At 66.5% G+C, this 57,428-nt stretch carries 44 protein-coding genes, 2 other RNA genes and 1 pseudogene (1 of these 47 cut by a window edge); 23 read left to right on the top strand and 24 right to left on the bottom strand.

The genetic code is table 11. The features are described 5' to 3' along the window. The first annotated feature begins 175 nt into the window (after positions 1 to 175). The gene (gene tkt / locus XcodCFBP4690_RS05560; protein ID WP_104540003.1) at positions 176 to 2,176 is read left to right on the top strand and encodes a transketolase; all 2,001 of its coding nucleotides are present in this window, start codon (positions 176 to 178) and stop codon (positions 2,174 to 2,176) included. Positions 2,177 to 2,282: 106 nt separating this feature from the next. Here tkt and XcodCFBP4690_RS05565 read toward each other — a convergent pair whose 3' ends face one another. Further along, the gene (locus XcodCFBP4690_RS05565) at positions 2,283 to 3,224 is read right to left on the bottom strand and encodes an alpha/beta fold hydrolase (RefSeq protein WP_208622696.1); all 942 of its coding nucleotides are present in this window, start codon (positions 3,222 to 3,224) and stop codon (positions 2,283 to 2,285) included. A 437-nt stretch (positions 3,225 to 3,661) separates the two neighbouring features. On the opposite strand from XcodCFBP4690_RS05565, the gene fhuE reads away from it, so the two are divergent. Next, positions 3,662 to 5,848 (top strand): ferric-rhodotorulic acid/ferric-coprogen receptor FhuE, encoded by a 2,187-nt coding sequence (fhuE, locus tag XcodCFBP4690_RS05570; RefSeq protein ID WP_104540005.1) that lies wholly within the window; start codon positions 3,662 to 3,664, stop codon positions 5,846 to 5,848. Between the two features lie 121 nt (positions 5,849 to 5,969). Here the strand turns inward: fhuE and XcodCFBP4690_RS05575 are convergent, their stop codons facing one another. After that, a complete protein-coding gene (locus tag XcodCFBP4690_RS05575) occupies positions 5,970 to 6,947 on the bottom strand; it encodes a LysR family transcriptional regulator (protein WP_167394482.1) in 978 nt (325 codons plus the stop codon). A gap of 34 nt (positions 6,948 to 6,981) precedes the next feature. Here XcodCFBP4690_RS05575 and XcodCFBP4690_RS05580 point away from each other — a divergent pair, with 34 nt between their 5' ends. Continuing rightward, positions 6,982 to 7,740 (top strand): SDR family NAD(P)-dependent oxidoreductase, encoded by a 759-nt coding sequence (locus XcodCFBP4690_RS05580; protein WP_104540006.1) that lies wholly within the window; start codon positions 6,982 to 6,984, stop codon positions 7,738 to 7,740. Positions 7,741 to 7,942: 202 nt separating this feature from the next. On the opposite strand, the gene XcodCFBP4690_RS05585 is transcribed toward XcodCFBP4690_RS05580, so the two are convergent. From XcodCFBP4690_RS05585 to XcodCFBP4690_RS05610, 6 genes are all read right to left on the bottom strand, one after another. Continuing rightward, positions 7,943 to 8,018, bottom strand: a non-coding RNA gene (locus tag XcodCFBP4690_RS05585) — sX9 sRNA. A gap of 109 nt (positions 8,019 to 8,127) precedes the next feature. Continuing rightward, on the bottom strand, positions 8,128 to 8,847 hold the full coding sequence (locus tag XcodCFBP4690_RS05590; protein WP_104540007.1) for a M23 family metallopeptidase: 720 nt from the start codon (positions 8,845 to 8,847) through the stop codon (positions 8,128 to 8,130). Positions 8,848 to 8,849: 2 nt separating this feature from the next. Then, positions 8,850 to 9,767, bottom strand: a complete 918-nt coding sequence (locus XcodCFBP4690_RS05595; RefSeq protein ID WP_208622700.1) for a L,D-transpeptidase family protein — start codon at positions 9,765 to 9,767, stop codon at positions 8,850 to 8,852. Positions 9,768 to 10,143: 376 nt separating this feature from the next. Then, the gene (locus XcodCFBP4690_RS05600) at positions 10,144 to 12,864 is read right to left on the bottom strand and encodes a TonB-dependent receptor (protein WP_104540009.1); all 2,721 of its coding nucleotides are present in this window, start codon (positions 12,862 to 12,864) and stop codon (positions 10,144 to 10,146) included. 136 nt (positions 12,865 to 13,000) lie between these two features. Then, positions 13,001 to 14,065 (bottom strand): phosphatidylinositol-specific phospholipase C1-like protein, encoded by a 1,065-nt coding sequence (locus XcodCFBP4690_RS05605; protein ID WP_244183573.1) that lies wholly within the window; start codon positions 14,063 to 14,065, stop codon positions 13,001 to 13,003. A gap of 245 nt (positions 14,066 to 14,310) precedes the next feature. Then, positions 14,311 to 16,272, bottom strand: a complete 1,962-nt coding sequence (locus XcodCFBP4690_RS05610; protein ID WP_104540011.1) for an acetyl-CoA hydrolase/transferase C-terminal domain-containing protein — start codon at positions 16,270 to 16,272, stop codon at positions 14,311 to 14,313. Positions 16,273 to 16,420: 148 nt separating this feature from the next. Here XcodCFBP4690_RS05610 and XcodCFBP4690_RS05615 point away from each other — a divergent pair, with 148 nt between their 5' ends. Genes XcodCFBP4690_RS05615 through XcodCFBP4690_RS05625 form a run of 3 tightly spaced genes read left to right on the top strand, consistent with a single transcriptional unit; the run spans position 16,421 to position 18,643 of the window. Further along, positions 16,421 to 16,786, top strand: a complete 366-nt coding sequence (locus XcodCFBP4690_RS05615; protein WP_104540012.1) for a BlaI/MecI/CopY family transcriptional regulator — start codon at positions 16,421 to 16,423, stop codon at positions 16,784 to 16,786. Next, positions 16,776 to 18,056 (top strand): TonB family protein, encoded by a 1,281-nt coding sequence (locus tag XcodCFBP4690_RS05620; RefSeq protein WP_104540013.1) that lies wholly within the window; start codon positions 16,776 to 16,778, stop codon positions 18,054 to 18,056. Before XcodCFBP4690_RS05615 ends, XcodCFBP4690_RS05620 begins: the two co-directional genes overlap by 11 nt. Next, the gene (locus XcodCFBP4690_RS05625) at positions 18,056 to 18,643 is read left to right on the top strand and encodes a hypothetical protein (protein ID WP_104540014.1); all 588 of its coding nucleotides are present in this window, start codon (positions 18,056 to 18,058) and stop codon (positions 18,641 to 18,643) included. Before XcodCFBP4690_RS05620 ends, XcodCFBP4690_RS05625 begins: the two co-directional genes overlap by 1 nt. Positions 18,644 to 18,894: 251 nt before the next feature. Here XcodCFBP4690_RS05625 and modC read toward each other — a convergent pair whose 3' ends face one another. The 8 genes from modC to XcodCFBP4690_RS05665 form a co-directional block, all read right to left on the bottom strand. After that, complete coding sequence (modC, locus tag XcodCFBP4690_RS05630; protein WP_104540015.1) at positions 18,895 to 19,509, bottom strand: molybdenum ABC transporter ATP-binding protein; 615 nt, start codon at positions 19,507 to 19,509, stop codon at positions 18,895 to 18,897. Beyond that, positions 19,509 to 20,195: a molybdate ABC transporter permease subunit gene (gene modB, locus XcodCFBP4690_RS05635; protein WP_208622697.1), complete on the bottom strand. Its 687-nt coding sequence runs from the start codon at positions 20,193 to 20,195 to the stop codon at positions 19,509 to 19,511. Before modB ends, modC begins: the two co-directional genes overlap by 1 nt. A gap of 16 nt (positions 20,196 to 20,211) precedes the next feature. Next, entirely contained in the window at positions 20,212 to 20,988 is a 777-nt protein-coding gene (gene modA / locus XcodCFBP4690_RS05640) for a molybdate ABC transporter substrate-binding protein (protein ID WP_104540017.1), read from the bottom strand. Positions 20,989 to 21,063: 75 nt separating this feature from the next. Then, positions 21,064 to 21,888, bottom strand: coding sequence for an MBL fold metallo-hydrolase (locus XcodCFBP4690_RS05645; protein ID WP_104540060.1), 825 nt, complete (start codon positions 21,886 to 21,888; stop codon positions 21,064 to 21,066). Between the two features lie 13 nt (positions 21,889 to 21,901). Then, the gene (locus XcodCFBP4690_RS05650; protein WP_410049671.1) at positions 21,902 to 22,789 is read right to left on the bottom strand and encodes a S1/P1 nuclease; all 888 of its coding nucleotides are present in this window, start codon (positions 22,787 to 22,789) and stop codon (positions 21,902 to 21,904) included. 16 nt (positions 22,790 to 22,805) lie between these two features. After that, on the bottom strand, positions 22,806 to 23,420 hold the full coding sequence (locus XcodCFBP4690_RS05655; RefSeq protein WP_104540018.1) for an OmpW/AlkL family protein: 615 nt from the start codon (positions 23,418 to 23,420) through the stop codon (positions 22,806 to 22,808). Between the two features lie 119 nt (positions 23,421 to 23,539). Next, entirely contained in the window at positions 23,540 to 24,163 is a 624-nt protein-coding gene (locus tag XcodCFBP4690_RS05660; RefSeq protein ID WP_104540019.1) for an OmpW/AlkL family protein, read from the bottom strand. Positions 24,164 to 24,444: 281 nt separating this feature from the next. Beyond that, positions 24,445 to 24,957 (bottom strand): SgcJ/EcaC family oxidoreductase, encoded by a 513-nt coding sequence (locus XcodCFBP4690_RS05665; protein WP_104540020.1) that lies wholly within the window; start codon positions 24,955 to 24,957, stop codon positions 24,445 to 24,447. Between the two features lie 479 nt (positions 24,958 to 25,436). Between XcodCFBP4690_RS05665 and gap the strand changes: the two genes are divergently transcribed. From gap to XcodCFBP4690_RS05705, 8 genes are all read left to right on the top strand, one after another. Continuing rightward, positions 25,437 to 26,438, top strand: coding sequence for a type I glyceraldehyde-3-phosphate dehydrogenase (gene gap / locus XcodCFBP4690_RS05670; protein WP_104540062.1), 1,002 nt, complete (start codon positions 25,437 to 25,439; stop codon positions 26,436 to 26,438). Positions 26,439 to 26,631: 193 nt separating this feature from the next. After that, complete coding sequence (locus XcodCFBP4690_RS05675; protein WP_104540021.1) at positions 26,632 to 27,102, top strand: hypothetical protein; 471 nt, start codon at positions 26,632 to 26,634, stop codon at positions 27,100 to 27,102. A 192-nt stretch (positions 27,103 to 27,294) separates the two neighbouring features. Continuing rightward, on the top strand, positions 27,295 to 30,093 hold the full coding sequence (locus tag XcodCFBP4690_RS05680) for a DUF2339 domain-containing protein (RefSeq protein ID WP_104540022.1): 2,799 nt from the start codon (positions 27,295 to 27,297) through the stop codon (positions 30,091 to 30,093). Then, entirely contained in the window at positions 30,090 to 31,439 is a 1,350-nt protein-coding gene (locus XcodCFBP4690_RS05685) for a DUF3999 domain-containing protein (protein ID WP_104540023.1), read from the top strand. The genes XcodCFBP4690_RS05680 and XcodCFBP4690_RS05685 overlap by 4 nt, the downstream gene beginning before the upstream one ends. Positions 31,440 to 31,852: 413 nt before the next feature. Continuing rightward, positions 31,853 to 33,028: a phosphoglycerate kinase gene (locus XcodCFBP4690_RS05690; protein ID WP_104540024.1), complete on the top strand. Its 1,176-nt coding sequence runs from the start codon at positions 31,853 to 31,855 to the stop codon at positions 33,026 to 33,028. After that, the gene (locus tag XcodCFBP4690_RS05695) at positions 33,025 to 33,672 is read left to right on the top strand and encodes an HAD family hydrolase (protein ID WP_104540025.1); all 648 of its coding nucleotides are present in this window, start codon (positions 33,025 to 33,027) and stop codon (positions 33,670 to 33,672) included. Before XcodCFBP4690_RS05690 ends, XcodCFBP4690_RS05695 begins: the two co-directional genes overlap by 4 nt. 255 nt (positions 33,673 to 33,927) lie before the next feature. Next, complete coding sequence (gene pyk / locus XcodCFBP4690_RS05700) at positions 33,928 to 35,394, top strand: pyruvate kinase (RefSeq protein ID WP_104540026.1); 1,467 nt, start codon at positions 33,928 to 33,930, stop codon at positions 35,392 to 35,394. 419 nt (positions 35,395 to 35,813) lie between these two features. After that, positions 35,814 to 36,818, top strand: coding sequence for a class I fructose-bisphosphate aldolase (locus XcodCFBP4690_RS05705; RefSeq protein WP_104540027.1), 1,005 nt, complete (start codon positions 35,814 to 35,816; stop codon positions 36,816 to 36,818). Positions 36,819 to 37,245: 427 nt separating this feature from the next. Here XcodCFBP4690_RS05705 and XcodCFBP4690_RS05710 read toward each other — a convergent pair whose 3' ends face one another. The 4 genes from XcodCFBP4690_RS05710 to cobA all read right to left on the bottom strand — a co-directional run bounded on the left by XcodCFBP4690_RS05710 (position 37,246) and on the right by cobA (position 40,996). Then, positions 37,246 to 37,785 carry an O-acetyl-ADP-ribose deacetylase gene (locus XcodCFBP4690_RS05710; protein WP_104540028.1) on the bottom strand — a complete coding sequence of 180 codons (540 nt, stop codon included), beginning with the start codon at positions 37,783 to 37,785 and terminating at the stop codon, positions 37,246 to 37,248. A gap of 186 nt (positions 37,786 to 37,971) precedes the next feature. Then, positions 37,972 to 38,478, bottom strand: a complete 507-nt coding sequence (locus XcodCFBP4690_RS05715) for a methyltransferase family protein (protein WP_104540063.1) — start codon at positions 38,476 to 38,478, stop codon at positions 37,972 to 37,974. Between the two features lie 342 nt (positions 38,479 to 38,820). Then, positions 38,821 to 39,780 (bottom strand): cysteine synthase A, encoded by a 960-nt coding sequence (gene cysK, locus XcodCFBP4690_RS05720; RefSeq protein ID WP_104540029.1) that lies wholly within the window; start codon positions 39,778 to 39,780, stop codon positions 38,821 to 38,823. Between the two features lie 16 nt (positions 39,781 to 39,796). Beyond that, on the bottom strand, positions 39,797 to 40,996 hold the full coding sequence (gene cobA / locus XcodCFBP4690_RS05725; RefSeq protein ID WP_104540030.1) for a uroporphyrinogen-III C-methyltransferase: 1,200 nt from the start codon (positions 40,994 to 40,996) through the stop codon (positions 39,797 to 39,799). 162 nt (positions 40,997 to 41,158) lie between these two features. Between cobA and XcodCFBP4690_RS05730 the strand changes: the two genes are divergently transcribed. Together XcodCFBP4690_RS05730 and XcodCFBP4690_RS05735 are read left to right on the top strand one after the other, a co-directional pair. Beyond that, positions 41,159 to 42,142, top strand: coding sequence for a LysR family transcriptional regulator (locus XcodCFBP4690_RS05730; protein ID WP_104540031.1), 984 nt, complete (start codon positions 41,159 to 41,161; stop codon positions 42,140 to 42,142). 8 nt (positions 42,143 to 42,150) lie between these two features. Next, positions 42,151 to 42,420 carry a hypothetical protein gene (locus XcodCFBP4690_RS05735; protein WP_104540032.1) on the top strand — a complete coding sequence of 90 codons (270 nt, stop codon included), beginning with the start codon at positions 42,151 to 42,153 and terminating at the stop codon, positions 42,418 to 42,420. 830 nt (positions 42,421 to 43,250) lie between these two features. Here XcodCFBP4690_RS05735 and XcodCFBP4690_RS05750 read toward each other — a convergent pair. After that, a complete protein-coding gene (locus XcodCFBP4690_RS05750; RefSeq protein ID WP_104540034.1) occupies positions 43,251 to 44,447 on the bottom strand; it encodes a sensor histidine kinase in 1,197 nt (398 codons plus the stop codon). Between the two features lie 698 nt (positions 44,448 to 45,145). Between XcodCFBP4690_RS05750 and XcodCFBP4690_RS23385 the strand changes: the two are divergent. From XcodCFBP4690_RS23385 to XcodCFBP4690_RS05770, 4 genes and pseudogenes are all read left to right on the top strand, one after another. After that, positions 45,146 to 45,526 (top strand): annotated as a pseudogene (locus XcodCFBP4690_RS23385) (DUF2946 family protein); the annotation flags it as partial. Between the two features lie 220 nt (positions 45,527 to 45,746). After that, a non-coding RNA gene (locus tag XcodCFBP4690_RS05760) (sX9 sRNA) lies at positions 45,747 to 45,823 on the top strand. A gap of 61 nt (positions 45,824 to 45,884) precedes the next feature. Continuing rightward, positions 45,885 to 47,888, top strand: a complete 2,004-nt coding sequence (locus XcodCFBP4690_RS05765) for a TonB-dependent receptor (RefSeq protein ID WP_167394487.1) — start codon at positions 45,885 to 45,887, stop codon at positions 47,886 to 47,888. A 131-nt stretch (positions 47,889 to 48,019) separates the two neighbouring features. Continuing rightward, positions 48,020 to 49,450 carry a PepSY-associated TM helix domain-containing protein gene (locus XcodCFBP4690_RS05770; protein WP_410049673.1) on the top strand — a complete coding sequence of 477 codons (1,431 nt, stop codon included), beginning with the start codon at positions 48,020 to 48,022 and terminating at the stop codon, positions 49,448 to 49,450. A 53-nt stretch (positions 49,451 to 49,503) separates the two neighbouring features. On the opposite strand, the gene XcodCFBP4690_RS05775 is transcribed toward XcodCFBP4690_RS05770, so the two are convergent. The 3 genes from XcodCFBP4690_RS05775 to XcodCFBP4690_RS05785 form a co-directional block, all read right to left on the bottom strand. Further along, positions 49,504 to 50,229 (bottom strand): phosphoadenylyl-sulfate reductase, encoded by a 726-nt coding sequence (locus XcodCFBP4690_RS05775; RefSeq protein ID WP_104540037.1) that lies wholly within the window; start codon positions 50,227 to 50,229, stop codon positions 49,504 to 49,506. After that, the gene (gene cysI, locus XcodCFBP4690_RS05780) at positions 50,226 to 51,944 is read right to left on the bottom strand and encodes an assimilatory sulfite reductase (NADPH) hemoprotein subunit (RefSeq protein WP_104540038.1); all 1,719 of its coding nucleotides are present in this window, start codon (positions 51,942 to 51,944) and stop codon (positions 50,226 to 50,228) included. The genes XcodCFBP4690_RS05775 and cysI overlap by 4 nt, the downstream gene beginning before the upstream one ends. A gap of 120 nt (positions 51,945 to 52,064) precedes the next feature. Then, entirely contained in the window at positions 52,065 to 53,912 is a 1,848-nt protein-coding gene (locus tag XcodCFBP4690_RS05785; RefSeq protein WP_104540039.1) for an assimilatory sulfite reductase (NADPH) flavoprotein subunit, read from the bottom strand. A 179-nt stretch (positions 53,913 to 54,091) separates the two neighbouring features. Here XcodCFBP4690_RS05785 and cysD point away from each other — a divergent pair, with 179 nt between their 5' ends. The 3 genes from cysD to XcodCFBP4690_RS05800 form a co-directional block, all read left to right on the top strand. Beyond that, positions 54,092 to 55,000 carry a sulfate adenylyltransferase subunit CysD gene (gene cysD / locus XcodCFBP4690_RS05790; protein ID WP_104540040.1) on the top strand — a complete coding sequence of 303 codons (909 nt, stop codon included), beginning with the start codon at positions 54,092 to 54,094 and terminating at the stop codon, positions 54,998 to 55,000. 62 nt (positions 55,001 to 55,062) lie between these two features. Beyond that, positions 55,063 to 56,976 (top strand): sulfate adenylyltransferase subunit CysN, encoded by a 1,914-nt coding sequence (gene cysN / locus XcodCFBP4690_RS05795; protein WP_208622698.1) that lies wholly within the window; start codon positions 55,063 to 55,065, stop codon positions 56,974 to 56,976. A 251-nt stretch (positions 56,977 to 57,227) separates the two neighbouring features. Continuing rightward, a protein-coding gene (locus tag XcodCFBP4690_RS05800) for an efflux RND transporter periplasmic adaptor subunit (RefSeq protein ID WP_104540042.1) crosses the window boundary here: on the top strand, positions 57,228 to 57,428 show its 5' end (the start). It continues 870 nt past the right edge of the window; the window shows 201 of its 1,071 coding nt (coding positions 1–201); its start codon is at positions 57,228 to 57,230; its stop codon lies off the right edge, out of view.

Raw genomic sequence — 57,428 nt, forward strand, 5'->3', positions numbered from 1 at the left:
GGTAAAGCGATTGTTGCGCGCGTGTCGCTCCAGGACCTTGCGCATGAAGGCCAGGCTCTACCGCTTTTACCAATCCCCGCTCCCGACTCCCCAATCCCGGCCCCACTAACACGGTGTGTGGGAGAATAAGGCTCTCCGCTTCCAGCGGTGTTCCCCTCCGCTTCCATAGACGCTCATGACCCAGCCCACCCGCCGCCAGCTGGCCAACGCCATCCGTTTTCTTGCCGCAGATGCGGTCGAAGCCGCCAAGTCCGGCCACCCCGGCATGCCCATGGGCATGGCCGATATCGCCGAAGTGCTGTGGAACGACTTCTACCGGCACAACCCGAACAACCCGCAGTGGTTCAATCGCGACCGTTTCGTGCTGTCCAACGGGCATGGGTCGATGTTGCAGTACGCCTTGCTGCACCTGTCCGGCTATGACCTGCCGATCGAGCAACTCAAGCAGTTCCGCCAGCTGCACAGCAAGACCGCCGGCCACCCGGAACGCAGCGAAACCCCCGGGGTGGAGACCACCACCGGACCGCTCGGCCAGGGCTTTGCCAATGCAGTCGGGTTCGCGCTGGCCGAGAAGTTGCTGGCGCAGCGCTACAACCGCCCCGAGCTGGAGATCGTCGATCACCGCACTTGGGTGTTCATGGGCGACGGCTGCCTGATGGAAGGCATTTCGCACGAAGCCGCCTCGCTGGCCGGCACCTGGGGCCTGGGTAAGCTGGTCGCGTTCTGGGACAACAACCAGATCTCCATCGACGGCAACACCGCCGGCTGGTTCAGCGACGACACCCCGGCGCGTTTCGAAGCCTATGGCTGGCACGTGATTCGCGACGTGGACGGGCATGACGCCGACAAGATCAAGGCCGCCATCGAGGCGGCGCTGGACAACGGCGACAAGCCCACCCTGATCTGCTGCCGCACCAAGATCGGTTTCGGTGCGCCGACCAAGGCCGGCAAGGAGTCCTCGCACGGCGCACCGCTGGGCAAGGACGAGCTGGAAGGCGCGCGCAAGGCGCTGGAATGGCCGTATGGCCCGTTCGAGATTCCCGAAGAGATCTACGCCGGCTGGCGTGCCGGCGGCACCGGCACGCTGCGCCAGGCCGAATGGGAGCAGCTGTTCGACAAGTACGCCAAGCAGTACGCCAGCGAGGCCGACGAGCTGACCCGCCGCTCGCATGGCGAGTTGCCTGCCGACTTCATCGCCAAGGCCGATGCCTACATCGCCAAGGCGCAGGAAGAAGGCCAGACCATCGCCTCGCGCAAGGCCTCGCAGCTGGCCATCGAGGCGTTTGCGCCGCTGCTGCCCGAGCTGATCGGCGGCTCGGCGGACCTGGCGCATTCCAACCTGACCCTGTGGAAGGCCAGCAAGTCGGTGGCTACCGACGACCCGGACGCCAATTACGTGTATTACGGCGTGCGCGAGTTCGGCATGACCGCCATTGCCAATGGCCTGGCGCTGCATGGCGGCTTCATTCCGTTCGACGCCACCTTCCTGGTGTTCAGCGATTACGCCCGCAACGGCGTGCGCATGAGCGCATTGAACCCGGCGCATGCCATCCACGTGTACACGCACGACTCGATCGGCCTGGGCGAAGACGGTCCGACCCACCAGCCGGTGGAACACCTGGCCTCGCTGCGCTACATCCCCAACAACGATGTCTGGCGCCCGGGCGATGCGGTGGAATCGGCGGTGAGCTGGAAGGCTGCGATCACCCGCAAGGACGGTCCGAGCTGCCTGATCTTCAGCCGCCAAAACCTGCAGCACCAGCCGCGCAGCGCCGAGCAGATCAAGCTGATCGAACGCGGTGGCTACGTGCTGGCCGATGCCGAGGGTGGCACGCCGGACGTGATCCTGATCGGTACCGGGTCCGAAGTGGGCCTGGCGGTGGAGGCCAAGAAGACGCTGGATGCGGCCGGCATCAAGACGCGTGTGGTGTCGATGCCGTCCACCGATGTGTTCGATCGCCAGGACGCGGCGTACCGTGAGTCGGTGTTGCCCAATGCGGTGCGCAAGCGCGTGGCAGTGGAAGCGGGCGTGACCGGCTTCTGGCGCAAGTACGTGGGCCTGGATGGCGATGTCGTCGGCATCGACACCTTCGGCGCCTCGGCACCGGCCGATCAGCTGTACGCGTACTTCAAGATCACCGCCGAGCACGTGGTTGCGGCAGCCAAGGGGCTGTAACGCCTTGCGTGGTGCTTGAAAGAAAAAGCCGGCGAAAGCCGGCTTTTTTGTTGGAAATCGCGAGCGATGCGCGGTCCGTCATCGTTCAACGGACGCATCGCGTGTTTCAGTGCGCCTCGTTGGCCAGCGCCGCTGCACGGATCCTGGTCAGCACCTTCAGTTGTGCGTCCATCATCGGCGGATTGGGATCGTGTCCTGTGCGTGGCAGCAGGATAAATTCCTTGCTCGGAGCAGAAAGACCATCGAAATAGGCTTTGCTGATGTGCGCCGGAGTGACCAGATCCTGTTCGCCCTGAATCAGATAGATCGGCATGGCGAACTGTGGCCCGAGTGCGCGCAGATCGATCTGCGGACCCATGCCGTCGCCTGCCAGCCCGACGAACTGCAGGAAGGAATAGTCTTCTCCGGCCTCATAGGCTGCGCGGTAGTCGGGCGTGTCGTACTCCGCTGCGAAGGTGAACCAATCTTCTGGTGCCGGGTCGGTACTCAGGGCTTCGTATTTGCGCGTGATGCGCCGCAGGATTCCGAAGTTGCGTGGGTTGGTCCATGGCGGCGGGCCGATCTTCTCCAGCTTGCCGATCGCATCCGCATCGCTGGCTGCCGGGGCCAGGCTCAGCGTCTTGGCGTAGCTCGACGCCATGTCGTCCTGGTAATTGACCAGCTGCGCCGTGCCGACATACGCGTGGAACAGGTCCGGATTTGCCTTGGCGATAGTGACCGACAGTGCCGAGCCCCACGACCCGCCCATCAGGATGAGCTTGGGTTTGCCCAGCCGCTGCGAGGCATAGCGTGCGACCTCGCTGCCGTCCTGGGTCAGCCGCTGCATGGTCAGCGGCTCGCCGTCGGCAGGTTTGCTTGCCGCATAGGTCTTGCCGGAGCCGCGTTGGTCCCACTGCACTATGGTGAAATCGCGCGTCCAGCTGCCGAACAGGCGATGCGCGAACGGCGTGTTGGGGTTGCCCGGCCCGCCATGGACGATCAGCACCACTGGATTGCGGCAGTCCTGGCTCTCGATCGTGACCCATTGCTGGATGCCTCCAATCTGCACAAGACCTGCCTCGTGTATGGCGTTGCCGGGTCCCCGGCAAGCGTCATGCAACGGCGTTTTTCCAGACTCCGCAGCACTCACTGCCGGCGCGCACACCAGTAGTAGGGCAATGGCTAACCCAGTATTTCTTCATTATTTGATTCCCATCGTAGTGCGTTGCGTCATTGCATCAGCCACCTGTTCAGCAGCTCCCGCTCCGAGTGTCGCGTCTATGCGAGCTCGGCTGCAATGGCTGCAGTTGGACCTGACGCGACTTCCACTTTGGTAGCGCTCGCTTGTATCAAGCAGTGCTAAACAGTGGCAATCCGGCTATTTAAAATGTGAATCATTCCCATTAAAATGGTGCGCTGCCGCGCTTGCGTGGCGCGTCCTCCCCCTTTGTTCGCCGTCCGGCACTGCCGTGATGGATGCCCTCGACTGTCTGTACCGGAGCTGTGATGAATCGTCCTACCGTAATGCGTCTTCTTCCCATTGCGCTGCGCCCGCGCGCGCTGTCGCATGCGGTGTTTGCCGCGCTGTGCACCTTGTCGGCAGGGCAGGCGATGGCCGAAACGCCGGCCGGCGATGCGGAGGTCACCACCCTGGATCGGCTCAATGTGCAGGGCGAGCAGGTCAAGGGCTACACGGTGGAAAAGACCACCGCCGGCACGCGCATGAATCTGTCGCTGCGCGAGATTCCGCAGTCGGTCACGGTGGTCACGCGCGAGCGCATGGACGACCAGAACCTGCAGAGCATCACCGACGTGCTCAACAACGTCTCCGGCATTTCGGTCGCGCAGAGCGACAGCGAGCGGCTGGAGTTCTACGCGCGCGGTTTCTACATCGACAACTACCAGTTCGACGGCATTCCGGCCTACATGGAGCAGGCCTGGAGCTATGGCGACTCGGCGCTGGACGTGGCGTTGTACGACCGTGTGGAAGTGGTGCGTGGCGCCACCGGCTTGTTGACCGGCTCGGGCAACCCGTCGGCATCGATCAACCTGGTGCGCAAGCATGCGGTGAGCCGCGACTTCACCGGCACCGTGTCGGTGGGTGGTGGCGACTTCAACAAGACCCGCAGCGTGGCCGATGTCACCGTGCCGCTGAGCCCCGAAGGCACCGTGCGTGCACGTGTGGTCGGCGTGTATCAGGACGGCGAGTCGGACATGGATCGCTACAACCTGCGCAAGAAGATTGGCTCGGCGATCATCGACGCCGACCTCACCGACAGCACCCTGCTGAGCGTGGGCTACGAATACCAGAAGAAGGAATCGGACGACGTCACCTGGGGCGGCTTCCCGCTGTTCTTCAGCGATGGCAGCCGTACCAACTACGATCGCTCGTTCAACCCGGCCACCGACTGGACCTTCTGGGATACGCGTCTGCAGCGCACCTTCGCCAGCCTGCAGCAGAGCTTCGACAGCGGCTGGATGCTCAAGGCCAACGTGAGCCACGAGAAGACCGAAGTGGCCAACCATCTGTTCTATCCGTTCTACACGATCTTCGGTTTCGACCGTGCCACCGGCGGCGGCGTGGTGCCGTATTCGGGCAACTATCAGACCGAGCGCAAGGCCGATGGCGCCGATGTCTACGCAGAAGGTCCGTTCCAGCTGTTCGGCCGCGAGCATCAGCTGGTGGCCGGCGCCAGCTACAACCGCCGCGAGTACGCCAACAATGGCACCTTCGATTTCCCGGCACCGCTGACCAGCTATTTCGGCTGGAACGGTGCCTATCCGGAGCCGAACTGGAGCCCGTTGTTGCTGCAGAGCGACGGCACCATCGAGCAGAAGGCCGCTTATGTGGCAGCACGCTTTTCGCTGGCCGATCCATTGAAGCTGTTGGTGGGCGCGCGCTACACCGATTGGCAGATCGATGGCAGAAACCTCGATTTCGCCACCCAGCAGCTGGTGCCGTTCTCCGACACCCAGACCGAAGTGACCCCGTATGCCGGCCTGGTCTACGACATCAACGATGTATGGTCGACCTATGTCAGCTACACCGAGATCTTCAACCCGCAAACCCTGCGCGATGCCAACGGCGGCTACCTGGACCCGTTGAGCGGCAAGGGCTACGAAGCCGGCGTCAAGGCCGCGTGGTTCGATGATCAGCTCAATGCCTCGCTGGCCCTGTTCCGCATCGAGCAGGACAACCTGGGTGTGGCCACCGGCGGTTTCGTTCCGGGCAGCAGCGAGTCTGCTTACGAAGCTGCAAATGGCGTGGTCAGCGAAGGTTTCGATTTCGAGCTTTCCGGTCGCCTGACCGCCGGCTGGAACGCCACGTTTGGCGCGTCCCATTACACCGCGCGCGACGACAACGGCACTTCGATCAACACCCATCTGCCGCGCACCACCATCAAGCTGTTCAACAGCTACACGCCGCAGGGAGCGTGGAGCGACCTAACCGTTGGCGCTGGCGTCAACTGGCAGAACCGTTCGTATTACGTGGACCCGGTGTACGGCATCTTCCAGCAGAGCGCCTATGCCCTGGTGAGCGCATTCGCACGTTACCGCCTGTCGCCGCAGTTCTCGGTGCAACTCAATGTCGACAACCTGCTCGACAAGCGCTACTACGCACAGTTCAACGGCGGCTACGGCGCATGGGGCGCGTCGCGCAACGGCATGCTGACCTTCAACTATACCTTCTGAGGAAACACGGCATCGGGCGTCTGTGACGCCCAATGCGTGAAACCGGCACAGGCGTCCTGCCAAGGGGGCCTGTGCTTTTTTGTTGGCCTGCGCTGTTGCCGCGCGCAGACATGACGGTCGATCAAGGCACCAGCGGCTGCAGATGCTGTGCCATCACGTCCGCCACCCAATCCATGAAGGCACGCACGCGTTGCGGCAAATGGCGGCGCTGCGCATAGAGCAGGGTGACCGGCATCGGTTCGGCGGCCAGTTCGGGCAGGATTTCGACCAAGGCCCCGCTATCCAGATACGGGCGCAATGGGCTGGCCGGTGCCTGGATGATGCCGAGTCCGGCCAGGGCTGCGGCAAGATAGCCGTCGCCGTTGTTCACCGTCACCGGCCCATGCATCGGCAGCAGCCGGTAGGCCTGACCATCGTGGTATTCGAAGCCCGGCGAGCGCTGGCCCAGCGTCGGCACGTAGTGCACAAGATCGTGCTGCGCCAGATCGTCCAGACACTGCGGTGTACCGCGAAGGGCGAGATACCCGGCGCTGGCACAGCTCACGATCCGGAACGCGCCCAGCGGGCGCGCCACCAGGCTGGTGTCTTCCAGCGTGCCGACGCGTAGCACGCAATCGAAGCCTTCGCGCACCACATCCACGCGGCGGTCGGTGCCGCTGATTTCCACCTCCAGCTGCGGGTGCTGCGCAAGGAAGGCAGGCAGGGCCGGAATCACGAAATTGCGCGCGATGCCGGCCGACATATCCACCCGCAACCGACCGCGCAACTGGCCACGCTCGCGCTGAAACATGCCTTGCAGCTCGTCCATGTCGTCCAGCAGATCGCGGCTGCGCTGGTAGAACGCGCTGCCATCGCCGGTGAGCTGCACGCGCCGTGTGGTGCGGTGCAGGAGCTGGGTGCCCAGCGAGGCTTCCAGCCGTTGCACGGCGGTCGACACGCTTGCCTTTGGCAGTCCCAGGGTCTCGGCGGCCTGGGTGAAGCTGCCGAGCTCGGCTACGCGCAGGAAGGCGCGCAGCGAATCCATGCTGTCCATCGATTGATCGATTGTCTTGAACGGTGCGATCAGCGTGAGCCGATTTATCTGCCGCAGCAAGCGCAATAGGCTGCAGACACTTTCTGACGGAGCGTGCCCCATGTCCACCACCCCCATCACCGTGATTACCGGCGGCAGCCGCGGCCTGGGCCGCAACGCGGCGCTTGCGCTCGCTGCGGCGGGCAGCGATATCGTGCTGACGTATCGCAGCCAGGACGCGGAGGCGGCCGAGGTCGTTGCGCAGATCCAGGCGTTGGGACGTCGCGCGCAGGCCATGCAGCTGGATGTGGCAGCGGCCGACACCTTCGCCGGGTTCGCTACGCAGCTGAAGGACGTGCTGACCGGCTGGGAGCGTACGCACTTCGATGCACTGGTCAACAACGCCGGTACCGGCCTGCATGCGGCCATCGCCGACACCACGCCTGCGCAGTTCGACGCGCTGGTCAATATCCATCTGAAGGGGCCGTATTTCCTGACCCAGACCCTGTTGCCGCTGATCGCCGATGGCGGACGCATCCTCAATGTCTCCAGCGGGCTTGCGCGCTTTGCGCTGCCTGGGTCGTCGGCCTACGCGATGATGAAGGGCGGGGTGGAAGTGTTCACCCGCTACCTTGCCAAGGAACTGGGTGCGCGCGGCATACGCGCCAACACGCTGGCACCGGGCGCCATCGAAACCGACTTCAATGGTGGCGGCGTGCGCGACAACGCGCAGATCAATGCGATGGTGGCGTCGATGACCGCATTGGGCCGCCCGGGCTTGCCGGACGATATCGGCCCGGTGGTAGCGGCATTGCTTGCGCCGGGCACCGGCTGGATCAATGCGCAGCGTATTGAAGTCTCCGGCGGAATGTTGATCTAGCTGTCACCACTGCTGCCGTTTAGGCACCGGCGATGCAGGCCTGGGCCAGGAGCCCACACGCGCCAGGCGCGGTTTCGATGCCCGCTGGCTGCAGCGTGTGCAGTGACTGCTCATCCATGCCTGCATGCCGCACGCTCAGTTGCGTCTCTGCGCCGCCGTCAAATGCCTGAGGTATCGCCAGGAGTTCCATCTGCATAAGAGCGGCTAACAAAACGTAGCGAGCGGTCGTCAGGTGGGTGCGGACGGCGCGGAGGAACCGCAGTGTACGAGTGGTACATGAGGATTCCGAGCACCGACCGCGCCCGCCTGGCGGCCGCGCAGTAGTTTTGCTAGCTGCTCTAAGCCACCAATGAGCGGGCGCAGACTCAACGCGTGCACCTCAGTGGCTTACGGCAGCGGCTGATCGCCATGCAGGATGGGATAGGGATTCAACGCCTCGCCCTTCCACCACTGTTTTTCTGGCCCGAGCCGATGGATTTCGAAATGCAGATGCGGTGCGGCCGGATTGGCGTTGCCGGTACTGCCGACATAGCCGATGACCTGGCCGCGCTTGATCGTTTGCTTCTCGGTCAGACCGTCGGCGTAGCGCTCCAGATGCGCGTAGTAATAGCAATAATTGCCGCCGGGCTCGAACTGATAAACGGTCAGGCCGCCGCGCTCGCTGTTGAACAGTTTTTCGACCGTGCCATCGGCGACAGCCAGCACCGGTGTGCCGGCGGGTGCCAGGATATCGATCGCATCGTGCACGCGGCCTTCGCTGCGTGCATCGGTAAAGGTGTCCTGCAGCTGGTTGCTGCCGACGCCTTGTACCGGAATCAGCAAGCCGGACGTTGTCGCCGACGTATCTGTCACCGGTGCGGGAGTGGGAGCGGGTGTAGCCGGCGCCGACGCCGCAGCGGCTGCTGGTGTCGTAGTCGCAGCTGGGGGTGCTGCAAGCGTCGCCGACGGCGCTGCAGGTGAAGGCGACGTAGCGACCACCCTGGTAGACGACGATGCCGCCGTGCTCGCAGCAGGCGGTACTTTCGCTTCTGGTGCATGACGTTCCAGCCACCAGTAACCACCGGCACCGATCGCCACACCCGCGATCAGGATCATCAGCAGTCTCATGGCTACTCCTGCATCACCACCGGGACCGATGGGCCGACCACGCTGGCCAGATTCACCACGTCCCAGTTGGTCAGGCGCACGCAGCCATGTGATTCGGTCTTGCCTACATGACCGGGTTCGGGCGTGCCGTGCAGGCCGTAATGCGGCTTGGACAGGTCGATCCACACCCTCCCGACCGGGTTGTTAGGGCCCGCCGGCAGCGTGGCCTTCTTGTCGCCCTTCTTGGCATCCCAGAACAGCTTGGGGTTGTATTTGAACACCGGATCGCGCGAGATGCCCAGGATCTTCCAGCGGCCGATCGGCAGGGGGTCGTGCTTGCTGCCGGATGACACCGGGAACTGCGCGTACACCTTGTCGTTGGCGTCGAACAGCCGCAGCGTCGAGTCGGACTTGTCCACCACCAGCCTGGCCGGCTTGGCCAGCGGCGCAACGCCGTCGATGTTGGGTACCTGGATCACGCTGCCGGCCTTGCCCAGGTCCACGCCCGGATTGAGTTGGCGCAGCAATGCAGGATCGGCGTGGAAGCGCTCGCCCAATGCTTCATCGACCGATGCATAGCCCAGCGCCGACAGCTTGGCCTGCTCGGCCGGGCCCTTGGGAATCGGCTGGAACGGGCCGGCGACATCGGCATCGGTCAAGGTGTATTGCACCAGCGCCGGTGTGGTATCGGCCTGCAATGCCTGCCAGGTCGCATCGTCCAACTCGCCGGTGACCTTGATATCGTGCGCGGCCTGGAACCCCGAGACCGCACGCTTCTGGTTGGAGCCGCGTTCGCCATCGATCTGCCCCGGCGAAAAATGCGCGCGATCGAGCAGCACTTGTGCGTGCAGATCCGAACGCGGACCGGTTTGAACAGCCTTCTCCGCAGGCGTCGCGGCAGCCGCGGGCGTTGCTTGTGGTGCCTGCGCCAGCGCGGACAACGAGGCGCCAAGCGCCAGGGCGAGCAAACAGACACGAGCGTAGGAGCGTGTTGGCATGAGCGGTTCCCAAAGATGCATGGCGCACCTTGCCGCAGCCAGCTGCGTTTTCTGCGTGAAATGGCTGCACGCGCACTGACTGCAGACCGCCAAGCGCGCATCGGCTGCACGACGGGGTCAAGACCATCGGTGGTCTCAACTCGAGTTGCCTGGCCCCGATTTTTCCATCCGTCACGACGCCGCGAGATGCAGACCTTGCACGCGCGATCTGGCGAACCGGCGTGCGGTGTCCGGTTGCATCGCGAACCAGCAGCCATGCAGCCTGCAACGCCCCCGCACGAGCGGGCAGCGCCGCTGCGACCTTGCCGCACTCTTGCCGTCAGTAGGTGTAGCCCAGCGTCAGCATGTAGACCCGCCCGGTCTGCACATAAGCACCATCGGCGCCTGGATCGTAGGCCATGTAGCGTCTTGACTTGCCCTGGATTTCGTAGAACGTGGCCACGTTGAGCAGGTTTTTCGCCGACACGCCCACGTCCACATGATGCGGCAGATGATAGGTGGCGTTGAAGTCCAGCGACTTCACCGGCTGCAGGTAGTAATTGAGCCGGTCGGTGGTGAGCCCCAGCAACTGCAGGCCGGTGTAGTTGTAGCTCAGGTCGGTGCGCAGATGCGTGTCGTCGTAGAACAGGTCCAGGTTGTAGAGGCGCTCCGGGGCACGCGGCAACCAGGTCTTTTCCGGTTGATCCGCGCGCCTGCTGTCCGCTTCGCTGCGCTGCAGGGTGACATTGGCGGTGACGCCAAGGTTGCTCCACAGCCCGGGCAGTTGCTGCAGGCGCTTGCTCGCTGCCAGCTCCAGGCCATAGAGCTTTGCGGTGCCGCCATTTTGCGGCATGGTCACCGGTACGCCGTTTTCGAACGTGGTGCCGGTGGGTACCAGGCCGCCGAGGGTGTTGTCGTTGCTGGTGGCCGACTGCGAGGTATACACGAAGCCGGTAATGCGCTTGTAGTAAGTGGAAGCGCTCAGCACGCCGCCCTGGTGATCGTAGAATTCGGCAGACAGGTCTGCATTGTCGGCCTTGCTCGGCTGCAGGTCCGGATTGGGCCTGGAGATGCCCACCACCCGTTGCGTGTCGTCGATGGTGTACACGGTTTGCCCGGAAATCAGGCCGAATGCCGGCCGGCTGAAACTGCGGCGCAACGACGCGCGGTAGACCGTGAGCGCATCCGGGCGATAGTTGAGGCTGACGCCGGGCAGCACCTGCCCATAGGTGCTGCCATTGCCGACAAAGCGCCCGCTGGCGCCATCGCCGCTGGATTGCCAGGCGTCGGCCGAATACCGCGTCAGTTCATAGCGCACGCCGGGCAGCACGCTCACCGCGCCGAAGTGCAGTGCGGCCATCGCATAGCCCGAGGTGATCGCCTCGGTGCTTGAGGTGGTGTTGGCGTTGTAGTCGTTGGCGGTATAGGTGCCGGCGCCATTCGGATCGTTGATGTACTTGTAGGGCACCGCCTGCGCGCGCATCCAGCGGCGGTCCAGCAGCTTGAATGCACCGGTGTAGTGGCCGTCGAAGGCGTTGTAGGTGAGGCGGCCAGGAATCGCGCTCAGCGGTGGGCCACCGGCGGTGGGGAAGGCATAGTTGGGGCCGCCGAAATACGGCCCATTGGTGACGAAGTTGCCGTCCTTGTGAAAGAACGGATGGTCGTATGCGTCACGCTCGGAGTGATCGGCCGACAGGCCGACCTTGACGCTGTCCAACGCATCCCCGTCCACGCGGTAGGTGATATCGGTGTGCAGGTTGACGCGGTTGTCGTGACTGCCGGCATCGTGGCCCTGCACCTTCCACAGCAGCGACGAATCCAGGTTGTAGAAGAAGTCCTTCAACGCCTGGGAACTTGGTCCGATGCTCGGGTAGGTGGGGTCGCTGAGATCGAAGGCGAAACTGCCGGGCGTGAAGCCATACAGGCTGGCGGACACGTAGTCCGGCCGGCTGCGGGTGCCGCGGCCGAACGCGCTGCCGTAGTCGACACGTAGCCGGTCCAGTGTGGTGTGCCCGCCCAGTTGCAGTGCTGCCAGGGTCTCGTCGATGTCGTGCGTATTGAAGTAGCCACCGCGCACGGCAGTGGGCTGGTTACGGAAGGTTTCCAGGCGTGCGCTGGACTGGTCCTGCTGCCCGGTGACGCCGTAGCTGCCATAGATCGCGCGCGCATACAGCGCGCTGGTGTCGCCCTGCCAGTCCAGCGACAGGTTGCCGCCATAGCGCTCGATCTGGCTGGTGTAGAGGCTGTACTTGTAGCGGGTGCTGATCAACGGCCCCACGTTGCGCAGGTCGGTGGCGTTGGCAAGCGCTGTGTCGGCCGGCACGTACTTGCTGTTGGGCGCCGGTGCCTGCGCCATGGTGTTGTTCTTGCCGTAATAGGCAGAGGCGTAGATGCCGAACGCATGGCCGTCGCCGAACTTCCAGGCCAGATCCTGCTGGAGGGTGCCGCCGCTGTCCTTGCCGCCCAGATGCGTGGCCAGGTCGTTGAGCTGGCCGCGTGCGGTGGTCCTGGCAGACACGTCCTGCGCGAAGTCGAACGCGTTGGGTGTCCGCATGTCGATGGCGCCGCCGATGGAGTCGCCGGGCATGTCCGGCGTTGGCGATTTGGATACCTGCACCGACTGGATGCCGAAGGGTGCGAGCATGTTCAACGAGATGGCACGGGTGGACGAATCGGTTTCCGGCATGCCGAAGCCGTTGAGCGTGTAAGCGTTGTAGCTGGCATCCATGCCGCGGATGCTGACGTAGGCGTTCTCGCCGGTGGTGGCCTGGCCCAGATGCATGTCGCTGTACGCCGACAGCCCCGGCATGTGCGCCACCACATCGGCAATGCCGCCGGACGGAATCGCATCGATCTGCTGCTTGCTCAGCACGCTGTTGACGCTGCTGGAGGTGCGTTGCTCGTCGAGCGAGCCCGGCGCGGCGGCATGCGTGGCCTGCACGTTGACCGAGTCCAGGGTGGTGGTGGCTGTGCGCAGGTCCGGATTTTCTGCAAAGGCCGGTGCCGATAGCGCCAGGGCGATGGCGCAGCTCAGGCGATGGAAAGGACGAAGATACGGCATTGGAAGACTCTCGGAGATGGGGAAGAGAAAGGCCCGGTCCGGCACGTGGACATGGCCAGGTCTGGCCGACGCCATCCATTGCGACAGGAGGTGGTTTGCCTGTGGGCGGCCGCGGGACCGCGCGCGGCGCCGCCGATCAGTGGCTCAGATCGACGCCCTTGCACAGCGTCTGCGGCCGCTGCGGATTGCAGCGCGCCACCGCACCGCCGGCAAAGCGCACCACGTAGCCGGAGCTGGCCGGCGCGTTGACGGGAAAGTCGGTACTGATCAGCTGTGCGCCGCTGGCCAGCATGCGGTCGCGCCGCGTGGTGTCGTTGGCCTGCGCTTGCTTGAGGTCGGCGTCGGCGCGTGTACGCACCAGGTAGCCGGCCTTGACCAGCTGCGTGATCTCCTCGGCAGGGCCGTCGTTGCGCTCGACGAACGCGGCATCGTCGGCGCCCGGCATCGCATTGGTGAAGCACACCCGGCCGCGCAACGATGGATGGCCGGGAAGATAGCTGTCGCTGGCGCTGCGTTGATCCAGCAGGAAGATCACCTTGCCGCGTGCGGCCTGCAGGGGCGGCCAGCCATGCGCCAGCACCGCGGCATTGAGCGTGCGCGCGCTGCCACGCACCTGATCGGGGCTGATGTACTCGCCGGGCTGGAACACCGAGCGCAGCTCGGCATCCAGCGCGTCCATCGCCTTGGCGTCGAACGGCTCGGGCTGCATGGTCGGGAACGCCGCCGGTATCGGTGTCTGCTTGGTCTCCAGCAGGATGAAGACGGGCACATGGCCGGGGTGCTGCCGGGACCATGCGCGCACTTCCTGCAGGCAGGCCACCAACGGCTGGCAGTTGCTGCGCTGGTCGATGTCCTGCACATGCATGACCTTGAATCCGGGCTTGTCCATCACCCCCTCCGGCGCGCTTGCCGGCGCGGCTGCAAGCCCTGCCTTGGCAATCTGCGCAACGATGGCAGGATGCGCATAGCGCCCACCCTGTGCATCGGCAAAGACATCCAGTTCCAGTTGGCGCACGCCATCGTCCAGTTGCCTGGTCAATGCCAGATGGCGGTAATCGAGGGCGGCAAACAACGACGGATCCAGTTGCTTCAGCACCGCAGCCTCGCTTGGCGCGAATCCGGCGTGGTAGCTGTTGTGGCTGCCGATGTATTGCAGATCGGTGAGGTGGGGCGCTGCGCTCGCCACACGACTGCCCAGCATCGCAACCGCAGAGACGATGCTCGATACTGCAGTCCTTCGCTTTGTGCGCGACCTTTTCGCCTTGATGCCGGTATCGGGAATGGATGCGGAAACGGCGGGAAAACCAGGCATTCAGGGCGATCCGGACACGATGTGATCGCCATCATCCCGGCCCAGTTTGACGCATCTCTTTCCGCGGTATGTCCGTGGTGGGTCAGCCCGTCGACCTGGTCGTTATCGTACTCCCGGCATCGGTGAGTCAGCTGCTACCGATCTGATGTGGTTTGACGCAAGGCATGTATCAGCAGCCGCGCCTGCATGCACTCGCCGAGACCGCGCGGCGCATCCAGCGCCATGCGCTGCAGGCACGCCGCTTCGTCGGCTTGCAACGTGCCGCGTGCAAGCACGGCGCGCGCCACGGTTGCAGCCTTGCCGGTCGCACTGGCCGTTGCAGCCTTTAGCCAGGTCAAGGCGCGCAACAGGCGCTGCTCGATCGCGGTGAAGTCGCTGCCCAGTGGGTAGTCGGGCAGGCTGCCGTCGCGGCGAAACGGGGCCAGGGCCTGCTCCAGCGCCTCGGGCGTATTGCGTTGCGCGCGTGCAGCCAGTTGCGGTGGAGTGCGTAGCTTGCGCGACCGCGTCGCCTGCGCCAGCAACGTGTCTTGAAAGCGGGCATCGCAGATGCCGGCCATCTCCAGTACGCAGTCCTGGTCGGTCTTGTGGCGCAGGTCGGCGATGCCGTATTCGGTGATGTAGAGATCGCGCAGGTGGCGCGGGATGGTGGTGTGAGCATAATTCCAGCGCACATTGCTGGCCGCCCGCGCGCCCGCATCGCGGGTGGCGCGCAACATCAGCGCGCTGCGTGCCTGCGGCAGCGCATGGGCCATCGCCACGAAGTTGTACTGGCCGCCCACACCGGACACCACGCGTCCATCCTCCAGGCCATCGGAAACCGCAGCCCCGAGCGCGGTGGCCATCATGCAGGAGTTGAAAAAGCGCGCATCGCGCCGTTGCAGGCGTTCCAGCGCTTCGTTGCCGCCATAGAGCTGATTGATCTGGCTGATGCGGCGCATGCCGATGGCCTCGCGGGTCTGCTCGTCGAGTGTGCGCAACCACTGGTAGAAGTCCGGCGAGCCGAGATAGAACGCGCCATGCAGGAATTCGCCTTCGCGTGCCAGGCGTGCCCGGTCGTCGGCATCGGCGCTGCCATCGGCGATGCGTTGCATCAGCGGCAGGTCGTCGTGCACCTTGCGGGCGATCACGCCACTGTCCACCAATTGCTTGAAGCCTTCGTTGAGCATCTCGCTGCAGCCATACAGGCCGATCGTGAACGGCTCCAGCCCGCCGCTGGCCTGCACGGCCGGATGCGTTGCAAGTTCGGGGTCCAGTGCCTGCAGCACGCGGCGATAGGTGGCGTTGTCGGTGTGGCGCAGGACCAGCGCATGGCTGAGGGCATCGGCCAGCGTGCCGATGCCGATCTGCAAGGTGCCGCCATCGCGCACCAGGGTGCTTGCATACAGGCCAATGGCGTAATCGACGCTGCTCACCGGCTGCCGCGGCAAGCCGAACAGGCGCGGCGAGGGGCCGGGCAGGTCGATGACCAGATCGAAGAACGCCGCGTCCACCGCGGCGGTGCCGCCGATCCAGGGCAATTGCGGATCGACCTCGGCCACCAGCAAGGGGCGCGGCAGCCCTAGCGACTGCACCGCCTCCAGGGTGTCCTGGGTGATGTCGTTGTTGCAAGACAACGACAGTCGCGTACCGCCAGGCTCGCGCGCTACCTTCTGCACGATCAGGTTCGGCGCCCGCTGCGCCACCGCGGCGGCGGCGTGCGTGTAGTTCAGGCTGGTGTAGTCGGCCTGCGCCTGCGTCGACTGCAGCAGCCCGCCGGATTGCATGTAGAACTCTTCCACCTGGATATGCGCGGGCAGGGCGTCGCGCAGCATGGCATCGACATAGGCCAGCCGCGGAAAATCCTCACCGAAGTGACGCGCAATGAACGGTGCCGCAAAGCGTGCCTGAAGGCCCGTGCCCGGCCTGGGCGGATTGAGCGAGAGTGCGGTGTACAGCGCCAGCGGCCGCGACGGGGTGTCCTTGAGCCGCGCATAGAGCGCATTCAACAGCCGGTGCGGTTTGCCGATCCCCAGTGGCGCGCCAACGCGAAGGGGGCCGTCGATACGTTGCAGGATCCACTCCAGGGCGGAGTCCAAGTCGGTCAGGTGGTCGGTCATCGGTGCAGGGTAGCCGAGCCGTCGCTGCGATGCCTGCGGGGCGAATGCGTCGCCCGGGCGGCTGCCGCAGCTGCAAGCGATCGTGGAAGAGGCTTGACATCGTCTGTGTTTACGAGCGTAATCGTAAAAAAATTACGGGTGTGATCGGATGCCGATCAGCGACGCCGAAGCTGTGGTGATGCAGGTACTCTGGGACGGCGCGCCGCGCACGGCCGAAGAGGTGGTGGCAGCGCTGCCGCAGACCGACTGGGCCGAGCCCACCATCAAGACCCTGCTCAATCGCCTGCTCACCAAGGGGGCCATCGCCGCGCAGAAGGACGGGCGCAAGTACCTGTACACACCGGTGCTGCAGCGCGACCAGTGGGTACAGCAACAGAGCGAGGGCCTGCTGCAAAGACTGTTCGGCGGACGCGTCGCACCGCTGGTGGCGCACTTCAGTGAGCGCGGAAAGCTCAGCGCATCGGATGTCGCCGACCTGAAGCGCCTGCTCAAGGAGCTGGACGATGAGCCCTGATGCCATGATGTTACGGACCACGCTCTACACCAGTGCTGCGGTGCTGGCCTGTCTGCTGCTGCGGGGACGCTTGCGTCTTTGGTTAGGCCCGTCGGCCGCCTATGCGATCTGGGCCAGCGTGCCGCTGGCCTTGTTGGTTGCGTTGGTGCCAGGCCCGCCCATCGGCATGGCGACGCTGCCTGCATCGGGGCTGGGGACACTGCCGTTTGCACCGGGCAGCGTCGGCGGTCGCAGCGATTGGCGCGAAGTCCTCGGCCTCGCATGGCTGGCTGGCGCACTGCTGATGGCCTTGCTGGTGTGGCGCAGCCAGCGGCGTTTCGTGCGAGGCCTCGGGCCACTGCTTGCCTTGGACAAGAGGCTATGGATGGCAACGCACGATGGAGGTCTGCCAGCCTCGCTGGGTCTTCTGCGTCCACGCATCGTGCTGCCGCCGGATTTCAGCAGCCGCTACAGCGCCGACGAGCGCGCGTTGATCCTGGCGCACGAGCAGCAGCATCTGCATCGCGGCGATCTGTGGGCCAATGCGCTGGCGATCGCGCTGCTGTGCCTTGGTTGGTTCAATCCGCTGCTGTACCTGGGATGGCGCGCGTTTGGCCTGGATCAGGAGCTGGCCTGCGATGCCGCGGTGATGGCACTGCATCCTGGCAAGCGCCGCAGCTATGCCGCGGCGATGCTCAAATGCCAACTCGGCAACGCCTGGACGCCATTGGCCTGCCACTGGGCAGCGGCGCATCCGCTGACCCAGCGGCTCAGCGCCCTGCGCATGCCTGCAATCGCCACGCAGCACGCGTACAGGAACTCGCGTGCGGTCATGCTGCTGGCGGCCATCGCCAGCCTCGCCTGTTGGGTGATCCAGCCGGCGCATCTGCAGGCCACGCCGGTTGTCGGCAGCCCGGTGGATTTCAGCACGATGCAGCCGCCCAGATACCCGGCTGCAGCCGCCGCTGCGGGTCTTGCCGGCCTGGTCGAGCTGCAGATCCAGGTGAGCCCGAGTGGGGTGCCAGAGCATATCGTCATCCTGCGCAGCCAGCCGGCCGGGGTGTTCGACCAGTCCGTGCTTGAGGCAGCGCGTAGCTGGCGCTTCAAGCCTGCCTCTGTCGATGGCAGAGCGGTGACCTCGGCGGTACGCGTGCCGGTGCGCTTTGAACCGGATCCGGCGGAAGACGCTTCCGGCATTGCCCCGGCCACCGGTGGCCCGCAGCACATTGCGCAGCTTGAACGCAGGGCCGGCTGCCCGGCGTCGGGTTGCATCGCGCAGGAGATGCAGTGATGTGGCGCGCGCTGGTGTATGCAAGCGGTGTGCTGGCCCTGTCCCTGGGCGGCTGCGCGAGCCGGCCTGTGCTGGAGCAGGAGCGCAGTCAACGCGAGGATTCGGTCGATCAACGCATGTTGCCGCCGCAGTCGGGTGCTGGTGGCGCGGCCGCGACGCAGGCCTATACGCTGTCGTCCACACAACGCTTTCGCATGCCACGCGCCCTGCGCAGCGATACGCCCGCGCTACCGCCGGAGTCGCCGCGGCAGACCCTGGCCCCGACCACGGTCTGCGTGCAGGTGATTCTCACAGCCGACGGCGCGGTGCAGCGCGTGGACCCGCTGTCCGATCGCGATGAGTGCGGCGCCGTGCTGTTGCCCGAGCATGCCGATCTGCTGCAGGCCGTGCGCGCTGCGGTGATGCATTGGCAGTTCGTGCCGGCAGCGATGTGCAGCTACGCGCCCGGCGCGACACCGCCGGCGGACCTGGACGACTGCACCGGCGCCGCGCGGGTGGAGCCGGTGCCGGTGACCTTGCCGTTTGCCTTCACTTTCGAGGTGCGACAGGGCAGGGCGAGTGTGCGGTCCGGTCAGGTGGCACGCTGAGTGCGGCATGCGGTGCCGGGAGCGGTGTGCCCGGTCCTGCGCCGGTGGAAGCTGGGTCGCAGGCTACGTCCTGCATGTCGAGCCCAGCCGGGTAGTGAACCTGGATAGAGCAGCGCACCTGCAGCGCGTGCCGCGAACAACGCGCAGACGGCAAAAACATGCGCCTGGGAAATCGCATCACTGAACTGATGGCTTTCGCGCAGGCCGGCGCGCAATCGCACGCTGCGCGCCCGCTTGCGCCGGTGATCCCATCAGGTCAACGCGTGCACGCTGTCGGCAATGCGCTGCACTTCGTCCGGGTTATGGCTGACGTACAGCATCGGCAGACGGATTTCGTCGCGCACGCGCTGCAGGTACGGGATCAATTCTTCGCGACGCGCCTGGTCCAGCGCCGACAACGGCTCGTCGAACAACAGGATCGCCGGCTGCGACAGCAGCGCGCGGCCGATCGCCACGCGCTGCGCTTCGCCGCCGGATAAATTGCGCGGCCGGCGCTGCAACAGCGGCGCGATGCCGAGCAAGGCCACCACATCGTCGAACCCGAACGTCGCTGCGCCGCGCGCATGCCGGCCATAGCGCAGGTTGTGCCGCACATCCAGATGCGGGAACAGCCGCGCATCCTGGAACACGTAGCCGATGCGGCGCTTGTGCGTGGGCAGGTCCACGCGCTGCTGGCGGTCGTACAGGCAGCGTCCATCGATGCGGATATGGCCTGCATCCGGCTGCACCAGGCCGGCGATGGCGTTGAGCACCGTGGTCTTGCCCGCACCGGAGGGCCCCACCAGCGCCACCACGCGTGCCGCGTCCTGGATGCAGATGTGTCGCTGGAAATTGCCACGCCGCAGATGCAGGTCCAGATCCAGCATCAGCCGTCCTCGCGCGGATGCGGCCGACGCACCAGCCATTCGGAGAGCAGCAATGCCGCCAGCGAGATCGCCAACGCCACTGCCGCCAGTCGCCATACGCCCGACTCCATTCCCGGCACCTGCATCAAGCCGTAGATGGCCGACGACAAGGTCTGGGTTTCGCCGGGGATATTCGACACGAAGGTGATGGTGGCGCCGAACTCGCCCAGCGCCTTGGCGAACGCCAGCACCATGCCGGCCACCAGGCCGGGCCAGGCCAGGGGCAGGGTGATGCTGAAGAACACCCGCCACGGCCCGGCCCCGAGGGTGGCCGCGGCCGCTTCCAGGCGACGGTCGGTGGCTTCGATCGAGAGCCGAATTGCGCGCACCATCAGCGGGAACCCCATCACCGCGCAGGCCAGCGCCGCGCCGGTCCAGCGGAATGCGAACCGCACGCCGACGTGTTCCAGCAACCAGCTGCCGATCACCCCCTGCGTGCCCAGGGTCACCAGCAGTGCGTAGCCGGTCACTACCGGCGGCATCACCAGCGGCAGATGCAGTACCGCATCCAACAGCGCCTTGCCGGGGAAACGCCGGCGCGCCAGCAGCCAGCCGCAGGCGATTCCCGGCGGCAGGCTGGCCACTGCGGCCACCAGCGCAACCTTCAGACTCAGGCCGATGGCGACCAGCTCTTGCGGGGTGAACATCGACAAGCGCTGCGCCTCAATCCTGCAGCGAGAAGCCACGACGGGTGAAGATCGCCTTGGCCGGCGCACTGCGCAGCCATGCGACGAAGGCGGTCGTGGCCGGGTTGCGGCTGTTCTTCAGGGCAGCCACCGGATACACGATGGGCGCATGACTGTCCGCCGGGAACGTGGCCACCACGCGCACCTTGGCGTCGGCGCGTGCATCCGAGCCATACACGATGCCCAGCGGCGCCTCGCCACGCGAGACCAGCATCAGCGCTGCGCGCACGCTCTCCGATTCGGCCAGGCGTGCCTGCACGCTGTCCCACTGGCCGAGCTTGCGCAGCGCCGCCGCGGCGTATTTGCCGGCCGGCACGCTAGTGGTCTGGCCAACCGCCAAGCGGCCGCTCTCGCCCAAGGCCTTGGCGATGCTGCCCGGGACACGCGGATCCACCTGCACCTGGCTGGTCGCTGGCGCGATTAGTACCAGGGTGTTGCCAAGCAGCTGCTGGCGTTGTGCCGGCTCCACCAGCTTGCGCTGCTGCAGATAGTCCATCCATTCCAGATCGGCCGAAAAGAACACATCCGCCGGGGCGCCTTGCTCGATCTGACGCGCCAGCGCCGAGCTTGCGGCATAGGACACGCGCACCGGCGTTCCGGTGGCCTTCTCATAGGCGGCTGCGGCGTCGTCCATCGACTCCTTGAGGCTGGCGGCCGCGAACACGGTCAGCGGCGCGGCCTGCGCGCAGGCCAGCACGGGCAGGGCAAGCATCAACACGCACAGGGCGCGCTGCCAGAAACCGATCATGCGCATGGGAAGCTCCAAACAGGTGGCGGTCACCGATCATAACGGCTGCGCCGTGACCGGCGTGGCGACCGCCTGCGCGGGTTATGGAACCTTGCCTGCGCCGCGCCCCGCCTGCAGGTTGGCCTGCAGCGCCGGGCCGATCAGCCTGGGCTCCGGCAGGGTGGCGTCGCGTGCCTGCCGCTGCGCCACGAACGCTTCGATGTCCACGCCGTCGCGCACGTGGATATTGCTGCGCCGCTGGTCGCCGATGCTGGTCTGGTACGCCACCGGCCGGCCGCCGGGGCCATAGTCGTGGCAGACGAACACCCGGGTGGTGTCTGGCAGCGTGTAAAGACGCTGGATCGAGGCATACAGCTGCCGGGCATCGCCGCCAGGAAAGTCGCAGCGTGCGGTGCCCGCGTCGGGCATGAACAGCGAGTCGCCGGGAAACAGCGCATCGCCGATCAGGTACGCAATGCTGTCGCTGGTGTGGCCGGGCACGGCAATGACCCGCGCATGGATATTGCCGAGCAGGAAGCGTTCGTCGTCGGCGAACAGATGATCGAACTGCGAGCCGTCGGCGCGAAAATCCTGCGGCAACGCGTAGCGCGGTGCGAGCGTCTGTTGCACCTGGGTGATACCGGCGCCGATGGCGACGCATGCCTGCGGCCAGTGCTGCTTGAGCCACTGCGCGGCAGACAGGTGATCGGCATGCGCATGGGTTTCCAGCAGCCACTGAACCTGCCACCCGCGTTGCCGGATGGCATCGACGATCGTCTGCGCGGTCTGCATGCCGATGGCGCCGCTGTCCGCTGCATAGTCCAGTGCCGGGTCGATCACCGCCGCCGCGCCGGAGGCCGTGTCGGCCACCACATAGGTGAAGGTGTTGCTGTCGGCATGGAAGAACGCCAGCACCTGCGGTTGCATCGGCGTCTCCACGTCAGGGAGCGGCCAGTGCCGCATTGAGGACGGCGGCCAGCCGGTCGCCGGCGATGCGCAGCTGGGTTTCGGCGATCGGCCGGTAGGTGTCCATGTATCCCTCCGGCAAGACGTGCGACGCTGGATACGTGCCCGGGGCAATGGCGATCTTGCAGGAGGCCTGCGCCCATGCCACTGCCGGTGGCGGCAGCGCTGGCGAGACAGGAGTGGCGGCCGGCAGGGCCAGCAGGCGCTGCAGGTAGGCCTCGTCGCTGAGGTGGCGGTCGTTGAGCATGCCGCTATCCCACAGCGCATGCAGGTTGCTGCCCTTGCCACCGACCTGCAGCTGGAAGTCGTTGCCGCCCTTGTCGTGCGCGTAGCCGGCATGCATCGGCTGATGGATGTCGCCGACGAAGTGCACCACAAACTTCAATGCCTGGCGGCGGACCTCCAGCGGCTGGCTGCGGTCGGCCAGCAAGGCGGTCTGCCGATCGAGTGCGGCGATCACGCAGTTGCCGTCGGGACAGTCGCGCGGCGGCTGGTAGACGCAGTCGTGTTCGCCCAGGTTGACGTAATGCCACGGCCCGGAGCGCTTGCCCAGGTCCGGATCGTGTTCGCGCAGCTCGTCGGCCCAGCTGGCGACACCGTGCAAGGTCGGGTCCGGCTCGCCGGCCAGCAGCTGCGCCACCTGGGCACGCGCCTGCGGGCTCAGTTCGGTCTCTGCAACGCGCGCCACCAGACGGTGGCCCTGCGCGCCCCAGGCAAAGGCGGTGATGGGCTGGATCGCCGCGGTCAATGCCGCGGCAAGGGCGAAACGGGACAGGGAAAAAGTTTTCATCCCCGGATTGTACGCACGCATCGCGGGCGGTTTTGTGGCTGCCGCCGACACCTCGCCGCCGCCCGCCGGCATGCCAGCGGCAGCGCGATCAGTAATAGACCAGGTACGAGATGCCGTAGGTCAGCGGATCGATCCGCGCCTTGCCCAGCCGCGTGCCGTTGAGGTCGACGTTGCTGCGCGAATCGGTCCAGCGCGCGTCCACGCGCAAGCCACTGCGGTCGTTGAAGATGAAATCCACACCGACGTGCGCGGTGGCGCCAACCGAGTCTCCAAGGCGCAGGTCGCCGTTGCCCAGCGCCGGCTCGGTGTCTTCGCCAAGCAGCATGCTGTAGTTGATGCCCACACCCACGAACGGCGACACCGTGCCGTAGCCATTGATGTGGTACTGCAGCAGCACGCTGGGCGGCACCGACCAGTAGCTGCCCACCTTGCCGACGCCTTCCAGTTCAAGGTCGTGCCTGCCCGCAACCGAGGCATTGAGTTCGATGCCCAGGTTGTTGCGGATGAAGTACTCGTAGGTGAACGAGAGCGTCGGCGCGCCCTTGATCTCTGCAGAGGTGCCGGCGAAGGCGCCGCTGTCGGACTTGGGCGAGACGTAGCCTGCGCCGTAGCCGGTGGTCCAATGGCCGGCCGACTGGGCGAGGGCGGGTGCGGCCGAAGCGGCCAATGCAATGGCGAGGGCGGTGCGGATGAACATGCTCATGGGATCCCCGGTAGGTCGGACAGGCGCTCGACGCGATCGACCTGTCCGCAACTCCGGCGGTGGATGCACGTCCCTGGACGTCAAGTGTGCCAGAGATGCGCCGCGCCTGCCGCTGCCGCTCAGAACCGGTGCACGTAGGCCGCGCCGTAGACCAGCGGGTCGATGTTCACCGTGCCGATGCGCGAGCCATCCAGGCGGGCTTCGGTGTCGATATCGATCCAGCGCAGGTTGACGCGCAGGGCGCCGCGTTCGCTGAGCTTGAAGTCCAGGCCCGCGTGCAGGGCAAGACCCCAGGAGTCGTCCAGTTCCAGTTCGCTGCCGGCCAGCGCACCGCGGGTATCGGTACTGAAGAAGCGCGTGTAGTTGATGCCCGCACCGAGGAAGGGCGAGACGCGGCCCTGGCTGTTGAAGTGGTACTGCAACGACACTACCGGCGGCAGATGCTTGGTGCTGCCGACGCGTCCCGCCCCGCGCAGCGCGATGTCGTGTTCGAACGGCAGCGCAGCCAGAACCTCGATGCCCAGGTTGTCGGCAACGAAATATTCGGCGGTGAAGGTCGGCTTGATGTCATTGCCAACCTCCGCTTCGAGCGTGCCGCCGACCAGGCGGCCATTATCGGACTTGGGAGCGACCTGGTGGGCACCGACGGCAACGGTCCAGTCGCCTTTGGATTGAGCCAGTGCGGGGACGCTGGCAACGGTGGCGGCCAGGCCGGCGAGCAGAAGGGAAGAGCGCATGCGCATGAAGATTCTCGTTGTGTGCAGGGGATGGACGAAGTCTTGTGGATTTGTCCCGGCATCGCCTTGATCCTGATCAACCCAGGGGGCTTCTGTGTTGTGGGTCGCTGCGATGGGGAATGGGTGTGCAGCGGCGGCGCAGCCTGCCGTCGTGCCGATTGCACGCGCATATCGCCTCTGGCATGCGGTGCGTTGCGGGCGAGCCCACTGCCGGTAGGGGGAGGTGTCCCGACAGTGGGATGGGCAGGCGTGCAGGCCGTGGGTGGTGCGCTGTCATGCAGTGGCGCTCACTTGGCCTTGGCGACCGTCGGCGCGTCCACTTCCGGCATCGCCGAGCTGTGGTGGTTGATGATCAGCCACTTGCCGTCGCGCTTTTCGTACACGAAGGTGTAGCGCGCCTGCACATCGCTCTGCTTGCCGTTCTTGTCGGTCAGCGTGAAGGTGTACACGCCGGCATCCACTGCGCTGTCGTCATCGAGCACGCGCACGGTGCGGTAGTTGACCACGCCCTTGGGCTTCTTGGTCAGGAACATCTCGAAGTACTTTTCGATCTGCTCGCGCGAGGCGCGCACCTCGTTGGAGACCGTCGGCAGCAGCACGCCATCGGACGCGTACAGGTCGGCCACCTTGTGCGGGTTGCCCGTGGCCAGCGCCGCATTCCAGGTATCGAACAACGCGGCGACTTCGCGCGCTTCGCCATCGGCCGGCAGCGACGCCTTCTCGGTGTAGTGCATTACGCCGCCGGCCAGCGCCGGGGTGGCAGCCAGAGCCAAAGCCAGAGAGAACAGGGTGCGACGCATGGGGAATCTCCGTGTGATTGAGTGGGTGCCTCAGCAGGCAGGGCCAGTATCGAAATCCACGGGGTGCCGAAATGCTGCTGGTCGGCATATGTATGAATAGGCTTTTCGGCGTAGCTGATTAAATTGTAAGTAATTGTAAAGAAAAGAATAGTGGGGTTCTCGGTTTCGGCCGGCGCGTGTGCTGGTGTTTCGATGGCAGGGCAGGTGGCATCGACGCTCGATCACACGCTGCGCAACGCCGGGTGCGGGTGGGGCACTGCGGCTGATGCCGGTGCCACTTCCTGTCGGGCGGAGCCGCCGAGGTGCCAGGCGGTTGCAAGATGCGCTGTCAGGTGTGGGCCATCGCTCGGATCCGGGTCGGCTTCCCATCCCCGCCCACGGCGCGTGCGCGCAACAGCACGGCCGTACCAGAAGGACGCTGTTAGAATGGCGGCCCCTTTCCATCCGCCGCGCTGTCGCGGCCGCAGGAGCTAGTGAACATGGCAATCAAGGTTGGCATCAACGGATTCGGTCGCATCGGACGCAACGTGCTGCGCTCTGCGGTGCAGAACTTCGCCAATGACATCGAGATCGTGGCCATCAATGACCTGCTCGAGCCCGACTACCTGGCCTATATGCTGCAGTACGACTCGGTGCACGGCCGCTTCAAGGCCGAGGTGTCGGTCGACGGCAACACGTTGATCGTCAACGGCAAGAAGATCCGCCTGACCCAGGAGCGCGACCCGGCCAACCTCAAGTGGGATGCGGTAGGCGCCGACGTGGTGATCGAATCCACCGGCCTGTTCCTGACTAAGGAAACCGCGCAGAAGCACCTCGACGCCGGTGCCAAGAAGGTGATCCTGTCGGCCCCGTCCAAGGACGACACCCCGATGTTCGTCTACGGCGTCAACGACAAGGCCTACAACGGCGAGGCCATCGTCTCCAACGCCTCGTGCACCACCAACTGCCTGGCGCCGCTGGCCAAGGTCATCAACGACAAGTGGGGCATCAAGCGCGGCCTGATGACCACTGTGCATGCGGCCACCGCCACCCAGAAGACCGTGGACGGCCCGTCGAACAAGGACTGGCGCGGTGGCCGCGGCATCCTGGAGAACATCATCCCGTCCTCTACCGGCGCGGCCAAGGCGGTGGGCGTGGTCATTCCCGAGCTCAACAAGAAGCTCACCGGCATGAGCTTCCGCGTGCCGACCTCGGACGTGTCGGTGGTCGACCTGACCGTCGAACTGGAAAAGCCGGCAACCTACGCCGAGATCTGCGCCGAAGTGAAGGCGCAGAGCGAAGGCGCCTTGAAGGGTGTGCTGGGCTATACCGAAGACAAGGTGGTGGCCACCGATTTCCGCGGCGAGACCTGCACCTCGGTGTTCGATGCCGATGCCGGCATCGCGCTGGATTCCACCTTCGTCAAGCTGGTGTCCTGGTACGACAACGAGTGGGGCTATTCCAACAAGTGCCTGGAAATGGTGCGGGTTGTTGCCAAGTAACCGAGTTTCCAGATGAGTAAGAAGGCTCCGCCGCGGCGGGGCCTTTTTATTGGGTTTTTGGTGACGTGCGATGCAGCCACAGGTATCAAGTGATGGGCTTTGGACGATCCACGTGTGCTAATTCTCATGCACGGCGGTCGTTACCGTGTCGTGTACGAAGGATCGGGGAACTCTATGGATAGAGATAATCAAAATGAATAAATTTCTGGCAGGCGCGCTGGCGCTTGGAGTGGTGGTGGCGTTCTCGGCACCGTTCGATGGCTTGGCGGCCAAGAAGCAGACCGGCACGCCGGCCTGGATGAATGCCGACGGAGAGGTCACCAACTCTGCGCAGGTCGAAGCCGGCTACGGCGAGACCGTCAAGGGCGTCAATGATTATGAGGGCGAGATCACCGGCAAGCCGGCGCCCGACAGCAAGTTCACCCAGCTCAAGATCGGTATGCCGATGAAGCAGGTGACCGACCTGATTGGTCAGCCGACCGACCAGGGGTCGTATGTCACTGGCAAGGCATTTATCCCGTTCTTCTACGGTGGCGACCGCTATCGTCACGAGATGGCCTACAAGGGCCAGGGGCGTTTGGTATTTGCCGGCAAGTCGATGGATACCGGCGGCAACCTGATCTGGATCATTCATAACAAGAACGACAGCGGTTACCGCGAATAATCCGCCAAGACGCCCGGTTTTCCGGGCGTTTTTTATTGGTGACCGAAGGCATGCCGTGGCGCCTGGACCGGTACATGGCGGCCACTGCGGCTCCCTGACACTCCTCCATCTCCATGGCCCGCTTGCCCAAGGGGCCGGCAGAGGCTGTATGGTGCGCGCATTCGGCCGGATGCCGGCTTGCAGGGCACTACATTGGAAGCACTGATTGGATTGGTCGCGCTGCTGCTGCTCGCAGTGCCGGTGGGCGTGGTGATTGCGCTGGTGTGGATCGCCGCGTTGCGGCGGCGCGTGGATGTGCTGGAGCAGCGGCTCGCGCACTGGCAGGCTGGCGCTGCGGACGCAGTGGCGTCTGAGACAGCGGTACCGCCGGCCCCGGTGCCGAGGCAGCCATGGCCTGGATCGGGGACGTCTGAGGCGATGGATGGGGGTGGTGCCGACGCAGCGGTGCCTGCAGTGCCTGTGGACGCACCGGCGGTCGTGCTGGATGCGCAACCCGAGGCAGACGCGTCGCTACCGCCGCCACTTCCTGCCGCGGCTGGTGCGGATGCTGTTTCTGCGACTGCGCCGCGGTTGCCGGCAGCCGCCGCGCAGGTCGAGGCATCAGCACATGCGCAACCGCAACCGTCGCAGCCGTGGTCCGACGCGCCGGCCGGGCCGGACCCGGTCATGCGCGCGCTCGGTGCGGTGAAACGCTGGTTCACCGAAGGCAATGTGCCGGTCAAGGTGGGCATGCTGGTGTTGCTGGCCGGCGTGGCTTCGTTGTTGAAGTACGCCAGTGACCAGGGCTGGATGCGCATGCCGATCGAGCTGCGCCTGGCCGGGATCAGCGTCCTGGCGCTTGCCGGGCTGGTGTTCGGCTGGAAGCAGCGGCTGCAACGCCCCGGGTTCGCGTTGGCGTTGCAGGGGGGCGCGATCGGTGGGCTGTTGCTGACGGTGTTCGCGGCGTTCAAGTTGCACGGATTGCTGGATGCTGGCTTGGCGATGGGCATCAGCGTGGTGCTGATCGCGGGCATGTGCGTGCTGGCGGTGCTGCAGGAGTCGCGCACGCTGGCGGTGCTGGGCGTGCTGGCCGGTTTCCTGGCGCCGATCTGGCTGTCCACCGGCAGCGGCAACCACGTTGCGCTGTTCGCGTACTACGCCGTGCTCAATGCCGGCATCGTGGCCATCGCCTGGACGCGGCCGTGGCGGGTGCTCAACCTGCTGGGATTCGCCTTTACGTTCGGCATCGCCACGCTATGGGGCGCGCTGCAGTACAGCCCGGCGAAATTCGCCACCACCGAGCCGTTCCTGTTGCTGTTCTTCGCCATGTACGTGGCCATTCCGGTCCTGCACGCGCGGCGCGGCGACGGCAGTGCCGGTTGGCTCATCGATGGCAGCCTGTTGTTCGGCACGCCGTTGGTGGCTTTTGCGTTGCAGGCGCGTCTGCTGGAAGGCGAGCGCCTGCCCCTGGCGCTGTGCGCGGTGGCCGTGGCCGCGGTCTACGCGGGCCTGGCAAGTTGGCTGCTGCGCCGTGCGTCCACGCGTCTGCTCGGTCAAGCGCATGCGATGCTGGCGGTTGGCTTCGCCACGCTGGCGGTGCCACTGGCCTTGTCGGCCCGCGCGACCGCCAGTGTGTTCGCGCTGGAAGGTGCCGGTTTGCTGTGGCTGGGCTTGCGCCAGCAGCGACGCGTCTCGCAGGTCAGCGGTGTCGCATTGCAGCTGCTGGCAGCCGTTGGCGTCGCCTTCGGCGTGGATGCCTGGCGCTACGACGCCGTGGCGGTGGCCAATGCCACCTGCATGAGCGCATTGTTGCTCGCCATTGCCGGCTGGGCCAGTGCCTGGTTCCTGCGCGATGCCGGGCAGCCGCGCCGCGCGTTGGTGGCGTATCTGTGGGGACTGGGGTGGTGGACGCTGTGCGGAGTCCACGAAATCCTGCGCTTTGCCGGCGATCTGCGTAGCGAGCCGGATCTGCTGCTGGGGTTCGTGGCGCTCAGCGTGTGGCTGGCGGCCGAGGTGCATCGGCGTCGGCCCGCCGCGGCTCTGGTCTGGACCGTCGTGGCCGGGCTGGCGCTGGGCGCGCCGTTGGCGTTGTGGCAGAACCACGTGCACATGCAGCCGTTTGCGCATTGGGGCGCTCTGGCCTGGCTGGCGTTCGCGCTGGCAGGCGTGCGTAGCCTATGGTGCCTGCGCATGCAGCCTGGTGCGGGCGCAATCGTGGCGCAGTTCGTCTGGTGGCTGTTGTGGCCGGCGGTGGTGTCGCTGGGCGCGGCCTGGCTGGCGGATGCCTTCGCTCTTGCCAATGGCTGGCGCTGCGCCTTGCTGGCGAGCCCGTGGTTGGCAGTGGCCGCCATCGGCTTGCTGCGCTGGCCGTGGCTGGCGTGGCCGCAGGCGGATGCGTTCGCGCGCACACGCAATGCCTTGCTGGGCTGCGTGTTTGCGGTCCTGGGCAGCGGCTGGCTGCTGGCCGTGCTGGACCCGGTCAGCCCGGCGCCCTTGCCGTGGGTGCCGCTGCTCAATCCGGCCGAGCTGGCGCAACTGGCCGTGCTGGCCTTGCTCGCACGTTGGGCCTGGTCCGGGCATGCACCGCCGGTGCTGCGCAGCTGGCGGGTGACCACGCTCGGGGTGCTGGGGTGGGCCATGATCACCGGCAGTACGCTGCATAGCGTGCACCACTGGGGTGGAGTGGCGTGGGATGCGCGGCTGGTGGAAGCGACCGTGTCGCAGACCAGCCTCACCATCGTGTGGAGCGTGCTCGGCGTGCTGGGCTGGGTGACCGGTTCGCGGCGCGGTCAGCGCGGGCTGTGGCTGGGCGGTGCCTTGCTGATGGGGCTGGTGCTGGCCAAGCTGGTACTGGTCGATCGCCAGCATCTGGGCAATCTGCTCGGCATCGGCTCGTTCATGGCCTACGGGCTGTTGTGCACCGTGGTGGGGTATCTGGCACCGGCGCCGCCGCGTGCCATCGTCGAAGAACACGTGGCCGGCGACGACAGCGCGGCGAAGGATCAGGCATGAATGCACGGCATTGCGGATGGCTGCTGCTGGTGCCGCTGATGGCTCAGGCCGCCGATGTCCGCCAGGACTATCGGCAGCAGTGGCCCTTGCAACTGGCTGCGTCCGATGACGGTCTGTATCAGCTGAGCTTGAATGAGGCGGTGTATCGCAACGCGCATGACGCGGCAGCGCGCGATATCACGGTGATCGATGCGCGTGGCGAGGAAATGCCCACCGCCGCGCTACCCGTCGACGCAGCACCGGTGGCGGTCCCGCGCCGGCACCGCTTGCCGGTCTTCGCATTGCCCGAAGGTGCGGCAGCCGGCAAGAGCGATCTGCAGCTGATTGCCGAGCGCGATGCCAGCGGCGCGGTGCGACGCCTGGAAGGGCGTTTCGCCACCGGAGCCTCTGCAGCTTCTGCTGCGGGCAGCAGTTGGTTGATCGATGCCAGCGCGCTGCGCGATCGGCCGCGCGCGCTGTGGCTGGACTGGGCGGGCGATACGCCGGTCCAGGCGCAGCTGCGGGTGGAAGGCAGCGACGATCTGCGCGACTGGCGCGTGCTGGCCTCCGATGCCACGGTCATGGCGCTGGACAATCAGGCGCAGCGGCTGCAGCAACGCCGCATCGCCGTGGACGGCGGCGCCCGCTATCTGCGCATCGTGCCGGTGTCGGGCAAGCTGCCGGCGCTGCGGGCGGTGGAGGCAGAACTCGACGGCCTCACCACACCTGCGCAACTGGCATGGCTGGACCTGCCCGGCACCGCGCAGGACACCGCGGTGACCTACGTCCTGCCGGGCCGCTTCCCGATCACGCAACTGGATGTCGGTGGCGGCCAGACCGAGGCGGTGCAGTGGAACGTAGACAGCCGCGAGACCGATGATGCGGTATGGCTGCGGCGGGCTGGCCCCTGGTTGGCGTATCGGCTCGGTAGCCGCACCTCGCCGCCGCAGCTGCTGTCCGCGCCGGTGCGCGATCGCCACTGGCGGCTGGTGGCGGCGCAGGGGCGCAGCACCGCAGTGCCCACCTTGCGGGTGGCTTACCAGCCCGAGCGCCTGATGTTTCTCGCCCAGGGCCAGCCGCCGTACGCGCTGATTGCCGGCAGCGCACGCGTCCGGCGTGGCGATGCACCGCTGGCGGACATGTTGCAGGCCTTGCGGCAGCAGCGCGGCTCGCAGTGGCAGCCAGCCCGGGCCGCGGTGACGGCGCGCGCGCAACCGTTGGCGGGCGAGGCGGCACTGCAACCGGCGGCCGCCCCACGCGATTGGAAACGCTGGCTGCTGTGGGCGCTACTGGTGGGCGGCGCCCTGCTGGTAGGCGGATTCGCAGTGAGTCTGCTGCGCAGTAATAGCGCCGATCGCGAGGCCTGAGCCTGCACGCGCCGCGGGCGGTTTGCCGCTGCGGCGCGAAGGTCCGACAATGGGCATCCCCCGTCGCCAAGGCAGTCGCATTGCCCGTCGTGTCCGACCGACCAGCGTCCGCGCCATCCGCACTTGCGGCAGTGCCCGTCCAGCGCACTGTCCGGTTGCGCAACGGCGGGCCGATTCCAGGCCTTGATTGCCCGATCCCCGCCGCCAAGGCAGTCGCCTTGCCCGTGGTCTCCGAGCCACTGCCGTCAGCGTCTGCCGTAGGTGCAAGGGCGGCATCGTTGTGAACCGCGGCGCCACGCCAAGCTGGCGCAGTCGCGCCATTGCTTCGCGCACAGAGCGTGCACGCACGCGCGGCGCCTTGTACCAATCCCCAATCCCGATTCCCTAATCCCCAGACTCAGCGAGCCAAGCCCATGTCCATCGTCCGTATGACCGACCTCGATCTCTCCGGCAAGCGCGTGCTGATCCGCCAGGATCTCAACGTGCCGATCGACAACGGCCAGATCACCTCCGAGCAGCGCATCACCGCCTCGGTGCCCACCATCAAGCTGGCACTGGAGAAGGGCGCGGCGGTCATGGTCACCTCGCACCTGGGGCGCCCGAAGGAAGGCAGCTGGAGCGAAGAGGATTCACTGGCGCCGGTGGCCGCACGCCTGACCACCCTGCTGGGCGTGGACGTGCCGCTGGTGCGCGACTGGGTCGATGGCGTGGAGGTCGCGCCGGGCCAGGTGGTGCTGCTGGAGAACTGCCGCATGAATGTCGGCGAGGGCAAGGACGACGAGACTCTGGCGCGCAAGTACGCCGCGCTGTGCGATGTATTCGTCATGGATGCCTTCGGTACCGCGCATCGTGCGCAGGCATCCACGCATGGCGTGATCCGCTTTGCGCCGGTGGCCGCCGGTGGCCCGTTGTTGATGGCCGAACTGGATGCGCTGGCCAAGGCGCTGGACAACCCCGCCAAGCCGCTGCTGGCGATCGTGGCCGGCAGCAAGGTCTCCACCAAGCTGGAACTGCTGTCCAACCTGGTCAACAAGGTCGACCAGCTGATCGTCGGCGGTGGCATCGCCAACACCTTCATCGCCGCAGCCGGGCATGACGTGGGCAAGTCCTTGAACGAACCGGACCTGATTCCCACCGCCAACCAGATCGTGGCCGATGCCAGGACCCGCGGCGCCGAGATCCCGCTGCCCACCGACGTGGTCGTCGCAAAGCAGTTCCTGCCCGACGCGCCGGCCAGCGTGAAATCGCTCGACGCAGTGGAGGCCGATGACCTGATCCTGGATATCGGCCCGCAGACCGCGCAGCGCTACGCCGAGCTGATCGCCAATGCCGGCACCGTGGTGTGGAACGGGCCGGTCGGCGTGTTCGAATTCGAGCCCTTCAGCCATGGCACCGAGACCCTGGCACGTGCGATCGCCGCATCCAAGGCTTTCTCCATTGCTGGCGGCGGCGACACCCTGGCGGCGGTGGACAAGTACGACATCGCCAAGGACGTCACCTACATCTCCACCGGTGGCGGTGCGTTCCTGGAATTTCTGGAAGGCAAGATCCTGCCGGCCGTGGCCGCGCTCGAGGCCCGCGGCAAGTGAGTGCAGCCACGCTGTTCTTCGATCTGGACGGCACCCTTGTCGATTCGGAACCTGGCATCGTCGCCAGCATCGCGCATGCCTTCGAGACGGTGGGCCAGCCGCGCCCGTCGCCGCAGACCCTGCGCGCCTGGATCGGCCCACCGCTGCGCGACAGTTTCACCGAATGCTTCCCCGACGATCCGGCGCTGGTGCAGCGCGCGCTCGGCCTCTACCGCGAGCGCTACGACGCGGTGGGCTGGACCGAACTCAGCGTGTTCGACGGCATCGGCGAGGTTGTCACCGGCCTGCAGCGCGCCGGTCATCGTCTGGCGGTGGTCACCTCCAAGAATGAGCGTTATGCGCGGCGCATCGTCGAGCACCTGCCATTCGGCGCCTGCTTCGAGAACGTGATCGGCGCCAGCGAGGACGGCGCGCGCCGCTTCAAGCCGGATCTCATCGCCGAAGCGCTGCGGCGCCTGGACATCGCCAAGACCGGCTGCGTGATGATCGGCGACCGGCGCATGGATATCGACGGCGCCAACCACCACGGCATCCACAGCATCGGCGTGCTGTGGGGTTTCGGCGACGAGGCCGAACTGCGTGCTGCCGGAGCCGGCGCGCTGGCACGCACGCCGGCCGAGCTGGCGGCCTTGCTGCAGGCGTGAGCGGCGCGCTGCCGCCGTTGTGTTCGTTTGCGCGATGCACTCCTCGTGTCGGTACGCATCGCGCAGGAGGTTCTTCACCGCCACCGGGTTAGGGTGGCGGCCGTCGGCGCTGTCGGTGGCGGCGCCGACGCAGGCGTACGTACTGTCCCGCACTGTCTGTAAGACATGCCGGAATCGGAGGGTGGCTATGCCGCAATGCCATCCTCGGTGCGTGACGTGTGTGTTAAGTTTCGCGGCTTTTACAGGGAGGCCATCATGAAAGAACGTCAACGCCGCACCAAGATCCTCGCCACCCTCGGACCGGCAACGGATGCGCCCGGTGTGCTGGATACGCTGTTCAAGGCGGGCGTCAACGTGGTGCGCCTCAACTTCAGCCACGGCGACCCGTCCGGCCAGGCCAAGCGTGCCGCGGAAGTGCGCGCCGCTGCCGCCCGCGTCGGCGCCGAAGTCGGCATCCTGGCCGACCTGCCGGGCCCGAAGATCCGTATCGAACGCTTTGCCGAAGGCAAGATCAAGCTGGCCATGGGCGATCGCTTCGACCTGGTGGCCGACGCCAATGCACCGGCCGGCGACCAGCACCAGGTGGGCGTGAGCTACCTCGGCCTGCCGCAGGACGTCACCGCCGGCGACGTGCTGCTGCTCGACGATGGCCTGGTGCAGTTGCAGGTCACCGACGTGCAGGGCGAACGCATCGTCACCAAGGTGTTGAACGATGGCGTGCTGTCCGACCGCAAGGGCCTGAACAAACAGGGTGGCGGCTTGTCGCTGGGCGCGCTGACCGAGCGCGACAAGGAGCTGATCGGCATCGTCGCCAAGATCGGCGTGGACTTCATCGCGGTGTCGTTCTGCCGTAATGCGCAGGACATGCACGACGCGCGGCAGATCGCCCAGCAGCACGGCTGCGATGCGCAGCTGGTGTCCAAGATCGAGCGTACCGAAGCGATCGAGAACCTGGTCGAGATCGTCGAAGCCTCCGATGTGGTGATGGTGGCACGCGGCGATCTGGGTGTGGAAATCGGCGATGCCGAATTGCCGGGCCTGCAGAAGAAGATCATCAAGGAGTCGCTGGCGCAGAACAAGGTGGTGATCACCGCCACGCAGATGCTGCAGTCGATGGTCGAAAGCCCGATCCCGACCCGCGCCGAAGTGCTGGACGTGGCCAATGCGGTCATCGACGGCACCGACGCGGTGATGCTGTCGGCCGAAACCGCCGCCGGTGCCTACCCGGTGCGTGCGGTGGAGGCGATGGCGCGTATCTGCCTGGGTGCCGAGCACCAGTTCGAATTCGATACCGACTTCGAAGCAGCGCAACGCAACCTGCAGCGTGCCGACCAGGCCATCGCGATGGCGACCATGTTCCTGTCCGAGCACATCGGCCTGGGCGGCGTGGTGGCATTGACCGAATCCGGCGGCACCCCGCGCTTTTTGTCGCGCTTCCGCTCCAACATGCCGATCTACGCCTTCACCCGTCACGATGGCGCGCGCCGCCAGATGGCGATGATGCGCGGCGTGTTCCCGATCAGCTTCGACAGCCGCGGCCTGACCCCGCGCGAGGCCGCACGCGCGGCGATCCGCCTGCTGGTGGAGAACGAGCGCATGGGGCCCGGCGACCGCGTGGTGTTCACCAGCGGCGAGCACATGGAAATGCACGGCGCCACCAATACGCTGCGTCTGCTGGAAGTGGGCGAAGACGGTCGCGCCACCGGTCTGGGCGAGCTGTAATCCCTGTCGACCGCACCCGGCGCATGAGCTGAGCCGGGAAAACGCGACACGCAACGGCGGCCCCAGGGCCGCCGTTGTGCTGTGTGGAGATACCGGTCTCGCAATGGCCGGATCTTGCGAATGCGCAGCCAGCGCAACGTCGCCACCGCGCTGCCGCAACGGCGCTGGTATAACGCGCCACATGTTTCACAAGGCAAATCCTGCTACGTCATGTAAGCAATGCATCAGCACCGTAAGCAACAAGCTGCACGTCATGCTCTGCTTTGACGAATCCCGAATCCCGAATCCCGCGATGCGAGCCGCGCCACACATCCTGTCACGCAGGCAAGGTGTAATCGGTTGCAGGCATTCCGTGAAGGAATGTGTACGACTTTCGTCGCTATACTTTCGTTCTCCCCCGCAGCTGCCACAGGAACTACATGAGCATCGAACAGCTTGCCGAAACCGCCCAGGCCATGGTCGCCCCGGGCAAGGGCATCATCGCCATCGACGAGTCGACCAGCACGATCGCAAAGCGTTTTGCCAGCGTCGGCATCGAGAACATCGAAGAGAACCGTCGCGCCTATCGCGAACTGCTGCTGACCACGCCCAAGCTGAGCGACTACATCTCCGGCGCCATCCTGTTCGACGAGACCATCCGTCAGAAGACCAAGGACGGCGTGCCGTTCGCCAAGTACATGGCCGAGCACGGCATCATCCCGGGCATCAAGGTCGACAAGGGCGCGCAGCCGCTGGCCGGCATGCCGGGCGAGCTGGTCACCGAAGGTCTGGACGGCCTGCGTGCGCGTCTGGAGGAGTACTACACCCTGGGCGCGCGCTTCGCCAAGTGGCGTGCGGTCATCAACATCGGCGAAGACATTCCGTCCGGCACCTGCATCGAGGCCAACTCGCATGCGCTGGCGCGTTATGCGGCGCTGTGCCAGGAGCAGGGCCTGGTGCCGATGGTCGAGCCGGAAGTGATCATGGATGGCAGCCACGACATCGAGACCTGCTACGAGGTCACCGAAGCCACGCTGCGCTCGCTGTTCGGCGCGCTGTACGAGCAGAACGTGGTGCTGGAAGGCACCATCCTGAAGGCCTCGATGGTCATCTCCGGCAAGAGCTGCGAAGAGCAGGCCAGTGTCGAGGAAGTGGCCGAGTCCACCGTGATGTGCCTGAAGTCGACCGTGCCGGCGATCCTGCCGGGCATCGTGTTCCTGTCTGGCGGCCAGACCGACGAGCAGTCCACCGCGCATCTCAACGAGATGCACCAGTTGGGCAACCTGCCGTGGCCGCTGAGCTTCTCCTACGGCCGCGCCATGCAGCAGGCGGCGCTGAAGCTGTGGTCGCAGGACATGACCGGCAACTACGCCAAGGCGCAGCAGGTCATCTATGAGCGCGCCAAGGAAAACGGCCTGGCAGCATTGGGCAAGTGGAAGGGCTGATCGCTTGATCGCGCGGCCGCAAGGCCGCATCGCCTGCAAGACCAGAACGCCGGCAGCGATGCCGGCGTTTTTTTGTGGGGTGTCGTCGCGTGGACCGCGCCACTGTGCGGTCCGGCGCACCACAACGGGCGGCCTCCTTGCAGTGGCAAGACGATGACGGCCGTTGCCTGATCGGCAGTGGCGAGTGGCGGTGCGGCTACGCTTGCTTCGCACCACCGCCCCCATCCACCGATGATCGCTTCCGAAGGCGTCCGCTGTGTCCGGTGAACGCACGCCAGGTGGCGCCGTGTGCATGAGAGCGGCAGTACATGCGTGACACGGCTGGCCCGACGTTCGTGCCTCCGCTAAACCGAAGACGTCGCCAACGGCCCAAACGCAACGAGCGCCTTGCGGCGCCCGTCAGTGCGATCTCCACGTGCCGCAGCGATCAGGCTGCCGCCGTTTCCTGTGTCGCCAGCGCCTGCTGATACGCCTTGTAGGTCGCCTCGTTATAGGCCACCAGCACGATGTGCTTGGGCACCTTGTGCGAGCGTTGCCAATCGCGTGTTTCGGTCACGGCGATGCGTGCGGCCTGGTACAACGGATAGCCATAGACTCCGCAGCTGATCGCCGGGAATGCGATCGAATGCAGCAACATCTGCTCGGCCAGCTTCAGCGACTGCCAGTAGCAATTGGCCAGTTGCTCGGGCTCGTTGTGCTTGCCGTCGCGCCACACCGGGCCCACGGTATGGAACACATGGCGGGCCTTCAGATCGAAGCCGTCGGTGACGCGGATTTCGCCGGTCGGGCAGCGCACGCCCGGGCGTACCTGCGGCAGCGCCTCGCAGGCTTGCAGCAACCGTGGACCGGCTGCGCGATGGATGGCGCCATCGACGCCGCCACCGCCAAGCAGTGATTCGTTGGCGGCGTTGACGATGACGTCGACGTCGAGTTCGGTGATGTCGCCCTGCCAGACTTCGATTTTCATGGCGTTGATAGTTATGGGATTTGAATGATGAACGCGTGATGGGTGCAGGCGTTGCGGGCCTCCACGCTAGTAGCCATTCATCTCATGGTGTGCGACACGGCCGCGCAGTCGTTCAACCCTCCGACGGGGTCGTGAGTTGCTGTCGGCGCGAAGTGGCAGCGGGGCGTCAAGCGCCCGGTCTGCGGACTAAAGCCAGCGTCTGACGCGTGCGCAGTAATCGCCGTAGTGGCGGCCGAATTCGACCCGCAGGCGCGCTTCTTCGAACGGGATGACGTAGCGCTGCAGGGCGAGCCAGGGCAGTGGCAGCAACAGCACGGCCCACGGTAGCCCCAGCTGCAGGCACAGGCCCACATAGCTCATCACCAACGCCAGATACATGGGGTTGCGGGTGAAGCGATAGGGGCCGTCCAGCACCAGCCGCGACGGGTGGCCGCTGGGCATGATGGTGGTGTGCCGACGTGCGAACAGCACGAAGCAACTCAACGCCAGGGCGAGCCCGAGAACGGCGATCGCACCGCCAGCGAGTTCGATCCAGGCCAGCGGCGTCGGTGCAGGCAGCGGCAGCGCCAGCGCGTCCTGCAGCCATCCACCGATAACAAGCGCCAGCGCAAAGTGCACAGGCGAGGTCATCTTCACCAGCCATGGCGCCCGCGCGGTGCGGGTCTCGCTGTGTCCATACGGCCGGTTGTTCACCACGGTTCTCCCTACATCACGGCCGCCATCCTAACGGTTCCTTGACGGAGGCGGGAGGTGGGGAAGAGCCGGGACTCGGGACCGGGGACCGGGGACCCGTAAAGCGGAGCAGAAGTCCGGTGTCGTGGGTCGTGCCGCAGCAACTTGGACCGGCGGGTTCACGCATGACAAGAAAGTCAGCCGTCGCAGTCAACGGATCGCTCACTACAGGGCACGCCTTTTCATGCCCTGGCCCGGTAGGCTCCAGCGTCGCCGCGAGACAGCCAGCCGCCCGACAGCTCGCCGCAGAGCCCGCCTTTACGGGTCCCCGGTCCCCGGTCCCGGGTCCCGGGCGGAGTCTCCTCAGGGCAGGCCGGCCAGCCAGTCGTCGTCGGAGCCTTCGTTGATGTCGGCGAACAGGGGGGTGGAGAAATAGCGCTCGCCGGTGTCCGGCAGCATGGCCAGGATCACCGCACCGGGCGCGGCGCCCGCGGCCACGCGCAGGGCAGTGGCGACGGTGGCGCCACCGGAGATGCCGGTAAAGATGCCTTCCTCGGCGGCCAGGCGGCGCGCCACGTCGATGGCGTCGGTGTCTTCCACGCTCAGCACGTCATGGGCGACCTCGCGGTTGAGCACGTCGGGCACGAAGTCCGGGGTCCAGCCCTGGATCTTGTGCGGCTTCCAGTCCTGCCCCTGCAGCAATGCCGCGCCGGCCGGCTCGGTGGCGGTGATGCGCACTTCCGGGCGGGCCACGCGCAGCACCTCGCCCACGCCGGTGAGGGTGCCGCCGGTGCCCCAGCCAGTGACGAAGTGGTCCAGCCGGTGGCCGGCGAAGTCGCGCAGGATCTCGGCGGCAGTGGTGTTGCGGTGGTAGGCCGGGTTGGCCGGGTTGGCGAACTGGCTGGCCAGGAACCAACCATGCTGTTCGGCCAGTTCCTTGGCCTTGCGCACCATGCCGCTGCCGCGCTCCGCGGCCGGGGTCAGGATCACCTTGGCGCCGTAGGCGCGCATCAGCTTGCGGCGCTCGATCGAGAAGGTTTCCACCATGGTGGCGACGAACTTGTAGCCACGCGCGGCGGCCACCATGGCCAATGCCACGCCGGTGTTGCCGGAGGTGGCTTCCACGATGGTGTCGCCGGGCTTGAGCAGGCCGCGCTGCTCGGCGTCGAGGATGATCGCCAGTGCCAGGCGGTCCTTGACCGAACCGCCGGGATTGAACGATTCGACCTTGACGTAGAGCGAGACGTGGTCCGGCGCGAGGCGGTTGAGTTTGACCACCGGGGTGCGGCCGATGGTGTCGAGGATGTTGTCGTACAGGGCCATGGGGTCTCCGTCGGAATCAGGCTGCGTGGGCGAGTGTGGGCGAGTGCGGCGTTGCGATGGGTGAGTGCGGGGCCGGTGGCGCGCCCAGCGGCGCCGCGCCGAACCAGTGCAGCGTCTGCGCCAGTGCCGCCACCTCGCCCAGGATCAGCAGCGCCGGGGCGCGCACGGCGTGCGACTGGGCGGTGGCGGCCAGCGTGGCCAGCGAACCGGTGATGACGCGCTGCTGCGGGCGCGAGCCGTTTTCCACCAGCGCAAACGGGGTGGTAGGTGCGCGGCCGGCCTGCAGCAGCCGCTGCTGGATGCCGTCCAGGCCGGCCACGCCCATGTAGAAGGCCAGTGTCTGCCGCTCCTGTCCCAGCGCCTGCCAGTCCAGGGTGTCCAGCGAGTCCTTGCAGTGTGCGGTGATCAGCCGCAGCGATTGCGCATGGTCGCGATGGGTGAGCGGGATGCCGGCGTAGGCCGCGCAGGCCAGTGCGGCGGTGATGCCGGGAATCACCTGGAAGCCGACGCCGTGTGCGCGCAGGAATTCCAGCTCCTCGCCGCCGCGGCCGAACACGAACGCATCGCCGCCCTTCAGGCGCACCACCCGGCGGCCGGCACGTGCGTGCTCCAGCATCAAGGCGTGGATCTGCTCCTGGCGCGTGCTGTGCCCCTGCGCGGACTTGCCGACCTCCACCAGCCGCGCGTCGGCGCGCGCCAGGCGCAGGATCTGCGGGCTGACCAGGCGGTCGTGCAGCACCACCTCGGCCTGCCGCAATGCGCGCAGCGCATGCCGGGTGAGCAGGCCGGGGTCGCCGGGGCCGGCGCCGACCAGGGTCACGCTGCCGGGGGACAGCGGAGCGATGCGCGCGTGCTGCGCGGGGGAGAGCGCAGCTGGGGCGATGGCGGGGGGGGCGCTGTGGGTCAGCAGGCGGTGGGCACCGGCGGCAGTGCGGAGGGCGTCGTTGAGTTCGGGGGTGTCGCTGGCGGCGATGGTCAGCCACAACGGGGTGTCGGGCAGTGCCAGCCATGCGCGGTCGAAACGCCCGGCCAACCAGTGCAGGTCTCCGGCCTGCGCCCACCGCTGCAGTTGCGGGGTCAGCGCCGGGGCGCCGACCAGCGGCAGCGCACCGGCCTGCAACAGCGCGGCAGTGGCACGTTCGGCGGTGACGCCGCCGCCCACCACCAGGACGGCGCGGCCACGCAGGTCGGCAAGGAGCGGAAACGCAGCAGTCACGGTCAGGAGATCAAAAGGGAGGGCCAGACCGTACCGCCGGCATATAGCCGTCGGAAATGACTTCATACACCCTGAAAATAGCGTTCGGTTATAAGCTGGCCCGCAGAACTCCTCTACAGTCGAAGGCCTTGTGGCGCCTCGCGCTTTTCTGGATATAAGCCCATGACGCTGACCCAACTTCGTTATCTGGTGGCCATCGCCGATGCCGAGCTGAACATCACGCTGGCCGCCGCGCGGGTGCATGCCACCCAGCCCGGTCTGTCCAAGCAGCTCAAGCAACTGGAAGACGAGCTGGGTTTCCTGTTGTTCGTGCGCAAGGGGCGCAGCCTGGATGCGGTGACGCCGGCCGGTGTGGAAGTGATCGAGCGCGCGCGCGCGGTGCTGGCCGAAGCCAACAACATCCGCACCTACGCGGCCAACCAGCGCCGCGAGAGCCAGGGCCAGCTGACCCTGACCACCACCCACACCCAGGCGCGCTTCGTGCTGCCGCCGGCGGTGGCGCAAATCAAGCACGCCTACCCGCAGGTGAGCGTGCACCTGCAGCAGGCGGCCGAAAGCGCGGCGCTGGACCTGCTCAGCCAGGGCGATGCGGATATCGCAGTGGTCAGCACCGCCGGCGGCGAACCCAGTGCCGGGATCGCGGTGCCGCTGTACCGCTGGCGGCGGCTGGTGGTGGTGCCGCGCGGACATGCGCTGGATCGTCCGAAGCTGGCGCCGGACATGCAGGCGCTGTCGGAGCATCCGTTGATCAGCTACGAATCCTCCACCCGGCCGGGCTCGTCGCTGCAGCGGGCGTTCGCGCAGGTGGGCCTGGAGCCCAGCATCGCGCTGACCGCGCTGGATGCGGATCTGATCAAGACCTATGTCCGTGCCGGGCTGGGCGTGGGGCTGGTGGCGGAAATGGCGGTCAGCGCCGACGACGAAGACCTGCGCGCCTGGCCGGCACCGGCACCGATCGCCGAGTGCATCGCCTGGGCGGTGCTGCCGCGCGACCGGGTGCTGCGCGACTACGCGCTGGACCTGGTGCATGTGCTGGCCCCGCAGATCGACAAGCGCGACCTGCGCCGGGTGCTGGACGGCAACCAGGCGCCGAACTGGCCGCTGCCGCCGAGCTGGGAATCGCTCACCCAGACCATTACCAGCTGAGCGCCGCGATGAGCGCGCCACTGCGTCCGCCATTGAGCCGAGTGTGGCTGCCCGAGCCGGATGGCGGCATGTCGTTGCAGTTGTTGGCCGATCTGGAGAGCGGCGAGCACACGCTACTGACCCTGTCGGCCGACCCGCAGGACGAGGCGGTGTGGGTCACGCTGCAGGCAGGCGCGCTGCCGCTGCAGATTCCGCTGGCGACGCTGCGGCAGCTGCTTGAGATCGCTGTTGAAGAGGTGCATTCGGCGGAGTGGTTTGCGCGGCAGGAGTCGGACTAGCTAGGGAATCGGGAATGGGGAATCGGGATTCGGGATTCGTAAGTGCGGGGCGTTTGATTTTCTTGCGGCGTGGGCGTGATGGGCTTTGTTGCTGTTTCCGCTTACCGCTACCCGCGCTTGACCCCCGACTCCCGACTCCCGAATCCCGAATCCCGACTCCCGAATCCCGAATCCCGACTCCCGACTCCCGAATCCCGAATCCCGACTCCCGAATCCCGAATCCCGAATCCCGAATCCCGAATCCCGAATCCCGAATCCCGACTCCCGAATCCCGAATCCATGCTGCACCGCACAGCAAGTTGCTGTCGGAAGAATCCAGTCGAATCAACGTGCTACAGCGCTCGCGAACTGCGCCGGAACGCGCGCTGTCGGTGATTCTCCCTACACGTGTCAGGGCTGCTTGCGCTGGTGTCGTCGGCATCCATCAAGTTGGCCCCGGCGCTGTCGTAAATCCTTATAGCAACCATGACGCGACACTTTCGGACGTCTAGGGGTGGACGACGCAGGGCCGGCGAAGCAGACATCGCCTTGCCGGTCTGGTCAGTGGGGTGTCGTTGAAGGGTCGCTAGCGCTGTCGCATCACTGTTGCGCGAAGCTGCGCACAGAGCGGCTGGCGCACCCGGGTCCCTGGGGAGAGACCTGGCGTGTTTGGCGGCGGATCCGGGTCGGGAGCTCGGATCCGCCTTTTTTTGCGCGAGCACACGTACCCGGGGGCGAGGGATGTCGTGCGCAGCGCCGACATCGGCCCGATCGCCAGGAGCAGGCCCACCCGCACGCATGATCAGGTGCAGATGCGCCGCCTCGGCGGCGCTGCTGCCGACCGCCAGCCCTCAGGCCAGCGGGATCCGCACCGAGAAGCAGGTGCCGCCTTCCGAACGCGGGCGCACGCTGACCTCGCAGCCCAGCGTGTCGGCAGCGCGGTGCACGATCCACAGGCCGATGCCCAGGCCATCGCTGCGCGGGTCGGCCTGGCGGAAGGCCCGGAACACCTGTTCGGGCTGCTCCAGGTTCAGGCCGATGCCGCTGTCGATGATCTCCACCACTGCGTAGCCGGGGCGGCGGCGCACGCCGACCAGCACGCGCCCGCGTTCGGTGTACTTGACGGCGTTGCCGACCAGGTTGCCGATCAGCGTGGTCAGCAGGGTGGGGTGGCTGCGCACGCGCAGCGAGGTGGGCACGTGGCGCAGCGCCAGGCATTTGTCGATGGCAGGTTGGCGCCACACGCCCAGCACCGAATGCAGTACGTCTTCCAGCTGCAGCGCCTGCAGGTCCGGCGTGGCGGTCTTGCTCGCGGCCGCCAGCGTGGCCAGTTCGTCCAGATTGCGCCCGACCAGGTTGATGGCGTCGCGCGCGGTCACCAGGGTGGGAATGGAATCGACGTTGGCATGCCGGCGCATCTTGTCGATGGCGTAGGCCGCGGTACGCAACGGTGTCTTGAGATCGTGGCCGGCGATGGCCATCAGACGGCTGCGGTAGCGGTCGGACTCTTCGGCGATCAGCAGGGCGCGGCGCAATTCCAGCTGCGCCATGGTCTGGCGTGCGAGCGCGCGCAGCGCTTCGACCTGTTCGTCGGTGAGCTGGCGCGGCTTGCGGTCCAGCACGCAGACCGTGCCAAGCGGCAGACCGTCGGGCGTCTTCAGCAACGCGCCGGCATAGAAGTACAGCGGCGCTTCGCCGGTCACCAGCGGATTGCGCGAAAAGCGGCTGTCCTGGCGCGTATCCGGAACCACCAGCACATCGTTGTCGAGCAGCGCATGCGCGCACATCGACTTGAACAGCGGCGTCTCGCGTTCGCCCATGCCGAGTTCGCTCTTGAACCATTGGCGGTCGGCGTCGACCAGACTGATCAGTGCGATCGGGGTCTGGCAGATGATCGAGGCGAGCCGGGTAATGTCTTCGAAGGCGGCCTCGCGCGGCGTATCGAGCACACCATAGCTGTGCAGCGCCTGGAGGCGAAGTGCCTCGCTCGGTGGTTTGGGTGCGCAGGGAAGTGGCTCGGCCGCTGGATCGGACAGGACGGTGCTCATGCGCGGGAGGTGAATGGGATGAGCCGCAAGCATAGGGCATGACCGTGCGCAGCAGGTGTGCAGCCCGACGCACCGGTCGGGAACTGTGACTGACGACCTGGACACGCCGGCGCTGGTGTCATGTGGATGGGCGCCTGCCATGCAGGAGGGCAGCTGGCCGCACTGGCCTCGCTGCCTGCCGAGCGCACCCGAATCCTTCGATCGTCGGCTTTGGACGGAGGTGGTCGCAGCATTGGGGGCGCTGTGCGGCGGCCGGCCCGGTGGCTCGGGCCGTCATCGGGATGTGCCGTATGCGGCAGCGTCGCCGTGCCCGCCGATCCTGGCTGAGGACGGGGCGCTGCAGGTCAACTGCGCCGGGTCTGCGGCAGACCTTCGCCAGAGCCAAGGGTTCGTGGGCTGAAGGAGGCCGCTTGATCCTGGTCGACAACGATTGTCGAGCGCGCCAGTCCGATGCCTTCGTACCGGGTGCCTCCATCGGCCTTCGGGCGCGATCGGCCTGATGGCCGCATCGACCAGTGCGAAACACCGCCCTGGTCAGCACGCCGCGACGCTCGCGCAGTTGCCGGGGCAGGCGCAGATGCCAAGGGCCTGGGCGAAGGGTGCGACATGCTGTCGCGGCCAGGGAGCCAGCCTCGCGGCGGCAGTGCCTGGCCGCTTACACTGCCGCCATGCTGCGTTCGCTCCGCCGCCATCGCCCGATGCATCTGCTGGCCTGCCTGGCGCTGCTGCTGTTGCTGGTGGCGCCGCCGATCAGTCGCTGGAATCAGGGGCTGGCGCAGGAGCCGATGTGCATGAGTGTGCAGGCCGGCAGCCTGGCTGCCGTGCTGCTCCCCCAGCAGACGATATCGGCGCAGCACGCGTCGCATCACGCCGAGCTTGCGGCGGCGATCAGTCGGCACCCGGGCGACCACGATGCCGCCCACCATGGCGAAGCCTGCGACTACTGCGTGCTGGCTGCAAGGCTGTTGCCCTGGTTGGTGCTGGCGGTGCTGTGCCTGTTGCAGTTGCGGCCGACGACGACATCCACACGCGCCGACGCGCCGCGCCGGGCGGCGCTGCGCTGGGCAGCGCATGGCGCGCGCGGGCCACCGCTTTACGTAGGCCTCGCCCGCCGCGGGCGTTCGTCTCACCACTGCCGTTGCGCCGCCGTTGCTTCGGCCTGCGCGTGCGTGTCTGGACGAAGCGCCCGTTTCTTGAATCCAGCCAGCGCCCGCCGAGTTGCGGTGGCGCGCGGCTTGGAGCCGCTGACAAAACGACTGCGCAGCCGACAGGCAGGCGCGGCCGGCGCGCGCAATCGGTATGTACAAGGTGTACACGCCGGTTCCGAGCCGTGCCGTCCACACCACCTGACCAGCGCTCGCGACGTTCTGTCAGCCGCTCTCCGTGCCGTTTCGGAACGGCAAAGGCTTGCTCATGCGTTGGGGATTGTTGAGAACGTTGTGGTGCGCGCCTTCGTTGGCGCTGATGTACGGACCTGCCTGCGAACTGCAGGCGCAGCAGGCGGCATTGACGCTGGGCAAGGTGCAGGTCAGCGAGCCGGCTCAGCGCTTCCCGGGTGCGGCGCGGGTGCTCAGTTCGGTGGATGTGATCGGCGGCGAGCTGTTGCACGATCAGCATGTGGATTACAGCTGGGAACTGCTGATGCGCGCGCCCGGCGTGCAGGTCACCCAGTTCCGCATGGGCACCGACGCAGGGCGGTTTTCCTTCCGTGGCTTCAACGGAGAGGGGCGGATCAATGCGGTCAAGCTGCTGATCGACGGCATCCCCAGCAACGACAATGCCGGCGGCATGCCGTATCTGGATGCGGTGTTTCCGCAGGACATCAGCGCCATCGAGATCGTGCGCGGCACCAACGACGCGCGCTACGGCTTGAACGCCATCGCCGGCAGCGTGGATGTGCTCACCCGCACCGGCGGAAACGATGGCCGCCTCAGCGTCACCGCCGGCAGTTTCGGCGCGCGCGAGGTGCAACTGGGCAAGGGCATCGAGCGGGGCGCCTGGAGCCAGAACTATGTGCTGGCCTGGCGCGATTCCGATGGTTATCGCGAGCATGCCGATGCGCGCAAACGCAGCGTTGCCGGCAAGTGGTTCTACACCGACCCGGATGGCGTGTTTCGTGCCGGGCTGACTACGCGCTACTACGACAACCACGCGTTGGAGGCGGGCTACCTGGATGCGGCCACCGCGCGTGCGGCGCCGCGCAGTTCACCGGCGTATGCGCAGGACGATCGCAGCGAACGCCGCGTGCGGCAGACCGCACTGCACGTGGATGGTGTGCTGGGTGCGGATGCGCAGTGGAGCGCCAAGGCCTACCAGAACGATTACCGCAACCAGCGTTGGGTGCGCTTTTCCGCCGCCGGCCTGCAGCAGGAGCGCGACACCGACGAAACCCATCGCGGCGTGTTGCTGCGGGGCAACTGGCAGCCCGGTTGGGAGGTCATGGACACCAGCCTGGAAGCCGGCATGGATGCGCAATGGCAAACCAATCAGTCGCAGCGGTATCGCACCGCCGCGCGTGTGCGCGGCGTGCAGCTGCGCGATTGGGACTACGACCTGCGCACGCACGGCGCCTATGTGCAGGCGGTCCTCAAGCCGACAGAACGCCTGCAGCTGGTGCCCGGCTACCGTATCGATTGGGTCGATGGCCGGCTGCACGATGTGCTGGCCGGCGTATCTGCGCCCACTTACGACTACGGCAGCATCAGGCAGCCCAAGGTCAGCGCCAGCTATCGCGTGGGCGCGCAGGGCAGCGTCTATGCCAACTGGGGGCGCAGCTTCCAGATCGGCAGCGGTGATGGCGCGTACCGCCGGCAATCGGGCAACCTCGGTCCGTCGATCAACGATGGCTGGGAAGCCGGGTTCAAGTTTGCGCCGTCGGCGGTGCTGGATGGGCGGCTGGCGTACTGGGGGCAACGCGCCTCCGGCGAGGTGGCCACCATTCTTGGCGTCAATGGGATTGCCGGCGTCGGCGACGTGGCCAACGTGGGGCGCACGTTGCGGCGTGGATGGGATGCGCAGTTGAATTTGCAGCCGGCCGAGCATTGGCGCGCATGGATGTCGTATTCGCGGCAGAAGGCCAGTATCGCCACGCCCGACCCGAGCGCGCCGGCCACGCGCGGCAAGGAGATCGAGAACGTGCCGCACTGGCTGGCCAGCGCCGGGCTGGAATGGCAGGTCACGCCTGCCGTGCAGCTCAGCGCATGGGGCAATGCGCAAGGTGCTTACTTCCTGGAGCGCAGCAACACGCTGGGCCGCACCGGCGGCTATGCCCTGCTCAATCTGGGCGCGCGCTGGAGCGTGAACGCAGGCAATGCGCTGAGCCTGCAGCTGCGCAATGCGACCGATCGCGCCTATGTCTATGCGTGGTACGACAGCGGCAGTTCCGGCTACTCGCCGGGCGATGGCCGCGCGCTGTCGCTGTCTTGGGATTGGAGCTTCTGATGCGCGCACGCGTTGCTCATGACCGGGTCGTCCCGACGCCGCAGGATGGCCGCTGGCGGTTCTATCGCGCGGTATGGCGCTGGCACTTCTACGCCGGCCTGCTGGTGCTGCCCTTCATCATCTGGCTGGCGATGACGGGTGCGGCATTTCTCTATCAGGAAGCGATCGACCGTGGCGTGCACCACGCCCTCAAGGTGGTGCCGGTGGGGACGGCACGCGCCTCCGCACAGCAACTGGTGGAAGCGGCGCAGCGCCATCAGCCAGGCCGCCTGTTCCGCTACACCACGCCGAAGTACGCCGATGCCAGCGCCGAGATCGGGTTGGTGGATGCGCATGGCGCGCGGCAGGTGGTGTACCTGGACCCGTACCGCACGCGCGTATTGGGCAGCCTGCCCGAGCACGGCACGCTGGCCTGGACCATCCGCCGGCTGCACAGTCTTGAAGTGTTCGGGCCACTGGCGCGTGGGCTGATCGAAATGGCCGCCGGCTGGGCAATCGTGCTGGTGCTCACCGGTGCCTATCTGTGGTGGCCACGTGGGCGGCGCGGTGGCGTGATCAGCGTGCGTGGCGCTCCGCAACAGCGACTGTTCTGGCGTGACCTGCATGCGGTGACCGGTGCTGGCGTCGGCGCGGTGCTGCTGTTCCTGGCGCTGACCGGCATGCCGTGGTCGTGGCTCTGGGGCGCGCAGGTCAATCGCTGGGCCAACGGCCACGACTTCGGCTATCCGGCCGGATTGCGCGTGCAGCTCCCGATGTCGCAGCAGCGGCTCGCCGACAGCGGCGACACCGCGTGGTCGCTGCGCCAGGCGCGAGTGCCGGCGTCCTTGCTGCCGGGGAGTGCAAGTGCCTGGCCTGCTGCCTGTAAGGGTGATGCGCTGGCGAGTGGGCCGCAGGCGGTTGCGATGCATGCGACCGACCCTCACCCCAACCCCTCTCCCGACGGGAGAGGGGCGAACATGCGCGCTCCTGCAGCGGAACACTGGGAACATTCAGAACACGCAACGCATGCGGGCGCAGCCAGCGTCGCTGCGCCTGGCCATGCGGCGATAGGGCTGGACGCAGCGCTGGCGCGGTTCGATGCACTCGGCATGGTGCAGGGTTACAGCGTCCTGCCACCGCGTGGTGTCTCCGGCGTCTATACCGCCTCGGTCTATCCGTCCGACCTGCAGCGGCAGCGGGTCATCCATCTGGATCAGTACAGCGGCGCGGTGTTGCTGGATATGAGATATCGCGATTACGGGCCGCTGGCGAAGATGCTGGAGTGGGGCATCAATGTGCACCTGGGCCAGCAATACGGCACTGCCAATCAGCTGATCCTGTTGTTTGCCTGCATGACGATCGTGCTGTTGTGCGTGAGCGCGGTGCTGATGTGGTGGAAGCGACGCCCGAGCGGCGGACTGGGCGTGCCGCCATTGCCGGCAGATCCACGCACGCTGCGTGGTCTGATGGTACTGCTGGTGGTCTGCGGGTTGATCTTCCCGCTGGTCGGCATGTCGTTGTTGCTGATCTGGCTGTTCGATCGCTACTGGATGCGCCGTGCACGCGCAGGTGCGGCTGCCTGACGCTGCGTGCATCGCCGCTGCAGGCGCTGCCGCTTGCAGCACGCCGCTGCGTGCTAGATGTCTTCGTGAATGCCGCACTCGCGCTTGAGCCCGAAAAAGCGCGTGTCTTCCTCGCGCATGCCCGGTTCCCAGCGGCGGGTGGTATGGAAATCGCCGATGGACACGTAGCCCTGCTCCCACAGTGGGTGATAGGGCAGGTCATGGGCCTGCAGGTATTGCCACACGTCGCGATCGGTCCAGTCGGCGATGGGGCTGACCTTGTAGCGGTCGCCACGCTTCTGCACGATCGGGGTCTGCGCGCGGCCGCCGGACTGGCTGCGGCGCAGGCCGGTGAACCAGGTGCCCACGTTGAGCTCGTCCAGTGCGCGCCGCATCGGCTCGACCTTGCGCAGGTTGTTGTACTGATCGATGCCGACCATGCCCTGCTCCCACAGGCGCCCGTGGCGGGCTTCCATCCAGGCGCGGCTGACCAGCGGGCGATACACCTTGAGGTTGAGCTTGAGCCGGTCGGTCAAGGCATCGGCGAAGCGGTAGGTCTCCGGGAACAGGTAGCCGGTATCGATCAGGATCACCGGAATGTCTGGGCGCTGCTGGGACAACAGGTGCAGCGTCACTGCGGATTGCGCACCGAAGCTGGATGAGAGTGCGGCCTCCTGTGGCCCGTGCTGCAAGGCCCAGGCGACGCGCTCGTCGGCGCGCAGGCCTTCCAGCTGCGCGTTGAGCGTGTCCAGGTCGTCCAGCGCCGAAGAGGTGTTCGATGCAGCGGGCAGCGCGGTCATGCGAGCAGTTCCAGGTCGAGGTGGCGGTGCGTGGGGTAGGGCGGCAGCGCGATCAGGCCGCTGCGGTGCAGGAAATCGCCGAAGCCTTCGTCGCCGGCCTGGTCGCGTTCGGCCGCATAGCGGGCCAGCAGCGGATCGAGCGCGGCGAGGATGTCCGCTTCGGTGATGTTTTCGCGATACAAGGTGTTGAGGCGTTGGCCGCGGCGGTCGCCGCCCAGCATCAGGTTGTAGCGGCCGGGCGCCTTGCCCACCAGCGCGATTTCGGCCAGGTACGGCCGCGAGCAACCGTTCGGGCAACCGGACAGGCGTAGCACGATGGGCGTGTCGGCCAGGCCGTGCCGTTCCAGCAGCGGCTGCAAGGCCGCGCTGAAGTTCGGCAGGTAGCGCTCGGCCTCGGCCATCGCCAGGCCGCAGGTGGGCAGCGCCACACAGGCCATCGCGCCGCGCGCCAGCGCGCTGGCAGCGTGGTTGCCCGCATCCAGCGCGTACTGCGCGATGAGCGCGTCGATGCGCGCGCGCGCGCTGGCGGGCACACCGGCGATGACCAGGTTCTGGTTGGGCGTCATGCGGAACTCGCCCACCTGCAACTGTGCGATCAATTGTGCAATGGCACGCAGCCCGCTCAGGTGCGCGGCGGTTTCGGTGTCGGCAATGCGGCCGGCCGGCAGCGACAGGGTCAGGTGCCACAGGCCGTCTTCGCCCTCCACCCAGCCATAGCGGTCGCCGTTGTGGTCGAAGGCAAAGCGCTGCGCCGGCTGCAGCGCAAAGCCGGCACGGCGCTCGATCTCGGCCACGATGGTGTCCAGGCCATGATCGTCGATGGTGTACTTGAAGCGCGCCCGCTTGCGCACCGCGCGGTTGCCGAAGTCGCGTTGGGTGGTGACGACGGCGGTGGCGATGTCCAGCAACTGCGCGCGGGTGACGAAACCGATCACGTTGGCCACGCGCGGCCAGGTCTCGGCGTCGCCGTGGGTGGCGCCCATGCCGCCGCCGATGCTGACGTTGTAACCGAGCAGCTCGCCCCCGCGCAGGATCGCGATGAAGCCAAGATCGTTGGCGAACACGTCCACGTCGTTGAGCGGTGGTGCGGCAAACCCGATCTTGAACTTGCGCGGCAGATAGCGATCGCCATAGATCGGCTCGTCTTCGCTGCCGGAACCGGACACGCGCTCTTCGTCCAGCCAGATCTCGTAATACGCACGGGTATTGGGCAGCAGATGCTCGGACACGCGTGCCGCATCGGCATACAACGTGGCATGCGCTTGCGACAGCAGCGGGTTGGCGGCCACCTGCACGTTGCGATTGACATCGCCACAGGCGGCCAGGGTATCGATCAAGGTGGCATTGATGGCCTGCATGGTCGCCTTGAGCTCGCGCTTGATCACACCATGGAACTGGAACGCCTGGCGCGTGGTGATGCGCAGCGAATGATTGGCATACCGGGTGGCGATGCCGTCCAGTGCCAGCCACTGCGTGGGCGAAATCACCCCGCCCGGCGTGCGCGTGCGGATCATGAACTGATACGCCGGCTCGAGCTTCTGCCGACGCCGCTCGTCACGGATATCGCGGTCGTCCTGCTGGTAGCTGCCGTGATACTTGATCAGGGTCTGATCGTCCTCACGCAACGCCCCGGTCACCGCATCGGCCAGGCTCTGCTCCAGCGAGCCCCGCAGGCGACGGCTTTCGGATTTGATGTCTTCGACGGAGTGGCTCATGACGGGATTCGGTATTCGTGATTCGGCAGTGGCAACAAGGAGCGGGCAGTGCCCACAAGACACAACGATCGCGGACATCCGCTGTTACACATCCCCAATCCCCACTCCCGAATCCCAGCCTCAATAGACATCGCGCGCATAGCGCCCCTCCACCTGTAGTTGCGTGAGGTACGCGGCGGCGTCCTCGGCGCTGCGTGCGCCGTGGGTGGTGACGATGTCCAGCAGCGTGGCGTGGACGTCCTTGCCCATGCCGATGGCGCCGCAGACATACAGATGTGCGCCGCCCTGCAGCCAGGCATATACCTCGGCGCCGCGCGCGCGCAGGCGGTGCTGCACATAGACCTTTTCGGCTTGGTCGCGCGAGAACGCCAGGTCCAGGGCGTGCAGTTCGCCGCGTTGCAGCGCCTGCTGCCACTCGGCCTGATACAGGAAATCGGTATTGAAATGCTGGGCGCCGAAGAACAACCAGTTACGGCCCCGGGCGCCGGTTTCGGCGCGTTCCTGCACAAAGGCGCGGAAGGGCGCCACGCCGGTGCCGGGACCGATCATCAGGATGTCGCGGTCGGTGTCGGCCGGCACGCGGAAGCGTTCGTTGGGTTCGATATAGACCGGCGCGGTCTCACCCTCGGCGAGCGCGGCGAGAAAGCCGCTGGCCGACCCCAGATGCGCATGCCCATGGGCCTGGTAGTTGAGTTCGTCCACGGCCAGATGCACTTCATCGCCCACGCGCTTGCGGCTGGAAGCGATGGAATACAGGCGGGGAGCGAGTGGACGCAACGCGGCCAGCAGGCCGGCGTGGTCCCAATCCGCCGGCCAGCGCCGCAGCACGTCGATCACTTGATGATCGGAGAGCAACGACGCCAGGCCGGCAGTCTGGGTGGGGGCCAGCAGCGCCTGCAGATCGGCTGCAGCGGCGCGCTCGGCATGGGCGGTGAGGAATGGCCGCGACAGCTTGGTCAGTTCGCGTCGGGTGGTCAGCCACTCGTGCAAGGCCAGCGTCTCGTCGCCGACGGTGACGGCGGCACCACCGTCCAGCTGCAGGCTGTGCAGTAGCGCATCCACCAGCGCCGGCGGATTGCGGTGGACGATGCCCAAGGCATCGCCGGGCTCGTAACTCAGGCCGCTGCCGTCCAGCGAGAACTCCAGATGCCGCACGCGCTTGCCGGGCTGCGCATAGACACGAAAGCCCGGGCCTTTGAAGTCGCGCCCGCTGATGATCTGGTTGGCCAGTACCTCGGCGGCAAACGGATGCTGGTGCGACCACGCGGGGGCAGCGGGGCTGCTGCGCAGCGGGGTGATCGTGGCCGTGTGGGGGGCGCTCTTGAGCTGCTCGCGTGCATGCTTGAGCGCCTGCACGCGCCAGGGGGCGGCAATGCTGTCGATGTCCAGATCGGCTTCGCCACGCGGCTGCACGCGGCTGGCGCCGAGCTCGGCCAGGCGCTCATCGATGCGCCGCGCAATGCCGCAGAAGTCTGCATAGCTGGAATCGCCCAGGCCCAGCACGGCGTATTTCAGCTCGGGCAGCTTCGGCGCGCGGCGGCCGGTCAAAAACTCCACCAGGCCGATCGCATCGTCCGGCGGGTCGCCTTCGCCCTGGGTGCTGATCACCACATACAGCAGGCGCTCGTTGGCCAGCTCGCGGGTGGGGTAGGCGTCGGCGCGCAGCAGGCGCACGCTGAGCCCGGCGGCCTCGGCGTCGGCGGCCAGTTGCTCGGCCTGGCGGCGGGCGTTGCCGGTCTGGCTGCCGTAGATCACGGTCAGGCGTTGGCCTTCCTGGGCGATTGCTTGGGCTTGCCCGCCCGGCAGCACCGCCAGCGAACGCGGCGGGTGGCCCTGCGCCAGCCCGGCGGCATAGCCGGACAACCACCACAGCGCCGCGGCATCCAGGCCGTCGACCAACCGGTCCAGCAGCGCCTTGCGCTCGTCGGGCAAGGGGCTGGGCGGTAGCGCGGAGCTGGCGGCAGTCATTCGGGTCCGGGGGCTTTGATGAGACCGACGATGTTAGAGAAGCGTTGCGGCGACCAGAAAGGAGCAGCCGTTATCGTGTTATGCCAGCCGCTTATTTCGGGCTGGCATAAGGCCGGGACACACTGCGGCGCCTTGGCCTACCATCGATTGGCGAGCCTGCCGATCCCGACGACACCCCGATGACCCTGCTGCCGCTGTCCCATCTCGACCGGCTCGAAGCCGAAAGCATCCACATCCTGCGCGAAGTCGCCGCCGAATTCCGGGTCCCGGTGATGCTGTATTCGGTCGGCAAGGACAGCTCGGTGCTGCTGCATCTGCTGCTCAAGGCGTTCGCGCCGTCGCCGCCGCCGATCCCGCTGCTGCACGTGGACACGCGCTGGAAGTTCCGCGAGATGATCGCCTTCCGCGACCGCCGCGCCGCCGAAACCGGTGTGGACCTGCGCGTGCACATCAACCCCGACGGCATCGCCCAGGACATCGGCCCGATCAGCCACGGTGCCGCGGTGCATACCGACATCATGAAGACCCAGGGCCTGAAGCAGGCGCTGGAGCAGGGCGGCTTCGATGCGGCGATCGGCGGAGCGCGGCGCGATGAGGAGAAATCGCGGGCCAAGGAGCGGGTGTTCTCGTTCCGCAATGCGCGCCATCGCTGGGACCCGAAGAACCAGCGCCCCGAGCTATGGAATCTGTACAACGCGCGCACCAGGCCCAGTGAGAGTGTGCGCGTGTTTCCGCTGTCCAACTGGACCGAGCTGGATATCTGGCTCTACATCTACCGCGAGAAGATCCCGGTGGTGCCGCTGTATTTCGCCGCGCCGCGCCCGGTGGTGGAGCGCGACGGCGCGCTGATCCTGGTCGACGACGCGCGCCTGCCGTTGCACCCGGGCGAAACCCCGCAGCTGCGTTCGGTGCGCTTTCGCACGCTGGGCTGCTACCCGCTCACCGGCGCGATCGAGTCCAGCGCCGACACCCTGGAGGCGGTGATCGCCGAAATGCTGGTCAGCACCAGCTCCGAGCGCCAGGGCCGCATGATCGACCACGCACCGGGTGCATCGATGGAACAGAAGAAGCTTGAGGGGTATTTCTGATGGGCAGTGATTCGGGAGTCGGGATTCGGGATTGGCAAGAGCAACCCGCGGCGAGCGGGAAGGTGGAGGGGAGCGCTCTTGCGAATCCCGAATCCCCACTCTCCAATCCCGGCAGCATCGCTGCCTACCTCCAGCAACACGAATCCAAACCGCTGCTGCGCTTCATCACCTGCGGCAGCGTGGACGATGGCAAGAGCACGCTGATCGGGCGATTGCTCTACGACAGCAAGCGCTTGTTCGACGATCAACTGGCGGCGCTGGAAAGCGACAGCCGCCGCCATGGCACGCAGGGCGGGGGTATCGATTACGCGCTGCTGATGGACGGGCTGGCGGCCGAGCGCGAACAGGGCATCACCATCGATGTGGCGTACCGCTATTTCGATACCGACCAGCGCAAGTTCATCGTGGCCGATTGCCCCGGGCACGAGCAGTACACGCGCAATATGGCCACCGGCGCATCGACCGCCGATGTGGCGGTGGTGCTGGTGGATGCGCGCAAGGGCCTGCTGGCGCAGACCCGCAGGCATAGCTACATCGTGTCCTTGCTGGGCATCCGGCATGTGGTGCTGGCGGTCAACAAGATGGACCTGGTGGACTACGACGCGCAGGTGTTTGCCGGCATTGCCGAAGGCTATCGCGCGCTGGCCGCGCAGCTGGGCATCGCCGATGTGCAGTGCATTCCGCTCTCGGCGCTGGCTGGCGAAAATCTGTCCAGCGCCTCGACGCGGATGCCGTGGTACCAGGGCCCGCCTCTGTTGCAGCATCTTGAAACCGTGCAGCTGGAGCCGCCGGAAGCCGGCAGCGGCTTGCGGCTGCCGGTGCAGTGGGTCAATCGCGCCAACTCGCAGTTCCGCGGCTATGCGGGCACGATTGCCGCCGGTCAGGTGCGTGTGGGCGATGCGGTGGTGGTGGTTCCGTCCGGGCGCCGCACGCAGGTGGCGAGCGTGCTCGATGCCAACGGGGAGGTGGACAGCGCACGCGCCGGGCAGGCAGTGACGCTGACCTTGCGCGACGAGATCGACATCAGCCGCGGCGACATCATTGCCGCCATCGACGACCCGCCCGAAGTGGCCGACCAGTTTGCTGCGCATCTGCTGTGGATGGACGATGCCGCGCTGCTGCCGGGCCGCCCGTACTGGCTCAAGATCGGCACCCGCACTGTCACCGTGAGCATCAGCGAGATCAAGCACAAGGTCGACGTGAATACGCAGGAGCGGCTGGCCGCCAAGCGGCTGGAGCTCAACGAAGTGGGCTACTGCAATCTGGCGCTGGACGAACCCATCGCGTTCTCGCCGTATGCACGCAACCGGGTGCTCGGTGGCTTCATCCTGATCGACCGGCAAAGCAATGCCACGGTGGCGGCCGGCACGCTGGAATTTGCGTTGCGCCGCGCCGGCAACGTGCATTGGCAGCATCTGGATGTGGATCGCAGCGCACGTGCGCGCATCAAGGGGCAAGCGCCGCGCGTGCTGTGGTTCACCGGCCTGTCGGGTGCGGGCAAATCCACCGTTGCCAATCTGGTCGACAAGCGCCTGCACGCCCTGGGCTATCACACCTTCATCCTGGACGGCGACAACGTGCGCCACGGGCTCAACCGCGATCTGGGCTTCACCGACGAAGACCGCGTGGAAAACATCCGCCGGGTGGCCGAGGTGGCGCGGCTGATGGCCGACGCGGGGCTGATCGTGCTGGTGAGTTTCATCTCGCCATTCCGCGCCGAGCGGCAACTGGCGCGCGAGCGCTTCGATGCGGGCGAGTTCGTCGAGGTGTTCGTGGACGTGCCGCTGGCCGTTGCCGAGGCGCGCGACGTGAAGGGGCTGTACCGCAAGGCCCGTGCCGGGCAGATCCCCAACTTCACCGGGATCGACTCGCCCTACGAGGTGCCCGAAACGCCGGAGATCCATCTTCACGCCGATGGTGAGAATGTAGAGGCGCTGGCGCGCCACGTGCTCGAGTTTCTGGGGCTGGAGCGCTAAGCGCGGGCATCAGGGCGCCGCGAGCGGCCTCCGGCACGTCATGGGATTGGCAGGAACCGGCAGTACATTGCCGCCCGGTTCTGCGCCAGCCTGGCGCGCATGGGGTCGCACGCGGCATCGATGACGGCGCTGGCCAGCGCATCGTGGCGGCGACGGCAAGGGTCGTTGGTCATGGTGCAAAGCGCGCCCTTTCTGTCAACGCATGGCGGCCAGGTCGGTAAACTTTCGAGGTACCCCGCCAGGATGTTCTGATGCTTGTTCTGCCCAGCGCGCGCCACTGCGTCGCGCTCTTGTTGGCCGTGTGGCTGTCCGGTTGCGCCCGTCAGGCGAGTGCGCCGGCGGTGGCCAAGCCGATTCCGGTGGTGGTGCAGCCGGTTGCGGTGCAGCCGTGGAATTCCACCGTGCAATCGATCGCTACCGTGCGTGCGCGCGAATCGGTGGCGCTCACTGCC

The organism is Xanthomonas codiaei, from assembly GCF_002939785.1.
Taxonomy (GTDB): Bacteria; Pseudomonadota; Gammaproteobacteria; order Xanthomonadales; family Xanthomonadaceae; genus Xanthomonas; species Xanthomonas codiaei.

What these genes read in the sequence shown, in the direction of transcription:
- cysI (WP_104540038.1), bottom strand. Translation starts at nt 51,944, where the DNA reads ATGAGCCACTCCGTCGAAGACATCAAATCCGAAAGCCGTCGCCTGCGG.
- cysK (WP_104540029.1), bottom strand. Translation starts at nt 39,780, where the DNA reads ATGGCCCTGTACGACAACATCCTCGACACCATCGGCCGCACCCCGGTG.
- XcodCFBP4690_RS05770 (WP_410049673.1), top strand. Translation starts at nt 48,020, where the DNA reads ATGACGGGTGCGGCATTTCTCTATCAGGAAGCGATCGACCGTGGCGTG.
- XcodCFBP4690_RS05580 (WP_104540006.1), top strand. Translation starts at nt 6,982, where the DNA reads ATGTCCACCACCCCCATCACCGTGATTACCGGCGGCAGCCGCGGCCTG.
- XcodCFBP4690_RS05675 (WP_104540021.1), top strand. Translation starts at nt 26,632, where the DNA reads ATGAATAAATTTCTGGCAGGCGCGCTGGCGCTTGGAGTGGTGGTGGCG.
- XcodCFBP4690_RS05610 (WP_104540011.1), bottom strand. Translation starts at nt 16,272, where the DNA reads ATGACCGACCACCTGACCGACTTGGACTCCGCCCTGGAGTGGATCCTG.
- XcodCFBP4690_RS05650 (WP_410049671.1), bottom strand. Translation starts at nt 22,789, where the DNA reads ATGCCGGCGGGCGGCGGCGAGGTGTCGGCGGCAGCCACAAAACCGCCC.
- XcodCFBP4690_RS05590 (WP_104540007.1), bottom strand. Translation starts at nt 8,847, where the DNA reads ATGAGACTGCTGATGATCCTGATCGCGGGTGTGGCGATCGGTGCCGGT.
- cysD (WP_104540040.1), top strand. Translation starts at nt 54,092, where the DNA reads ATGACCCTGCTGCCGCTGTCCCATCTCGACCGGCTCGAAGCCGAAAGC.
- XcodCFBP4690_RS05625 (WP_104540014.1), top strand. Translation starts at nt 18,056, where the DNA reads ATGTGGCGCGCGCTGGTGTATGCAAGCGGTGTGCTGGCCCTGTCCCTG.
- modC (WP_104540015.1), bottom strand. Translation starts at nt 19,509, where the DNA reads ATGCTGGATCTGGACCTGCATCTGCGGCGTGGCAATTTCCAGCGACAC.
- XcodCFBP4690_RS05660 (WP_104540019.1), bottom strand. Translation starts at nt 24,163, where the DNA reads ATGCGCATGCGCTCTTCCCTTCTGCTCGCCGGCCTGGCCGCCACCGTT.
- XcodCFBP4690_RS05620 (WP_104540013.1), top strand. Translation starts at nt 16,776, where the DNA reads ATGAGCCCTGATGCCATGATGTTACGGACCACGCTCTACACCAGTGCT.
- XcodCFBP4690_RS05600 (WP_104540009.1), bottom strand. Translation starts at nt 12,864, where the DNA reads ATGCCGTATCTTCGTCCTTTCCATCGCCTGAGCTGCGCCATCGCCCTG.
- tkt (WP_104540003.1), top strand. Translation starts at nt 176, where the DNA reads ATGACCCAGCCCACCCGCCGCCAGCTGGCCAACGCCATCCGTTTTCTT.
- pyk (WP_104540026.1), top strand. Translation starts at nt 33,928, where the DNA reads ATGAAAGAACGTCAACGCCGCACCAAGATCCTCGCCACCCTCGGACCG.
- XcodCFBP4690_RS05665 (WP_104540020.1), bottom strand. Translation starts at nt 24,957, where the DNA reads ATGCGTCGCACCCTGTTCTCTCTGGCTTTGGCTCTGGCTGCCACCCCG.
- fhuE (WP_104540005.1), top strand. Translation starts at nt 3,662, where the DNA reads ATGAATCGTCCTACCGTAATGCGTCTTCTTCCCATTGCGCTGCGCCCG.
- XcodCFBP4690_RS05710 (WP_104540028.1), bottom strand. Translation starts at nt 37,785, where the DNA reads ATGAAAATCGAAGTCTGGCAGGGCGACATCACCGAACTCGACGTCGAC.
- XcodCFBP4690_RS05605 (WP_244183573.1), bottom strand. Translation starts at nt 14,065, where the DNA reads ATGCTGGGCAGTCGTGTGGCGAGCGCAGCGCCCCACCTCACCGATCTG.
- XcodCFBP4690_RS05735 (WP_104540032.1), top strand. Translation starts at nt 42,151, where the DNA reads ATGAGCGCGCCACTGCGTCCGCCATTGAGCCGAGTGTGGCTGCCCGAG.
- XcodCFBP4690_RS05785 (WP_104540039.1), bottom strand. Translation starts at nt 53,912, where the DNA reads ATGACTGCCGCCAGCTCCGCGCTACCGCCCAGCCCCTTGCCCGACGAG.
- modB (WP_208622697.1), bottom strand. Translation starts at nt 20,195, where the DNA reads ATGTTCACCCCGCAAGAGCTGGTCGCCATCGGCCTGAGTCTGAAGGTT.
- XcodCFBP4690_RS05655 (WP_104540018.1), bottom strand. Translation starts at nt 23,420, where the DNA reads ATGAGCATGTTCATCCGCACCGCCCTCGCCATTGCATTGGCCGCTTCG.
- XcodCFBP4690_RS05645 (WP_104540060.1), bottom strand. Translation starts at nt 21,888, where the DNA reads ATGCAACCGCAGGTGCTGGCGTTCTTCCATGCCGACAGCAACACCTTC.
- XcodCFBP4690_RS05750 (WP_104540034.1), bottom strand. Translation starts at nt 44,447, where the DNA reads ATGAGCACCGTCCTGTCCGATCCAGCGGCCGAGCCACTTCCCTGCGCA.
- XcodCFBP4690_RS05705 (WP_104540027.1), top strand. Translation starts at nt 35,814, where the DNA reads ATGAGCATCGAACAGCTTGCCGAAACCGCCCAGGCCATGGTCGCCCCG.
- XcodCFBP4690_RS05775 (WP_104540037.1), bottom strand. Translation starts at nt 50,229, where the DNA reads ATGACCGCGCTGCCCGCTGCATCGAACACCTCTTCGGCGCTGGACGAC.
- XcodCFBP4690_RS05730 (WP_104540031.1), top strand. Translation starts at nt 41,159, where the DNA reads ATGACGCTGACCCAACTTCGTTATCTGGTGGCCATCGCCGATGCCGAG.
- XcodCFBP4690_RS05690 (WP_104540024.1), top strand. Translation starts at nt 31,853, where the DNA reads ATGTCCATCGTCCGTATGACCGACCTCGATCTCTCCGGCAAGCGCGTG.
- modA (WP_104540017.1), bottom strand. Translation starts at nt 20,988, where the DNA reads ATGCGCATGATCGGTTTCTGGCAGCGCGCCCTGTGCGTGTTGATGCTT.
- XcodCFBP4690_RS05685 (WP_104540023.1), top strand. Translation starts at nt 30,090, where the DNA reads ATGAATGCACGGCATTGCGGATGGCTGCTGCTGGTGCCGCTGATGGCT.
- gap (WP_104540062.1), top strand. Translation starts at nt 25,437, where the DNA reads ATGGCAATCAAGGTTGGCATCAACGGATTCGGTCGCATCGGACGCAAC.
- XcodCFBP4690_RS05615 (WP_104540012.1), top strand. Translation starts at nt 16,421, where the DNA reads ATGCCGATCAGCGACGCCGAAGCTGTGGTGATGCAGGTACTCTGGGAC.